This is a genomic window from Sphingobacterium sp. HSC-15S19, from assembly GCF_050433745.1.
In the GTDB taxonomy this organism is placed as follows: domain Bacteria; phylum Bacteroidota; class Bacteroidia; order Sphingobacteriales; family Sphingobacteriaceae; genus Sphingobacterium; species Sphingobacterium siyangense.
This window is the reverse complement of sequence record NZ_JBNPWQ010000035.1, coordinates 1-57,671: the sequence shown is the minus strand read 5'-3', so window position 1 is coordinate 57,671 and position 57,671 is coordinate 1. Positions and strand designations below refer to the sequence as shown.

The 57,671-nt window shown below is 39.2% G+C and carries 54 protein-coding genes and 1 pseudogene (1 of these 55 running past the window's edge); 13 read left to right on the top strand and 42 right to left on the bottom strand.

Translation table 11 applies throughout. The features are described from left to right. On the top strand, nt 1-778 hold the 3' portion of the coding sequence (locus L1283_RS22930; RefSeq protein WP_145329089.1) for a hypothetical protein. 413 nt of this gene lie to the left of the window's left edge; 778 of the gene's 1,191 nt are visible here — the last part of the coding sequence; its start codon lies beyond the left edge, outside the window; its stop codon occupies nt 776-778. Between the two features lie 77 nt (nt 779-855). Here L1283_RS22930 and L1283_RS22925 read toward each other — a convergent pair whose 3' ends face one another. Continuing rightward, entirely contained in the window at nt 856-1,209 is a 354-nt protein-coding gene (locus L1283_RS22925) for a winged helix-turn-helix transcriptional regulator (protein WP_046676278.1), read from the bottom strand. 349 nt (nt 1,210-1,558) lie between these two features. Here L1283_RS22925 and L1283_RS22920 point away from each other — a divergent pair, with 349 nt between their 5' ends. Continuing rightward, on the top strand, nt 1,559-2,743 hold the full coding sequence (locus L1283_RS22920; protein ID WP_158638912.1) for a metallophosphoesterase: 1,185 nt from the start codon (nt 1,559-1,561) through the stop codon (nt 2,741-2,743). Between the two features lie 76 nt (nt 2,744-2,819). On the opposite strand, the gene L1283_RS22915 is transcribed toward L1283_RS22920, so the two are convergent. Further along, the gene (locus L1283_RS22915) at nt 2,820-3,212 is read right to left on the bottom strand and encodes a DoxX family protein (RefSeq protein ID WP_244294529.1); all 393 of its coding nucleotides are present in this window, start codon (nt 3,210-3,212) and stop codon (nt 2,820-2,822) included. Between the two features lie 283 nt (nt 3,213-3,495). Here L1283_RS22915 and L1283_RS22910 point away from each other — a divergent pair, with 283 nt between their 5' ends. After that, nucleotides 3,496-4,029, top strand: coding sequence for an O-acetyl-ADP-ribose deacetylase (locus L1283_RS22910; protein WP_088161462.1), 534 nt, complete (start codon nt 3,496-3,498; stop codon nt 4,027-4,029). A gap of 12 nt (nt 4,030-4,041) precedes the next feature. Here the strand turns inward: L1283_RS22910 and L1283_RS22905 are convergent, their stop codons facing one another. The 5 genes from L1283_RS22905 to L1283_RS22885 form a co-directional block, all read right to left on the bottom strand. After that, nucleotides 4,042-4,515 carry a hypothetical protein gene (locus L1283_RS22905; protein ID WP_286851592.1) on the bottom strand — a complete coding sequence of 158 codons (474 nt, stop codon included), beginning with the start codon at nt 4,513-4,515 and terminating at the stop codon, nt 4,042-4,044. Between the two features lie 376 nt (nt 4,516-4,891). Next, entirely contained in the window at nt 4,892-6,022 is a 1,131-nt protein-coding gene (locus tag L1283_RS22900) for a cytochrome-c peroxidase (protein ID WP_145329095.1), read from the bottom strand. Nucleotides 6,023-6,076: 54 nt separating this feature from the next. Then, complete coding sequence (locus L1283_RS22895; protein ID WP_145329097.1) at nt 6,077-7,630, bottom strand: DUF6850 family outer membrane beta-barrel protein; 1,554 nt, start codon at nt 7,628-7,630, stop codon at nt 6,077-6,079. A gap of 65 nt (nt 7,631-7,695) precedes the next feature. Beyond that, a complete protein-coding gene (locus tag L1283_RS22890; RefSeq protein WP_145329099.1) occupies nt 7,696-9,012 on the bottom strand; it encodes a DUF4876 domain-containing protein in 1,317 nt (438 codons plus the stop codon). A 17-nt stretch (nt 9,013-9,029) separates the two neighbouring features. Then, a complete protein-coding gene (locus L1283_RS22885) occupies nt 9,030-11,795 on the bottom strand; it encodes a TonB-dependent receptor (protein WP_145329101.1) in 2,766 nt (921 codons plus the stop codon). Between the two features lie 221 nt (nt 11,796-12,016). Between L1283_RS22885 and L1283_RS22880 the strand changes: the two genes are divergently transcribed. After that, complete coding sequence (locus L1283_RS22880; protein ID WP_145329102.1) at nt 12,017-12,511, top strand: efflux RND transporter periplasmic adaptor subunit; 495 nt, start codon at nt 12,017-12,019, stop codon at nt 12,509-12,511. Between the two features lie 215 nt (nt 12,512-12,726). Here the strand turns inward: L1283_RS22880 and L1283_RS22875 are convergent, their stop codons facing one another. Both L1283_RS22875 and L1283_RS22870 read right to left on the bottom strand, forming a co-directional pair. Then, nucleotides 12,727-13,530: a DNA alkylation repair protein gene (locus L1283_RS22875; RefSeq protein WP_145329104.1), complete on the bottom strand. Its 804-nt coding sequence runs from the start codon at nt 13,528-13,530 to the stop codon at nt 12,727-12,729. Beyond that, nucleotides 13,527-14,162 (bottom strand): peroxiredoxin-like family protein, encoded by a 636-nt coding sequence (locus L1283_RS22870; RefSeq protein WP_286851597.1) that lies wholly within the window; start codon nt 14,160-14,162, stop codon nt 13,527-13,529. The genes L1283_RS22875 and L1283_RS22870 overlap by 4 nt, the downstream gene beginning before the upstream one ends. A gap of 93 nt (nt 14,163-14,255) precedes the next feature. Between L1283_RS22870 and L1283_RS22865 the strand changes: the two genes are divergently transcribed. Then, nucleotides 14,256-14,597, top strand: a complete 342-nt coding sequence (locus L1283_RS22865; protein ID WP_075992508.1) for a winged helix-turn-helix transcriptional regulator — start codon at nt 14,256-14,258, stop codon at nt 14,595-14,597. Between the two features lie 169 nt (nt 14,598-14,766). Here L1283_RS22865 and L1283_RS22860 read toward each other — a convergent pair. The 8 genes and pseudogenes from L1283_RS22860 to L1283_RS22825 all read right to left on the bottom strand — a co-directional run. Then, nucleotides 14,767-15,279, bottom strand: a pseudogene (locus L1283_RS22860) (class I SAM-dependent methyltransferase); the annotation flags it as partial. Between the two features lie 51 nt (nt 15,280-15,330). Further along, nucleotides 15,331-16,188 carry a penicillin-binding transpeptidase domain-containing protein gene (locus L1283_RS22855; RefSeq protein WP_145329108.1) on the bottom strand — a complete coding sequence of 286 codons (858 nt, stop codon included), beginning with the start codon at nt 16,186-16,188 and terminating at the stop codon, nt 15,331-15,333. A gap of 268 nt (nt 16,189-16,456) precedes the next feature. Continuing rightward, nucleotides 16,457-17,107, bottom strand: a complete 651-nt coding sequence (locus L1283_RS22850; RefSeq protein WP_145329110.1) for an HD domain-containing protein — start codon at nt 17,105-17,107, stop codon at nt 16,457-16,459. 96 nt (nt 17,108-17,203) lie between these two features. Beyond that, nucleotides 17,204-18,058, bottom strand: coding sequence for a helix-turn-helix domain-containing protein (locus L1283_RS22845; RefSeq protein WP_145329112.1), 855 nt, complete (start codon nt 18,056-18,058; stop codon nt 17,204-17,206). 39 nt (nt 18,059-18,097) lie between these two features. Next, the gene (eptA, locus tag L1283_RS22840; RefSeq protein ID WP_286851601.1) at nt 18,098-19,618 is read right to left on the bottom strand and encodes a phosphoethanolamine--lipid A transferase EptA; all 1,521 of its coding nucleotides are present in this window, start codon (nt 19,616-19,618) and stop codon (nt 18,098-18,100) included. Further along, on the bottom strand, nt 19,605-20,438 hold the full coding sequence (locus L1283_RS22835; RefSeq protein WP_088161449.1) for a phosphatase PAP2 family protein: 834 nt from the start codon (nt 20,436-20,438) through the stop codon (nt 19,605-19,607). Before L1283_RS22835 ends, eptA begins: the two co-directional genes overlap by 14 nt. Nucleotides 20,439-20,769: 331 nt before the next feature. Then, complete coding sequence (locus tag L1283_RS22830) at nt 20,770-21,696, bottom strand: NAD-dependent epimerase/dehydratase family protein (protein ID WP_145329116.1); 927 nt, start codon at nt 21,694-21,696, stop codon at nt 20,770-20,772. Between the two features lie 131 nt (nt 21,697-21,827). Then, the gene (locus tag L1283_RS22825) at nt 21,828-23,180 is read right to left on the bottom strand and encodes a Gfo/Idh/MocA family protein (protein ID WP_145329118.1); all 1,353 of its coding nucleotides are present in this window, start codon (nt 23,178-23,180) and stop codon (nt 21,828-21,830) included. 194 nt (nt 23,181-23,374) lie between these two features. On the opposite strand from L1283_RS22825, the gene L1283_RS22820 reads away from it, so the two are divergent. Beyond that, nucleotides 23,375-24,175 carry a CPBP family intramembrane glutamic endopeptidase gene (locus L1283_RS22820; RefSeq protein WP_145329120.1) on the top strand — a complete coding sequence of 267 codons (801 nt, stop codon included), beginning with the start codon at nt 23,375-23,377 and terminating at the stop codon, nt 24,173-24,175. A 621-nt stretch (nt 24,176-24,796) separates the two neighbouring features. On the opposite strand, the gene L1283_RS22815 is transcribed toward L1283_RS22820, so the two are convergent. The 4 genes from L1283_RS22815 to L1283_RS22800 all read right to left on the bottom strand — a co-directional run bounded on the left by L1283_RS22815 (nt 24,797) and on the right by L1283_RS22800 (nt 28,301). Next, nucleotides 24,797-25,243, bottom strand: coding sequence for a VOC family protein (locus L1283_RS22815; protein ID WP_088161445.1), 447 nt, complete (start codon nt 25,241-25,243; stop codon nt 24,797-24,799). A gap of 81 nt (nt 25,244-25,324) precedes the next feature. Beyond that, complete coding sequence (locus L1283_RS22810) at nt 25,325-27,394, bottom strand: TonB-dependent receptor (RefSeq protein WP_429626471.1); 2,070 nt, start codon at nt 27,392-27,394, stop codon at nt 25,325-25,327. A 57-nt stretch (nt 27,395-27,451) separates the two neighbouring features. Next, the gene (locus L1283_RS22805; protein WP_429626470.1) at nt 27,452-27,577 is read right to left on the bottom strand and encodes a hypothetical protein; all 126 of its coding nucleotides are present in this window, start codon (nt 27,575-27,577) and stop codon (nt 27,452-27,454) included. A 13-nt stretch (nt 27,578-27,590) separates the two neighbouring features. Continuing rightward, entirely contained in the window at nt 27,591-28,301 is a 711-nt protein-coding gene (locus L1283_RS22800) for a hypothetical protein (protein ID WP_429626469.1), read from the bottom strand. Between the two features lie 770 nt (nt 28,302-29,071). On the opposite strand from L1283_RS22800, the gene L1283_RS22795 reads away from it, so the two are divergent. Next, a complete protein-coding gene (locus L1283_RS22795; RefSeq protein WP_145329124.1) occupies nt 29,072-29,428 on the top strand; it encodes a winged helix-turn-helix transcriptional regulator in 357 nt (118 codons plus the stop codon). On the opposite strand, the gene L1283_RS22790 is transcribed toward L1283_RS22795, so the two are convergent. The 4 genes from L1283_RS22790 to L1283_RS22775 all read right to left on the bottom strand — a co-directional run bounded on the left by L1283_RS22790 (nt 29,417) and on the right by L1283_RS22775 (nt 33,768). After that, nucleotides 29,417-30,514 (bottom strand): DUF2891 domain-containing protein, encoded by a 1,098-nt coding sequence (locus tag L1283_RS22790; protein WP_145329126.1) that lies wholly within the window; start codon nt 30,512-30,514, stop codon nt 29,417-29,419. The two genes, L1283_RS22795 and L1283_RS22790, sit on opposite strands and share 12 nt — an antisense overlap. A gap of 32 nt (nt 30,515-30,546) precedes the next feature. Further along, nucleotides 30,547-31,236, bottom strand: a complete 690-nt coding sequence (locus tag L1283_RS22785; RefSeq protein ID WP_429626468.1) for an SIR2 family NAD-dependent protein deacylase — start codon at nt 31,234-31,236, stop codon at nt 30,547-30,549. Nucleotides 31,237-31,313: 77 nt separating this feature from the next. Continuing rightward, a complete protein-coding gene (locus L1283_RS22780; RefSeq protein ID WP_088161439.1) occupies nt 31,314-31,769 on the bottom strand; it encodes a hypothetical protein in 456 nt (151 codons plus the stop codon). Nucleotides 31,770-31,929: 160 nt separating this feature from the next. Next, nucleotides 31,930-33,768 carry an alpha-L-fucosidase gene (locus L1283_RS22775; protein WP_088161438.1) on the bottom strand — a complete coding sequence of 613 codons (1,839 nt, stop codon included), beginning with the start codon at nt 33,766-33,768 and terminating at the stop codon, nt 31,930-31,932. 428 nt (nt 33,769-34,196) lie between these two features. Here L1283_RS22775 and rnhA point away from each other — a divergent pair, with 428 nt between their 5' ends. Beyond that, a complete protein-coding gene (rnhA, locus tag L1283_RS22770) occupies nt 34,197-34,691 on the top strand; it encodes a ribonuclease HI (protein WP_075992491.1) in 495 nt (164 codons plus the stop codon). A 45-nt stretch (nt 34,692-34,736) separates the two neighbouring features. On the opposite strand, the gene trxB is transcribed toward rnhA, so the two are convergent. The 7 genes from trxB to L1283_RS22735 form a co-directional block, all read right to left on the bottom strand. After that, nucleotides 34,737-35,693, bottom strand: a complete 957-nt coding sequence (gene trxB / locus L1283_RS22765; protein WP_075992486.1) for a thioredoxin-disulfide reductase — start codon at nt 35,691-35,693, stop codon at nt 34,737-34,739. Between the two features lie 28 nt (nt 35,694-35,721). Then, nucleotides 35,722-36,675, bottom strand: a complete 954-nt coding sequence (locus L1283_RS22760; protein WP_088161437.1) for a 3'-5' exonuclease — start codon at nt 36,673-36,675, stop codon at nt 35,722-35,724. A gap of 71 nt (nt 36,676-36,746) precedes the next feature. After that, nucleotides 36,747-38,069, bottom strand: a complete 1,323-nt coding sequence (locus tag L1283_RS22755; protein ID WP_088161436.1) for a M16 family metallopeptidase — start codon at nt 38,067-38,069, stop codon at nt 36,747-36,749. Beyond that, nucleotides 38,059-39,318: a M16 family metallopeptidase gene (locus tag L1283_RS22750; RefSeq protein ID WP_088161435.1), complete on the bottom strand. Its 1,260-nt coding sequence runs from the start codon at nt 39,316-39,318 to the stop codon at nt 38,059-38,061. Before L1283_RS22750 ends, L1283_RS22755 begins: the two co-directional genes overlap by 11 nt. Nucleotides 39,319-39,339: 21 nt before the next feature. Further along, entirely contained in the window at nt 39,340-40,236 is an 897-nt protein-coding gene (gene hemF / locus L1283_RS22745) for an oxygen-dependent coproporphyrinogen oxidase (protein WP_145329128.1), read from the bottom strand. 19 nt (nt 40,237-40,255) lie between these two features. Next, a complete protein-coding gene (locus L1283_RS22740) occupies nt 40,256-41,260 on the bottom strand; it encodes an NAD(P)H-dependent glycerol-3-phosphate dehydrogenase (protein ID WP_145329130.1) in 1,005 nt (334 codons plus the stop codon). A gap of 89 nt (nt 41,261-41,349) precedes the next feature. Continuing rightward, nucleotides 41,350-41,685 (bottom strand): Rieske (2Fe-2S) protein, encoded by a 336-nt coding sequence (locus L1283_RS22735; protein WP_145329131.1) that lies wholly within the window; start codon nt 41,683-41,685, stop codon nt 41,350-41,352. 68 nt (nt 41,686-41,753) lie between these two features. Between L1283_RS22735 and ychF the strand changes: the two genes are divergently transcribed. Further along, nucleotides 41,754-42,854, top strand: a complete 1,101-nt coding sequence (ychF, locus tag L1283_RS22730; RefSeq protein WP_075992480.1) for a redox-regulated ATPase YchF — start codon at nt 41,754-41,756, stop codon at nt 42,852-42,854. A 323-nt stretch (nt 42,855-43,177) separates the two neighbouring features. On the opposite strand, the gene L1283_RS22725 is transcribed toward ychF, so the two are convergent. Continuing rightward, complete coding sequence (locus L1283_RS22725) at nt 43,178-43,474, bottom strand: YgaP family membrane protein (RefSeq protein WP_046676248.1); 297 nt, start codon at nt 43,472-43,474, stop codon at nt 43,178-43,180. A 135-nt stretch (nt 43,475-43,609) separates the two neighbouring features. Here L1283_RS22725 and L1283_RS22720 point away from each other — a divergent pair, with 135 nt between their 5' ends. Further along, complete coding sequence (locus L1283_RS22720; RefSeq protein ID WP_145329132.1) at nt 43,610-44,455, top strand: ATP cone domain-containing protein; 846 nt, start codon at nt 43,610-43,612, stop codon at nt 44,453-44,455. A gap of 76 nt (nt 44,456-44,531) precedes the next feature. On the opposite strand, the gene ispE is transcribed toward L1283_RS22720, so the two are convergent. The 5 genes from ispE to L1283_RS22695 form a co-directional block, all read right to left on the bottom strand. Further along, on the bottom strand, nt 44,532-45,347 hold the full coding sequence (gene ispE, locus L1283_RS22715; RefSeq protein WP_145329133.1) for a 4-(cytidine 5'-diphospho)-2-C-methyl-D-erythritol kinase: 816 nt from the start codon (nt 45,345-45,347) through the stop codon (nt 44,532-44,534). A 30-nt stretch (nt 45,348-45,377) separates the two neighbouring features. Next, entirely contained in the window at nt 45,378-45,905 is a 528-nt protein-coding gene (locus tag L1283_RS22710) for an adenine phosphoribosyltransferase (protein WP_046676245.1), read from the bottom strand. Next, the gene (locus L1283_RS22705; RefSeq protein ID WP_145329135.1) at nt 45,892-46,854 is read right to left on the bottom strand and encodes a helix-hairpin-helix domain-containing protein; all 963 of its coding nucleotides are present in this window, start codon (nt 46,852-46,854) and stop codon (nt 45,892-45,894) included. Before L1283_RS22705 ends, L1283_RS22710 begins: the two co-directional genes overlap by 14 nt. Nucleotides 46,855-46,961: 107 nt before the next feature. Then, on the bottom strand, nt 46,962-48,266 hold the full coding sequence (locus tag L1283_RS22700) for an efflux RND transporter periplasmic adaptor subunit (RefSeq protein ID WP_120336006.1): 1,305 nt from the start codon (nt 48,264-48,266) through the stop codon (nt 46,962-46,964). 22 nt (nt 48,267-48,288) lie between these two features. After that, nucleotides 48,289-49,668, bottom strand: coding sequence for a TolC family protein (locus L1283_RS22695; protein WP_158638913.1), 1,380 nt, complete (start codon nt 49,666-49,668; stop codon nt 48,289-48,291). Nucleotides 49,669-49,782: 114 nt separating this feature from the next. Here L1283_RS22695 and L1283_RS22690 point away from each other — a divergent pair, with 114 nt between their 5' ends. Next, the gene (locus tag L1283_RS22690; RefSeq protein WP_376747311.1) at nt 49,783-50,334 is read left to right on the top strand and encodes a polysaccharide deacetylase family protein; all 552 of its coding nucleotides are present in this window, start codon (nt 49,783-49,785) and stop codon (nt 50,332-50,334) included. On the opposite strand, the gene L1283_RS22685 is transcribed toward L1283_RS22690, so the two are convergent. The 4 genes from L1283_RS22685 to L1283_RS22670 form a co-directional block, all read right to left on the bottom strand. Next, nucleotides 50,331-51,128 carry a DUF4249 family protein gene (locus L1283_RS22685; protein ID WP_145329137.1) on the bottom strand — a complete coding sequence of 266 codons (798 nt, stop codon included), beginning with the start codon at nt 51,126-51,128 and terminating at the stop codon, nt 50,331-50,333. The genes L1283_RS22690 and L1283_RS22685 overlap by 4 nt on opposite strands. A gap of 6 nt (nt 51,129-51,134) precedes the next feature. Further along, nucleotides 51,135-53,459 (bottom strand): TonB-dependent receptor, encoded by a 2,325-nt coding sequence (locus L1283_RS22680; RefSeq protein ID WP_145329139.1) that lies wholly within the window; start codon nt 53,457-53,459, stop codon nt 51,135-51,137. Between the two features lie 137 nt (nt 53,460-53,596). Beyond that, nucleotides 53,597-54,523 carry an alpha/beta hydrolase gene (locus L1283_RS22675; RefSeq protein WP_312352700.1) on the bottom strand — a complete coding sequence of 309 codons (927 nt, stop codon included), beginning with the start codon at nt 54,521-54,523 and terminating at the stop codon, nt 53,597-53,599. 4 nt (nt 54,524-54,527) lie between these two features. Further along, nucleotides 54,528-55,409, bottom strand: a complete 882-nt coding sequence (locus L1283_RS22670) for a hypothetical protein (RefSeq protein ID WP_145329141.1) — start codon at nt 55,407-55,409, stop codon at nt 54,528-54,530. A gap of 39 nt (nt 55,410-55,448) precedes the next feature. Here L1283_RS22670 and L1283_RS22665 point away from each other — a divergent pair, with 39 nt between their 5' ends. Together L1283_RS22665 and L1283_RS22660 are read left to right on the top strand one after the other, a co-directional pair. Then, nucleotides 55,449-56,342 carry a DUF4377 domain-containing protein gene (locus tag L1283_RS22665; RefSeq protein WP_429626467.1) on the top strand — a complete coding sequence of 298 codons (894 nt, stop codon included), beginning with the start codon at nt 55,449-55,451 and terminating at the stop codon, nt 56,340-56,342. Nucleotides 56,343-56,595: 253 nt separating this feature from the next. Continuing rightward, nucleotides 56,596-57,549: a glycoside hydrolase family 43 protein gene (locus L1283_RS22660; protein WP_145329145.1), complete on the top strand. Its 954-nt coding sequence runs from the start codon at nt 56,596-56,598 to the stop codon at nt 57,547-57,549. Nucleotides 57,550-57,671: the final 122 nt, after the last annotated feature.

Below are 57,671 nucleotides of genomic sequence, written 5' to 3'. Positions count from 1 at the left end.
TGGAATTATTCAACCTGTGATTTATCAGCAATCGAATACAGGAACAAACGAAGCCACAATAGCTTATACCTTTGGAAATCAAGCATTCGCTAAACAGTTAAAAGAGGATATTTGGCAAATTTGGCTAGTAAATAGGCTTTATATGCTTAGGTTTAACCTGGATCTACAAACTATGGTTATCGATCATTCGGAATATACGCTGCCCAATAAAGCGGAATATTTACGACTTCAGTTCCCGTTCGTAATTCAGAAGCCAACCAATGAATTAGAGAAACTTTATCAAGAAATGGATGAAATACGCTGGAACAGCTATTCATCAACAGATATACAGCAAGTCAGTCCTCAAGAATGGCAAGATACTATTGATAAGCGATTATCGGCGTTTTACCTAAAAAATCAGCCCCGTTTTATAAAGGTTCAAAATGAAATACTCAAGGATATAGAAAAAGGAAACGGTTTGGATGCGAGCTGGCAGGAATTACATTTATCTTCCGATGAAAATATACAATTGACACAAACTTTAAAAAACAATATGCTACAACCCGATGAAGCTGCACAGCGGCTATTTTCATTTTCAAATAGCATTATCCCCTTTAATCAAGATATTGAAGAAATTGGAAAAAATGCAATGTCAGGGTTCTTACACTATATAGTTGGCCATGAAAAAGACCAAGTGTGGAAAATTAGATCTTTAGGCTATTCCATTGCCTTCGAATATACCTGGGATCTAAAACAAGGTCGATTTTCTGAAATAAAAATCTTTAAGAAACAATCATAGTGTGAATTTCCATTGCGCCCATAATCATCTTTTTTGATTTAGGTATTGATAAAAAATTACAGAAAACAACGTTGCCGTTATGTTATCATTTTATGCTTGGCGCCCCATTTTTCCAACTGACACCAAATAGGGATAAGTTCTGCCGCAATCTCAGTCAATTGATATTCCACTCGGGGGGGCACTTCTGCATAAGCAATCCTTTTAACCAGTCCTTGCTTTTCCAATTCTTTGAGCTGCAAGGTGAGCATGCGATCTGTAATCCCTGTAATCAATTGTTTAATTTCACCAAACCGCAACTTTCCATGCTGCAATTTAGCAAGTATCAGCAGCTTCCATCGGCCGCCGATCTTGCATACAGCATATGCTAAATCACATTCAATAATATATTGTTCATTAATCCTATTTGTCGAATTTTCTTTTCGTTTTCCCATGTTATTTAAAATTTCTTTAATAGCGTACAATCCGTTGCAAATAGGGGACAAATTTAAAACTTCTACCCTACATCTGTGACATCACATTCGTCAATAATATGCCACAAAGCAATAGGAGGTTATAGGCTCCAAAGCGTAATAGTCTTTATCTATGAAAATAATTTAACACTGAAATTATGATTACGAAAAAAAACACCTATTTTAGGTTTTGTAATCCAATTATTCATTCCAAATATGCCTGATCCAAATTAGTTAGACTTCGAATATGCTCCAACAGTTCTATGCTTATCTAAAAATTTTAATGCTATTCATTTTTTTAGATCTTTTAATCTTCTTAAGAATTCGGACATTGTCAATTTGGAAATCCAATCCAAAGCTACTAAACATAGTCTGGTGGTCTGTCAGTATACTTTCCTATCTGTGCATATTTCTTAATTTATTTTTTAAATGGACTAGTTTTGAATCTGCCTGTTTCGTATTTTTTCCGCTTTCGTTGCTATTGGGTAAGATAATCTGTCTTTTCTTTATCGGTATTGATACCATTGTATATACTTTCAAAATAATCAAAAAAGGTTTTAAAAAAACTAAATCTTCGCCGAACCAGGCTGGAAATTTACCGCCTATAAAAAGATCAGATTTTATAGTCAAAAGCGGCCTTCTGCTAGCCAGTGTTCCCATCGTTGCACTTACACGTGGATTTGCCTTCAATTTATATAAGTACCAGGTTAACCACCTCGATTTAATCTTACCTAATTTACCGAAATCATTTGAAGGAATTACTATAGCGCAAATTTCCGATATACATGCAGGTAGTCTATTTAATTCAACTGCTGTAAAAAAAGGGATCGACCTCTTGTTAGCACAGAAGCCTGACATCATCTTTTTTACAGGGGATCTAGTCAATGATTTTGCTGCCGAAATGGAGGACTATTTATCCATATTTGATAAAGTGAAGGCTCCATTAGGCACATTCTCTATACTTGGAAACCACGATTATGGAGAGTATCATTTTAACAGATATCATTTCTTTGATCAAATGAACTTGACCAAGGAACAAAATCTTTCAAATCTCAAATCCATTCATCAACAACTAGGCTGGCAACTACTTCTCAATGAATCGAAAGAACTGATACTGAATAACGAAAAGATTACCATTATAGGCGTCGAAAATTGGGGAGCAAATAATCCCAAAAATTATGGGAATATCGATCTGGCCATGTCTAAAGTAGATAAATCTTCGCCCATCAACTTTATGCTTTCACACGATCCCTCCCATTGGCGCGCGGAGATCATATCCAAATATCCCACAATCGACGTCACTTTCAGTGGACACACACATGGGGGACAATTCGGTTATAACAACCCGAATTATCAGTGGAGTCCAGTGAAATATGCTTACCGTGAATGGGCCGGCCTGTACCGTGAAAAGCATCAGGCACTGTACGTAAATGTTGGATTCGGTTATCTGGATTATCCAAGCCGAGTTGGGATACTACCAGAAATCACTATATTTCATCTGAAGAGTAAAGGTTAAAGCATTAAATACTGTTCCTGATGAGTCGGTAATCCAGTGCATATTTTCGGGTAACTCATTAAATTCACCACAGATTTCAACACGATTTCCAATCGAATTTCCTATCGGCTGGTCTGAAATACCAAGAAGTAGCAATTAGAATAATATATAATAGTGCCGGAGCCATTAAAGCGAAAGAATCTCCCAATGCAATATGTGAATACAAAGCACCAGTAGCGGTAAAGAAAATACCCGCATATGCCCATTCTTTCCAAAGAGGTCTTTTGGGCCAAAGCAAGGCAGCCACGGCTAAAAGCTTCCAAATTCCAAGTAAAGGAAGTATATAACTCGGATATCCCAAATGAGTCATATTTTGTATCCCGCCTGCTCCTTCCGTTTGAATTTTAAAAATCTGTATGATAGCAGTTGACAATAATCCTACAGCCAACCATACGGTCGCTATCCAATAAATTATCCTATTCCTTTTCATAATGCTATGATTTACTTATTATATTGTTAATTACTTCACATTAATAGTCACCTCTCTTATCTTCAACACTTGGTCTTATTCTTATTTCCTAAAATATGCGGGGTCTTTTACCGACCGCTCCTTATTATGTAGTTATTTGACTACAAATATAAGTGTAGATATTTGACTACACAATATTTTATTTCACTTTTTATCTGAGACATTAACTTCAATAGCTATCCCCCTAATACACTGGTTAGACCTGCTATTTTATTTTTCATATCTTTGAATTAAGATTAATCTTATGTCACATAATACCGATAAAATAACCGTAGTAAAGGGCGATATAACAAAAATTACAGTCGATGTTATTGTAAATGCTGCCAACACGTCGTTACTTGGAGGTGGAGGTGTAGATGGCGCTATTCATCGCGCCGGTGGGCCGGAAATTCTGGAAGGGTGCCGTAACATTGTGGCTAAACAAGGAGGCTGCAAGGTCGGCGAAGCCGTCATTACAACTGCAGGCAAGCTAGCCGCTAAATATGTAATTCATACAGTTGGCCCTGTGTGGAATGGAGGGAAAAATCACGAAATTGAAAAATTAGAAAGCTGCTATTATAATGCACTCAGATTAGCTGTAGAAAATGGTTGCCGTTCGATAGCCTTTCCCAATATCAGTACAGGGATTTACAGATTCCCGAAAGAACTAGCGGCTCAAATATCCATCCGCGTCATTACGCAGTTTCTGATGGCGGATACAACACTTACGCAAGTCAAAATAGTCTGTTTTGACGATGAAAACTTCCGGCTGGTCGATCAGCTAGTGATGCAAGACTAGGGAAAAATTATCCTACTCCGTTTCAAATTCCCATATACATTCATAGGAAGGAACAGACTTTTCGATGTGTGGAAATTGCAGTTTTTTGAGTTCCTTAATATTCTCAAAATCTTTATTTAAGAGCAAATATATACCCGCATTCTTACTGATTTCTCCCAATATTTCCGGAGTGATCTCTCTTTCTCGACTGTTGGCAGATATGATCATTTTCACAATTTGCTTTCCTGATGAAGTTATATACTGGTTCAGTTTATAGGGCTCCGGAATACCATCATTTTCATGAGATTGTCCTGCCAATACGTCATTGATATAGATAGCATAGTCTACATTTCTTATTTCATGATAGAGAAAGTATGATTTTACGACCGAGACTATTCCATTTTGAGATACTTCAGCAACCTCATCATTTCCCCTATCTTCATCCCTATTGTTACACGACATAAACAAAACAACACAGTAGACAGCAACGATGATAATTTTTTTCATTTCGTATTTTCTCCTTATTTTTAAAACTGCAGCAATATTCTTTTGACAGCGATTTGAAGCTAATACAACCAACAAACTAATAACCCTATTTAAGGCCTTAAAACATGAGGTTGCGGATGGCTATACAGTTTATTAAGATACAAATTAGTCGGAACAAAAAAGAGGTAGACAAACAGATATGGCTATCTTTTTAAAATTTCTTTATAAGTCGTTAGAATTCACGATATTTAAAAAAAATAAACACCCTACCAGTATCTGTTTAAAACATTGGTTATCCAATATTTGGGTAACCTTTTTTTTGCAAGAAGCTGTCTCCCCCCAATTACGTCATATTGAACAATACCCAAACACAGCTTGAATATTGTTCGACGGTCATTTATCTTGGTAAACTTTCGGGACGGCGCATACGATAAGAAGTCGCTGTGATGGCGTGCAAAAAGGACTCAATATCTTTTATTTCATCTTTCGTCAGATTTAGGGGTTGCATCAATGGATCGGTTACAGGATACAGTGGATCTTTCGCTTTCTGTTCGGCAGTAGCGGAATTCATCTGCATACCACTATTGTACATATTCAATAGCCCGGTCATATTCCAAAACAGTCCGTTGTGCATCCACGGATCGGTATTCATCACGTCGCGCAGGGATGGTGTCCGAAAACGTCCCACATCGGCAGGATCCTTTGTAATCTCGTATCGCCCCAGGTCCTGATATTTCCGTTTGTAATAGGTAAGCCCAATATTGTGGTACAGATCATCGGTAAAAAATTGACCATTATGACAATTCATGCAACGCGCCTTCGTACGAAATAAATGAAGACCGCGAACTTCCTGATCAGACAATACTTTATAATTACCATCTAAAAACTCGTCAAAACGACTCCTTCTACTTGTTAGTGTCCGTTGAAAAGCACTCAAGGCTTCAAGCACCTCTGGCATTGAATAATCCGCATCCCCGAATGCATCCACAAACAATTTGTTGTATGCAGAAATGGCCTTTAACTTGGGAATCAGTTTTGTCAATTCCATATCCATTTCGTGGTGTGCTTCGATAGGACCCAATGCTTGCTCCTCCAGCGAACCAGCGCGGCCGTCCCAAAACAGTTCCTTTCGTGCATAAACATTGAGCAAAGATGGAGTATTGCGGGTGCCCTCCAGATGATCATTGCCAACTGGTACCGTAAGCTTGTCAGCCCAGGAAGTTTGCGGGTTATGACAGCTGCTACAGGATATTTGATTGCTCCCCGATAGAATAGGGTCAAAAAAAAGATATTTTCCCAACTTCACATCAGGCTTTTCCATTAAAGAAAAATAGCTGGTATCGATCTTGGGTAGAGACTTGAATTCACTCCAATAAGCCCCTACATCGATTGTTGGTTTTGGCCATTCGTCCACTGGTCGTCGATAATATAGCTGTATCTCATCATCAAAGGCTTGCTGTCGATCTTTCATAGAAAGCAAGCCTACAAAACCAACAATAGTGGCCAATACACAAAACTGCTTTTTCATTTTCTCTCTTAACTATTCTTATAAAGAAGTAGGATTACTAATCAATCTATTTTTTTAAAAAATATAGGAAACCCCTAATTTACCCAAAAACCAATCTTTACCTGGCACACTTGACAACGTGTAGTCTACCGGCACCAAATTACCCCTATACTGATAATTCATCTGGAGCTGTATACTCCAATTATTCTTCGCATGGCGCGTGCCCCATACCCATGACATATTAAAATTATCACTCGAGGCGGTATCGTAAAGATAATCTTGATAGAGTATTTGCTTCCCAAAATCACCCGTATTCAACTCAGATACAGACAAATTATGGGTTGGCGACCACTGTTTAAAATATCCAATCGTTCCTATTATTTCAGACTTTTCATTAACCTGAAATGTACGATTTAATCCGAGTCCCAATCTAATTTGATCAAAATCCATTTGGTTACTGCTAACACCATCTTTTTTTTCGGTCTTATACATACCAGCATGGCCTTCAAACAAATACTGGTGTACCCCTAGTTGAGTTTTTAACGAAATTTCATGGCGGCGATAGGTGTAGTTATTCGCTAGATAAGTATAATTAAAATCCTGGCCATTTTCAATTTTCCCCTGCAGTGCTACCCTAATCAATTGCTTATGTTTCATCTGCCGGCTCCATAAAAAATCGATTGATCCGATATCCTTTTTATAATCATTTAAGGACAAATAGGTTTGTTTAGAATTATCATTTCGTCTGAATGATTGTTCTTCATTAAGGTAGCGGCCATTGAGATAAATCTTATCCCTATCATTGGGTTTCAGTAAGATATGGGCACCAACTCCTTTACGATGGATAATATCATAGTAATTAATTTCTTTTAGTCGGTCCTTCGCACTTCCAAAACCGTTCATCATCCAATTGACATACAATGGATCCTCTTTATTTGTTGTATACTTTTCATTTTTATAACCGACGTTGGCACGTTCAGAACCATACCCCCAAATACCAGCAATATGATAAGAAAGTATCGGAAGATTGTGACCAGCACTCAATTCAAACTGAAGGTTCATATCCTTGATATCGCCTCTGGGGTCATTGTTTGAATAATGTGAGCCCAATCGATAATCTATACCAAGGGAAATCGGGAGCTTAGCATCGAAGAAAGCTCTTTGGATTCCCGCATCGAGCTTATAGGTCTCCCGATTGTATTTATTTTTTCGCAACGAACCAAAATACAATGGCGCATCCGCATTCCATCGAGATTGGTGCCGCAAAGCTGTGCTGTCTTCTACGGAGTGATCATATGAAAATCTCCCCCAAAAGCTAGTCTTGCGCCAATCGGTCTTCCCTTCCGTATAAAATTGGGATTGACTGAGACCATCAGTTCCCTGAGCCGCCTTAAAGCCGCCTTGTCCCTTGCTGTGCTGAATACCTAATAGGGAAGATCTATTTTTGATCTCCTCAGGAATCCATACCCTATTTCGTATTGCCATATCATGCATTATCACAAATGATGGTTGATACCAATAGTTCAAAGCTGCTGTTGAATCTAAAGAATTGGACTTACTTTGCCCTATGACAGGGTGATAGGCTAAGAAAGCACCCCAAAACAACATGATGTATCTCACACTTTTCATTCAGGTATTTTTTATAAAATACCAGCTTTCGTTCGGAAAGCTGGTATTGGAATAACCGTTTGTCATTAATCACCAAATCCAAATGGATTAGCTTTTATCACCATAAAGTCCGCTGTAGAATTATTTGTGTCCCTTAATTTACGAACTCCATTAGTAGTTCTTTCGGTCTTGCGAATAACGGATTGTGACGAATAGCCGCCTAGTGGTGCGAAAGTATAACCGGCATCCTGTGATGCTGTCAATTTTTTAGGAATTCGAGCATCCTCGGTGTTTGGCTGCATCTCAACGGCATCCATAATCCAACGGACAGGTAACTGTCTATATTTTTTTGCGGTAGAGGTCGGAACGCTGATGGATGGCTCAGTATAGCTCTTCAGATTCTCCACATCCGAACGATTTGCGTGTTTAAAAATAACATAACCGTCGCGCCCTAGATTATCTAATATCCAGTCATTGCCTGTATAATCTAATATCTCAACATTGGGTACAGCAGCATTGTCAATATCTGTTGCAAAAGGAGTTTTCCCAGGGATATCTCCATAATAAACCTCAAAATTGGCTTTACTAAGATCTACGGTAAGATCCGGATTCTTGATGGCTACTTCCTTGCCATTATTGCCGACAAACGGCGCTTTATGGTTTAGCGCATTTTGGGCAATCACAATACTTTTACCAGGTTCCACTGGATAGGTCTTTCCGTTGCCAGGAATCATAAATAAATCTCTTAAGTAAACATAATCTGTATTCGCGGATTCAACGCTTACCATTCCTAAAGATTTACTCCAATCCAATTGGCCATTTGGCTGGTAATAATCGGATTGACTGGTCGGAGACTGTCTTCCCCATAACCGGCCAAAGTAGAGGCTATCGGCATATAAAACACGGTCTGTATTATTGTAAACTTCAAAAAACTGATCTCTGAACAAAGCCCCTTCTTTATTATCAGAACCCGCATAGTAAATCTGCTTGATGACAAAATCGCCCAATAGACCTGCAATCAATTCCAAGTCCAAAGTCGTAGAACTGGTTAAACTGATTTTTTTCAGGGAAGCATTAAATGTAACGTCCTCTTTGCTTGATTCGCCTGTTAAACTATTGTATTGCTCCTTAGGTATTGTAATAGAAGCATCAATATCATACTCACCTGGCATAATGGAGGTCAAATTGACCACACCTTGTGACACGGAATATGTACCACTGGTTTTTGTTGCTAGGTTGGTAATCTTAACAATAGCCTTGCTTAAGTCCAACTTGGTGTTAAAATTTTCAGAAGCGTATGTTAAGTTCAGCTTAATATCCAGTGGTTGTATACCAGGTGTATTATCTTTTTTACAGGAAATAAAAGGTAAAAAGAGAAAAGGAATTAAGTAATGAGTTTTCATCTTGTTTAGTTTTTATGTTAAAATTTATAAGTCAGTTGGGCGCCATAATTAGGAGAAGAATTCGGAGCTTGCACTGAGGTAGCCCCTTCCCTATAAAATCGCGGTTGGTAATCCAAAAAGTTATAGACATTAAATGACAGGTAAATATTCTTGCCTATTTCCTTAGCCATATTAAGACCGAAGTTCCAGTAGACGTAGTTGTTTTCAATATTTGCCCGGTCAGCTTCCTCTTTCCTTCCTGTATAGAGTTCGAGATGCTTCGGGTTGCTCATATCAAACTGCTCAATGGCATGATACGTATAATCGCGTGTATAATATCCTACAGGAATAATATCTCGGTAGTTAGATTTATTGTAGTTTAATAATTCACAGTCTGCACTCAGTTCAATAATCAAACGCAACGCCGGAAAATGAGTCGAACTTCGTAATTGCGCTCTACTTAAATAGTTCTTCGTGGATTTCGATGGAAAAAATCCAAGGACAACGTCATCTAAAGCTGTTTTTTCGGTATTAAAATTCAAACGGCTCAGCGCATTAGAACTAGAATTAGCCAAAGTAAATGCGGCTGTAGCGGAGAAAGTCGTCATAATCTGTTGAATTCTGGGTGTAGAATACATGACTTCTGCACCAAAATTGGACGATTTATTACTATTGGCAAAGTACAAATTAGACATTAAATACTTTCTCGTCCCAGTCTGTTCAACTGTTGGTTTGCCCCCGGGCACCGCAGTGGCCGTATATGTAGGCAAGTCCATTAATTGATCAGCCGTAACCGTGTTGATTCCGCGCGTATTTTTTTTATAAAAAAGATTGGTACGCAGCTGATGCCCATTCTTATGCCATGAAAGTGATGATTCGAGGGTTTGCCCTACACTACTCTTGAGATTGCTATTATCTTTTTCATAACGCCGCAAGTAAATCAATGCCATACTTTCGTTGACTTTACCATTATAGGAATTCAGCAATATAATTTCATCAAAGGTCGGCCCGGGATATAGTTGTGCTAATCCAGGAGATTTGAAGGATAGGCCATATGCCAGTCCAATCTGAGTTGATTTAGAAAGTGAATAATTGATGTTGGTTCTTGGAGAAATGGATGAGTGACCATTCATAAGATCCCAGCGAACTCCCGCCCGCATGCTAAGATCCCTTCCCCATACTTTGGTCCGCATTGCATCCTCGGCATACAAACCCAGGTTTTGCAAAGCGTTTGTTAATGAAAAATCATAATACCTATCCGATCTTGCTCCAAGATCCTTTTTTGGAATAGAAGGATCTGCAATTCGCCCCTTTCCACGGTTGATGTCATAACTATAGTTACTTCCGAAGTTTATCTTGTGGATAATATCGCCTGTAATGGCAACAGCATTTCCTTCCAATCGGGCATTTAAATTCAATGGCCTATTGTCCACATGATCCAGAGCAGTATACTGACCAGGGGCGTATTGTCCTTCTACAATTCCAGTTTGCACAGAATCGGTATAGAGCACGACTGCACCATTATAGTAATACTCACGATAGGTTTTCTGCAGTGTTGAACTTAGTCCTGCATTGAAACTGATACTTTTGAGGAATTTATGATCCAAATTGTAATTGGTCCGACTAGAAGCATTCCAGCCCCAGCCACCAAAAGAAATGGCATTCGAGAGTGGGTCATCCGGATCCTTTCGGACCTGATCAATAACTTTATTGTAAGACCCTGAAAAAGTCTGTTTCAGACGCTTATCGGTGCCATAATAGTTTGTCCAGATCAAAGTTCCATTCACGCGGTCGTATTGTTTCAGCTTGTCTCTATTATCTGCGTAAGATTGCACATAACCTAAATCCAGGTTAATTGTCCCAAGCTTTTTTCCCAGTGACATTCCCTTGGACAGACTATATGAAGTTGCATTACTCCGAACTTGAAGCCTAAAAAAAGCCGGGGTCTTGCCTGCCTGTCTTTCGATGATAACGGCACCGTTTGACAAATCGCCATAACGTGCTGGTGCTACGCCTGAAATAACTTCCAAATGTTCGATATTTTCTATCGGAATCTGACGCAAATCCAGACCGCTGAACACATTTTCTCCGGAATAGAATTTTCCTGTTGTGGGGCGGCCTGTTAAACCATAATCTGATGGTCTAATTGCATTCGTTGAGGAAGACATGCCAAATATTCCTGCATTCCGTCCTTGCATATTTCCATTATTGCCCAAAACCATGTCATCCATTATAATAGCGACACCAAAGGAGTTATTCAATTCATTAACCTCTCGCGAGCGCCCTGTAGTCTCACTAAAAGCACCTCTCAGCGTTAGATTTTGCATCTCCTGTACAGAAGGAGCAGTATTCTTCCGGTTTGGCAATCGGTTCAAAAGATCATTTAAACTGAGTGCAGGATACCGTTCAATCATTTCCCGGTCAAACACAAGTGAAGAGTTGCTCAGCTCTCCCCGCTTCGCCTGTACTGCAACTTCATCAAGTGCAAGACTCATATCCTGCAACAAAAAATTTTCAATCTTCTTTATCGAATCCAACAAGACTGTTCTTTCAACCTTTTTCTTACCGATATAGGAAACCGACAAGGTAACAAATTTGCCAAGCTGCTCTTTGGGGATGGTTAGACGATATTCACCAGCACCATCTGTCATACTGGAGAGTCCCAGTTGATCCAAAATCACGGTGCTTCCCAATAGTACATTCTTATTACTATCAGTGATCTTTCCCTGGATGTATATTGACTGTCCATGTGCATTTGCAGCTGTGCAAATCAAGATGAAACTAGTCCAATAGAGCTTTTTCATAAGTAAGAATAAAAACGCATAAAAAAGCGTATTTATTTAAAACAATTCTAAACAGTTGCAAATGTAAGGTATTAAAACCTATTATTTAGAATTATTTTTAATTATTCTAAATAATATAACGCACAAACGATTACAACAAAGCCACAAAAACGCACAAAGCTGTAAAACGGCACCCTATGGTTCGCATAGCTTAATCATTGGGTGGCTGAAATGGGGTTGTGATGACAGATATCCTATTTGAGATTGTTAATCCATCAGACATGTATCTTTCCCTACAGCTGTTCGAAAAAGATCTAGCTAAAGTCAAGATAGGAAATACCGTTTCTGCGTATGCCAATACGGAAGTCGCTCGAAAAATTCCGGCCACAGTCTTTCTTGTCAACCGCACTTTTGATGAAAATAGAATGGCCGAAGTGCTATGCCGTTTTCAAAAATCCGATGCTATTTTAACCCCTGGAATGTTCAAGAATGCCGATCTTCATATCAATAATACCAAGGCAATGGTTGTACCAGAAGAGGCAATCGTACGTTGGCAAAATAAATATTTTGTATTTGTGCAACATAGCGCTGGTTCATTTCAAATGAATGCGGTAAAATTAGGTATCCAAGAGAACGGAAAACAGCAGATTCAGGCCGATAACATTCAACCGAACACACAAATAGCACTAAAAAATGCTTTCGCGTTACTAATGAAAGCACAGAATAAGGAAGAGTAAAATCATACGTATCGAATAAATCATTTCAAGTGATAGCCGCCATTTATCGTTCTTTTAAGAACAATAAATGGCGGCTTTTAATTTCGGATAAGCCGATCATCCATCTAAACTGCTTTAGTTAAAGTACGCAAACTCAGATTTATTGCCGTAAACTGAGGTCAAATGTCGCTCAAGCGGGCGATCATCATTTTTTGTTCGGTAACTACCGGACATATTTATTTCAGGATAGTTCGAAGTGCTTTTCGAATGATGTATCGCGTTTCCTTGGTATCACTTTCTTGTTCCCAGCGATTACAAAGTGCCCTAACAAAACCGGGTTGGCTTTTACTTGCGTCATTCAGCCAATTTCCAACACTATCCTGAACATATTTTGAAGGGTCAGATTTTAGCGGTTCTAAAATAGACAAGGCTAGACTTGGCTCCTGCTTCAAGCGATCGATATGCTTACACCATACGCCTCTCGGTCGGGTTGCCTCCGAAGCAAAACGTCTCAAATTTTCATCCTTCTCCACCGTCCATAGACTCAGACCGGCAATACTCTTTTCCAAGTCCAAAGCTATCCTATTACGTATCGCCATCCAGCTGATTTCTCGCACCCCAAAATGCCGATCTGCAGCAAAAGGACGCATTGACAACAGTAATTTCTCAATTTCAAGATGCTTATCATCTCCGACCGTGTAGGTTGCCCAGCAACGCACGAGATCTGCAGTATGATTGGATAGTATTGTCAGGAAGGTATTATCACGATATTGTGTGATCAAATCGAGCAGCGCCCGCCCGATCGTTTCATTGATGGAATTTACCGTCGGTTTCTGTAACTGATCAAGCAGCGCTAAGATTGGTTTCAAGTAATGAATGCGTCCATTTTGCTGAAGGATATACTCGAGTAAAAACCGTTGGTCAACAGCGAGCCACTCCATAAGATTTGCAGTTTCAATTTCTCCGCGGTTCAGACTGGCCAGGCAATCTATCGAAATATCCGCTATCCGTCTTGCTCCTTTACGTTGTATTTTACTCATAGCTGTGCTATTAACTCTTCGATATTAAGTCTATTCATATAGTTGACATCCATAAATCGATAAGATATTGTATAATCAGGATCGATCACAAAAACAGCAGGGACCGGCAGTCTGTTGCTGTCATTACCATTGTAGGCGGACCAATTGATTCCCAAGCGATCATAGCTTGAAATGGCATAATCCTGAAGTTCAAATGAGATGCCAACACTGATTGCCAACGTATTATCTTCGTCAAACAACAATTCGAAATCCAAATTGTTGTCCGTCAGAAGTGCTTCGCTAAATTTAGGCACTTGTGGCGAAATTGCAAGAAGAGTGGCTTCAAAAGCATTAAAATGAGTCAAATTCTGTTGTAAAGCTCTTAACTCGAGATTACAGTAGGGACACCAGCTACCGCGGAAAAAGGCCACAATGACCTTTCCTTTCTTCAGAAGTTTTCCCAGCTCAATTTCTTCACGCTTCGAATTCACCAAACTAAAATCAGGGAACTTGTCCCCTATCTGCAGGCTCTTTTCGGTTAGATCCCCAGACTGTAGATCCTGAATCGATCTGCCAAATATTTCCTTTATTTCGAGAGGAAGAGTTGCTAAATTCGCATTTAATTTAGCAATTTCGTATTCTAAATTTTTCATGATGCTGTATGTTATTTCTGCAAAGTTTTAAAAGTAAATGCACAATCACAATACCGCATTTTATTATCCCTATGGGACAAAAAAGTCAATTTTATGCGTATAACAGAGAAAGCAATAAAACAAAAAATATGTCCATTGGAATTTGCCGTCAATGCGATTAGTGGGAAATGGAAAATTCCTATTGTATGGCGTATCAATGAAGGGGAAAAACGCCCAAGTGAAATGCTTCGTGGTATCGCAAAAGTTGATAGACGAGTGCTAAACCAACAATTGGGTGAAATGGTCAATGATGGCATTCTAATCAAACAATCTTTCCATGAGCTTCCTCCAAGAGTGGAGTATTCATTGACCCCCTTAGGGAAAAGTTTAGTGGAAGTACTCTGGAAATTGAATGCTTGGGGAGAACTTTTATTGGAAAATTCCAATAAAAGTTAGCACAAACGGGCAGATTCGATCGACATAGCGATGCTCTATTGCGAGAGAAGTATTCGACCCTGCTATAACAGCTCTTTGCGAAAACTGCAAAACACTGTTTGGTGTCGAAGGGTGTTATATGGTCAATATCTATACATTCAATTTTCCTAAAATATGTCTGGAACAAATCGCTTATCGATTGTGCTGAATATTGTTTAATTGTAATGCCACTGCATTTCGTTGGCCTCTGTTCAGAAAAGGTTCCAACAACCAAAATACCTCCCACTGCAATTGCTTGATCTGCGATTTCGATGTAGCGTTCAATCTCTTGGCGAGCAGTCAAAAAATGAAATGTGGCCCGGTCATGCCAAAAATCATATGGTGTATCGGGAACGAAGTCTAAGATATCTGAAACAATCCATTTGACTTTAGTCGCTTGATTCCCTAATCGCTTCTTCGCTCTTTCAATGGCAGTGCTGGAAATATCCAATACAGTAATATCTTCAAATCCTGCTTTTAATAAGAAATCAACCAGGAAACTGTCACCACCACCTATATCAATAATTTTAGCCTTTTTTGGGAGACTAGATTGATTTATAAAATGTAGTGATACTTCTGGGGTAGGCTGGTACCAGCTAACTGATTCCAGCGGCTTATTTTCGTATATCTCTTCCCAATGCTTTTTTCGATTAAAATTTTCCATCTGTCTATTGTCCTGATAAAATTTATTGACTGATAACGAACAGCCTTGGTGTTAGGGCAAAATCTTTAGATCCTTAAAAACTTTCCATGTAATCGCCTTCCGGCAGCTCGAGAAATCAGGGCTGTTGAACTTCCGGTCCTGAATAAGTCGCGTTGCAAAGAAATAAACATTTTCCTTTTGTTCAACATAGCCTATCCACCATCCGGTGTTGATCTGATTGGCCATTGTCCAGCCCGTTTTAGACCGAACCGTATAGTCCGCGTTTTGTTCCGAAATCATGACTCCTTTAACAATATCCATATTTCTTTTTGAAAAAGGCAAATTTCCATCATAAAGCTTTTTCAAAAATTCAACCTGATTAATTGGTGAGATGCCCATTGGACCAAAATTCCAGAAGTCGGGACCTGATTCGGAAAGGTCCATATTCCCGTAGTTACAAGCTTTGAGATACTTCCGATAGACAGAACGATCAATTTTCTTTGCTAACTCGATAAATGCCCAACCTGCAGACACTGCGAATGCTTCTTTTACACTGATATTTTTATAAATATCCGGTCGGTAGCCATATTTTAAGGTATCTGTTGACCCGGGCCATGGAACGATGCTATTTTCATCTTTGATCGTCTTAGTTTCCAAGGCAATCAACATATTTATAATCTTAAAAGTTGACGCAGGTAATGTTGCAACTTGTGTGTCCGATGTATCGGACAAAATCCAAGCACCTTTATTATTGTCATAAAGTGCAACAGTGCCATTAACATGACACTCATCAAAATATTTTTGAAAGTCAGATCTGACGATCTTCTTATCAGGATTTCGAGCTTGGGCCAACAAGTCAAACGAAATCACCGTCATTGTTATAAACAAAATCGATTTGAAGATCATCTGATAAATACTATTTAAAACCATACGTTGATACCATTAATAAGCCATTGTACAAATTGAAACTTGAAAACTATACTAGAGCCTTTATAAAGTTAAGATATAAATTTAACGAATTTCAAATATCCAATACACGATATACATACAAGATGTGCTTTAGCTCGGTTAGAAGTCAGTCGTCGATTATTGGGATAGTATTGAATAGGAGAAAATAGCGCGGGACTATCGCTAAAGCAAGATAGTCCCGAAAGCTATGTGATCCGAACCTGTTATTCAAACCTCGGGATTAGACTTACTATTCAGACCAAGGCGAATGAAGAATACAATCGCAAAAGTTCTTTCGCTCAAAATTAGGGATCATAAAAGCGCACACATCTGCCTTTATATTGCCAAATGTGGTTTCTGTCTTATGCTCAAAACCTTCAAAAAAAGTCGGGATAATTTTCTTTTTAAAATTATCCCTTGGAAAGGCTTGAACAATCTCTTCTCTATTTTTGGCACTTAAATGCGCATAGCCCTCACCCATCACATCAAGCCCAACGCCCGAGTACATCAGGGCAACTTCATTTTCTTTGTGTTCAGCAATTCCTATGCTTGTATGGAGTGCTATGGTATCCCATACAAGCTGTAATTTCGCCGACTCTACACCATGGCTTTTTAGAAAGTCTCGGGCGGCGTTAGCGCCATCCACTTCAAAACGAAGATCTGCACTACTGTAATGCGATACTAAGCCCAAATCATGAAATACGGAAGCTACATACAACAATTCACTGTCGTAGACCAAATTTTTACGTTTTGCATTTAAAGATGAAAATAGGAAGACACGCAACGAATGGTTATAGATAAATTCAGTACCATGTTCCAATAGTAATGCTGTCGCTTGCGTTGCGATTTTACTGTCCGGAATAACAATGCCGGCCACTTTTTTTAGATGATTTACTACCATAACTTTAAGATATTTAGGACAAAGTTATGACGGCAACAGCCCCATAGGAATAGCAATAAGTACGTTTGAAATGTCAAAATTTACCGTGTGCAATTTTCACTCTGCATCAACAAATTGATTACGGTAGTTCAGGGGAGAGAGTTTTGTATTCTTTTTAAAAAAATGACTAAATTGTTCTGCCGAATTAAAATGAAGTGCATAGGCGATTTCTTTCACTGTTATCGCACTAAACTGCAGCAACCGTTTCGCTTCTGCTATGAGCTGTCCATTAATGATCTCCTTCGCCTTAATCCCGCTACATCGTTTACAAAGTTCGCTTAATCTTCGTGCTGAAATATGAAGCATTTTGGCATACTCCGACACGGCATGATATTGATCAAACTGTGCACTGAGCATTTCCATAAATTTGCGATACAAGATGTAATCCTGACTATCGAAAGTTGCTTCCGCGGTCAGTTTAACGTTCGCAAGTTTAATCATAATAATTTTCAAAAACGCCGCAAGAGCATCCATCTGATTGATATACTGGGGACCACAATATTCTGACAACAGTGCATTGAATAGAAATAACAGCTCTACTACTTCGGTAGTACTAGGCTTCAGATATGGATTTGCACTGGTGTTATTGAACAATACAGCTTTACAGTTACTTGCGCTCGGAGGTGTCTTTTGCCAAAAACAATCCCCAAAGGAAATGGAAAAACCCATTACCGAAGTCTGATCTGAAAAAGCATAGATCTGTCCCTTGGATAAGAGAAAAATGCTATTGTCATGTAGCTCAAATACATTATTATCAATAGAAAGATAGCCGGCACCGGTTTCGACAAAAAAAATACGATGATAGATCAGTCTATTAAATGTTTCATGATCGTTAAGGTGGTAATCTATCCGTTTTATAGAAAAAGAATCATCTATTACAGGTTCAATTATAATCTTCTTAGCTGATTTCATACTGTAAAATCAATAAACCTTGACAATCGCTATTGCTCGCTATTTGAAAATATCCATATTCTCGTCATAGATAGGGCTCTTTATATCCAAAAATTTCAGCACACTATGAAATACATGATTTTGGGTCAAGGTTTTATTTGGTTTCAACTGTTTTGAATGATCAGACACCCAGACGATAAAAGGAATCTCGTATTGCTCTTTTGGTGCAATGCTCATCGGCAATCCGTGCATATACAGATTATTTTCACCCAGTGATTCTCCATGATCCGAGACGAACAACATGGCACTGTTATATTCCTTCAATTGCTTTAGATCCTCAATCAGATTATGCAAAATATAATCTGTATAAACAACGGTGTTATCATAAGCATTTATCAATTCTTCTTTAGAACAGTTTCCTAACTCAACACTATTGCAGACCGGCTTAAACTGCTCGAATTGAGCGGGATATTTCTTGCTATATGTTGGTCCATGGCTTGTACTTGTGTGGAGCACAACAAAAATCTTGTCTTTTTTACTGGATGATATCCGCTCCTTTAGACCTGTTAAAAGTACCTCATCGTAAGCACATCCTTCACCTTTACAGTTTGTAGCAAGTTGATCATTCGTTTCATATTCTTTAATATGTACAGGTGGCTCTCCCCAATTACTTGTTCGCCAGATCACATCGACATCATTTCTATAGAGGTAATTTGGCAGGATTTCGTACAAATCATCCGTATTTTTATGTTCCAAAATACATTTTACTCCAGCTGTCGTATAGGTAGAGCAAGAAGTTGCGTCAAAATGATAAAGATTGGGTGTTTTGGAAAGCAGAGGGTTTGTATTCTTCTGATAGCCATACAACGAAAAATTATCTCTTCGAGCAGATTCACCTATAACAAGTACAACTACTGTCTTTTTGTGGTCCGTTTTCGTCGCATCCGGCAATAAAATCTCTTTCTTATTTTTTTGGTGTTCATGAATACAAAAGCGCGAAATATTGACGGTATAAGACCAAGGCATGGCAAGTGCACCCAAAGTCTTCGAATTCTTATCGATCCACAACCAATTAGTCGCATTGGCAAATATTAAAATAACGATAAATAATAACGAAAGTGAGGAAGTGATAAAAAACTTCTTTGGTTTATCCTTTACTATTTTGGCTTTAATGATGAAGATACTGGGAATAATACCGAGAAACACGAGATAGACGATCAGTTTCAGGGAAAAGAAACCGCTGGACTCGGAATATCGGGTATTCAAGATATTACCGATCATTGTTTCATCCAAAATAACGCTATATGTGTTAACAAAATAAACGGCGACTGAATTGATCAGAAAGAACAAAACAAGTATGGATTTCCCGAAACGACGTGACGCCGAAAAAAACAGATAAAGTACAAAAGCATTCATCACCAGCATCAGAACCATTAAGCTACCGATCAGAACAATACCCCCAAAACTCCTGTAATCAACATTATTAAAAACAAAAGTATAAAATGGAAAATGGAAGAATATAAAATTCAACACACTCATGAAAAGTACAAAATGAACTAATTTTAAGCTATTTTTTAGCATAAACGGTAATGATTTTATAAAGTGTACTAATTAAGCAGATAAATGTAAAATAAAATATTAGCAAATTATCATTAATTATTCTATTGATCAATACAATACTGAAAACGAGGAACAATAATATGAAAATTGGATAATACCGTTTGTTGTTGATCCAGTTCCATATTTTAAATTCCCTGCTAAAAAAAATTCCGAACAGTCCCGAAAGATATCCTATAATACAGCCACTGAGCACGTCTAAAGGATAGTGTGCCCCCAATGCGACGCGGGATAAAGCAAGCATCAACCCAATAAATGTTAAACCTAAAAACCACATTATTTTATAACTCAATCGTTGCGGCATAAAAGCATACATGATAACGGTCAACGTTGTAAATATCGTGATGGAATGGCCAGAAGGCAAGCTATTGTTCCCCAGAAGTATCTTACCGGTAATCAAAAAACTAGTATGATTAAATACTGCTGCGGGTCGTGGCACAGCAAATAGTACCTTTAAAAGGATCGAAAAGAAAGCAGAAATTAGAGATGCTGATATTAATGCCTCCCATAATTTAGGACCATAGCGCAGAAAGACACTCAAAAGCGAGAGACTGATTAAACAGTCTCCAAACTGTGTAAAATTGGACTCAAGATTTGGATATTGCCCCAAATAAGCATTTATCGCGAAAAAGCTACTCTTCTGAATGACGGTATAGCCATATACATTCAATGCATGATTAAAATATAGAAATAGAATGAGCAGAGCTAACAGGATTATAGGTAGAAAGAACAACGATTTTCTAAGCCTAGCATAATTATGGATTATCGTCGAATTAGTATTCATCTTGCACGCGTCTTTTTAAACGCGTAAAGAACGGAACGAATTCTGTAGAAATTTAGAATTTACAAATGCAGCGTAGGCTTTCTTATTCCGTGCCCATTACTGATTCACTTCCCCCTCAAAAAAAGCTTTATCATAAAAGGAAACCGATATTCAACGTATTTTGCTTCATCTCAGAGCACAAGGCTGAAGATCGGTTTCCTTGTCTTACAGTTTTCCCAGCAGCTGTGAAAAAGCGCTGATGACCAAAGTTGGCTCCTCAAGCATAATATTATGACCAGATGCGGTTGTTGCCAGGTGAACAAAGTCGCTTGCGCTCTCATTTATGCATAAGTTAAAACTTGTCCTGTTTAATCTGATCGATTCCCTGCTCGTAAGAAGTAACCTCAAATTCAGGAAATCTATTTCTAAACTTTGAATCATCAAATAGATTATTGTGTTCGTATCGTGGAAGAAGTTCCAAAAGCTCCTTTAACCGCTTATTGAACAGAGCCCCTATTTTAAAGATAAATTTGGGAACTACAGTATATTTGAATTCCCTACCGTAAATATCTGCTGCCATTCTGATAAACTCCCGGTAAGTGGGATGCGCTTTATCCACGGGCAAATGCCAGGTCTGTCCATAGGCATCAGGTGTATTTCCGATAAGTGCAGTTGCTCGACTTGCGTCGGGAGTCCAAATCAGACTTCGTTTTTTATCAACACATAAAGGCACTTTCAGTTTTTTATCCGCTTTGATGTTATCAAAAATTAGGGTATTGGTAATGCTTTGTGTTTTGCCAGGACCATAAAATTCAGGTGCTCGACAAATAACGGCTTCAAGCTGGCCCGATGCTATCTCAGCAAGTACCATTTCTGCCATGTTCCGCCTCACTTTCCCCTTTCTTCCGACAGGAGCAAAGGTACTTTCCTCCGTCAAAACACGATCCTCTTGAGGATACATATATGTATTATCAAAAAAGACAAGCTTAGTACCATTGATCTTACAGGCATCAATCACATGACGAAGAATAGCTGGAAATTGTTCCTCCCATAGATCCGAACTTATAGGAAGCCCTAAAGTGAAATAGGCAATATCACTCCCCTTCACCGCCTCGATTGCCTGTTCACGGATCGATAGATCCGCAGAAAAAACTTCGTCAGTATCATTTACTTTTTTTGCTTTTCGACTGACAATGCGGATAGCAGAAGTAAAATTTCGCTTTAGCTCGCGCGCCAGTTCTTCTCCAATTTGTCCATTGGCACCCAATATCGTCTGCATAATATTCCTTTTTCTATGTTGTGACCATCTGATACCAATATATTGATATTTGTTCAATTAACCGCACCGTTGCGGTTCAATACCGAATAACTCCCGACCTCAACTTTGCTCAGTGCCCATGACCTATCTTATTAAGGATGTTGCCATGGACTGCGATACGGTCTTTGCAGTAATTGAGTTGCTTCAGGATCATCGACACATATTTTTTGTATTGGATCATAAATCAAGGGGCGATTCAACTGCATCGACAAGTTTGCCAGAATGCAGCTTGCGGTAGATATATAGCCCTCTTCAATATCAGCTACAGGCAGATGATTATTTTCAATTGCCGATAAAAGGTCAAGCATATGTTGTCTGGTTGCAGGCGCTGTATGCAACTCGATTCGGTGCTCCGTCAAATCTTTGGGGAACTTCTCCTTTTCTAAGATAACATCCTGTCGAATGGGCGTGCCTTCTCCGATTGGAATAAATTCATATTTCATCACACTTCCCTTTAAGGTACCCTTGTCACCATATATCACAAATGCCCAAGGGTATTCAGGGTCTGCTGCTGCCCCCCATGTCCTATGCTGCCAGACACAATTAAGATCTTCGTATTCAAATAAGGCTGTCTGCGTATCCGCGATCGTCGATTTCCCTCCTTTTTGCACATAAATGCCACCTTTCGCATGCACGCTTTTGGGCCATTTAAGCTGCAGAAGCCAACGCACAGTATCAAACATATGCATTCCCATATCCCCGGTTATTCCATTCCCATAGGCCATAAAAGTTCGCCACCAGCCACCATGAGGCAAACCATCATAAGCCCGCAAAGGTGCTGGACCCGTCCAAAGTTCGTAATCCAGGAAATCTGGAACCGGCTCGATCGGTGGATTGCCGTTCTTTCGCATATGATAATAGCAGCACATTTCCACATGCGAAATCTTTCCAAGTAAGCCACTATCGATCACTCGCTTCTTGGCATCAATGAGATGGGCTGTACTTCTCCGTTGTGTTCCCACTTGAACTTTCCGGTTATATTTTCTTGCCGCACGCCATATAGCATCCCCCTCAAGCACATCAACACTGATCGGTTTCTGCAAATAGAGATGAGCACCCGAACGCATCGCATCAATAGCCTGTCTGGCGTGCCAGTGATCTGGTGTTCCAATGAGAATTAGATCGAATTTATGACTGGCGAGCATTTGCCTATAATCTTTATACAGTTTTGGAACTTTTTTTGAAATTTGACGCTCACTAATCAGCCGCCCAGCTTCCTGCAGCTGATTGTCGTCGACATCGCATATAGCAATGACATCGACATCCCGAACCTGAATTAAACGGAATAAATCACTTTTCCCATACCAACCTGCACCAATCAATCCGACCCGAAAATTTTTAATCGCATCACGAAATGAAAGCCCCTTAACTTCTAAGGCTGATAAAGTTAAAACTGCCCCCGCTCCTTGAATAAATTTTCTCCTATTTAGATTGACCATAGCCATAATTCATTGGTTTATTGCCTAATATAAGAAAAAACAAACGATAAATCAACCTGTTTTAAGCCGCAAAATACGTTACAGGCAAAAGAACCTACCTACAGGAACAAGACCTGCACTTTAAGATCAACAAGTAGCACAGCATTTTTTTCATTTAAGCCAAAATAGCGTAAATTCATATCGAGCTAAACAATTAAGACATGAAAAGAGAAATGGTATTTTTGAAAGTAATATTATTTTACTTTGCCTCCCTCGTGGTGTTTGCTTTCGCTGCAGGCATAACCAAACAAACAATGTTCTCCGATTTACTTTCACTCAGCCTCGCGACATTCCTCAGCTTGGGTTTAATTTACCTGTTTAAAGCTTGGGATAAAATTAGTTTTTCTCAAATTGGGTTAGGATTTAACAAAAAGAGTGTGCTCAATTTTAGCGCTGGCTTATGCTTAGGTATTGTTATGGTCGGCCTTATGGTTATAATACTAACAAATTTTGCCGAAGTATCTTTTAAGAAACAGGCATTTATTGACACTAAATTATTGGCAATACATATTCTTCTTTACTTTTTCGTCGCCTGTCGGGAAGAGTTGGTTTTTAGAACCTATTTCTTATGGCGCCTGAAAGATAAACTCGGCACTGTTGTAGCCTTTTCGATTATGGTACTTGTTTTTATTTTAGAACATTTATTTACCGGTTTTACACTAAAGGCGGCAGTACTGGGTTCAGGACTTGGAGCTGTACTTTTTGGTCTTGCTGTACTAAGAACCCGCAATATTGCACTATCTATTGGACTGCACTTCGGCTGGAACCTAACCCATTGGGCTTTGGGGTTTAAAAATAGCACAGGGTTATGGGTAGAAAGTGTTGCAAAGGGCAGTGAACATCAGTCTGAAAACATCGCGTTTATTGCCTATACGATCGTAATGCTTTTAGGTATTCTGATCGTCTATAAGCTGTCAAAAAAAACATCGTTTCAGGGGAACAATAGTAGCCCGATCGATTAATCCCAAAATCGATGCACAAGCCATCGGTAAAAGCTTTTGCCAACATATAATTCCCTTTATTATATCAGCTACCCTGTAGACACGAAGCTACAACAATCAGACTCACTGCAAGTTCTAAAAATAAAGGCACGGCTTTTGTAAACTACTAAGTAAAAAAAAGTATTATGAGAAGAACGCCTTACACCACATCTGTTATTATATTGCTCGTCCTATGTCTGATTGTACTAATGACCACATGTTCAAAAATTGCCTAAATTACATCCAGTTTGGGCAAAATTGTAAAACCAGTCATGAACGTAATGACGAGTTCATCATTGAAAATAGAGTCTAAAAAAATAGATTCTTAGGCCTTCCCCATGGCTTTCATCAAGCAGATAAATTTCACTTTATTGATCAGGCAAGAACACAATCCGAACAGATTGTGCTAAACGTCGTTATTCCCACAGGTATAATTACAAAAAAGCCCTAGAGCGGGGAACTCTAGGGTCTTAGCCATATATTAACCTATTTTATGAAAAGTATTTGTATCAATAACGTCTTAGTTTTCTATTTATTTTGTACAACATAGAAATTTCTTAAATTTTCTTTTTTTCGCACAAAGGTTCGATTCAATCATTTACCTTATAGAGGTTGGGCTAAACCAATCAATAATCCCTCTACTCCTCTTAGATAACAAAGGCGATAAGCATTTTCGTATTGTACCACCTCCCCTACGAGGACAGCGCCGTGATTGCCAATTAGCCTCCGCAGTACATCATCTAGATCTTCAACGGTAAACATTGCCCGCAAATAGCCCAAGGCATTGACCGGAGCATTTCTGTGATCTGCAATTATCGCAGGATCAATAAATCTTGAAAGTTCCAATCGGCTATGTCCATCTGGTGTCACCATCATGGCGATCTCGACATGCTGCGCACCAAGACCAGTCACTCTACCTGCCCATTCACCTTCAATCTGTGCTCTCCCTTCCAGATATAAACCAAGTTCTGAAAAAAACGAAATCGCGTTGTCCAACGACTCCACCACGATACCCATATTATCCATTCGAAGTAACTTACTCTTTTCCATAATACATCATTATTTACAAGGAGTTATAATCCCTATTAAAGATACAAAGGAAAATTTTAAAGCTACCATCGCGCCCAGTCTTTAGAATTTATAACTCAGACCCGCTTTTACCATAAAAGGTGTTCCAGGAGTGAAATGCAATTCAGAAACGGACTGCTGTTCATTTCTTAATCGAGTTTCGGTCTCAAACTGCGCTTCATTCCACTTGGTGTCAAATAAGTTTTGGATCTGCACCAAAAAATTCCATTTTCCCAGGCCATAGTTTAGCAGGAGGTCATTGACAAAATAACCTTTAGCACGTACCGAATTATCTTCTATCGCTGGTTTTGTATTCATATAACGATAGCGCAAATTAGCCGAAATGCCAAGCGGTAACTTCACAGATACCCCTCCTGTACTTGTTAAGGAAGGCACCAGCGGGATATAGTTTTCAACTTTAGGTTCGTCAATCGCCCGCGCGTAAGCATAATTTATGTCGCCGTCAAAATATAACCAAGGGGTAGCTTGATAGCGTAAACTCAAATCTGCCCCCAGACGTTTCGTTTTCCCTGAAGGCTCTACGACAGCTTCATCCCCAACATACACAAATTCTTGCTGAAGGTACAACCCCCATAAAGCAGGCTGAATAAAGAGGTTATCAGTTGGCTTCCAGATCAAGCCAAGATCTGCACCATAGGAAATGGGCATAATATCTTTTCCATGTTGTTCCATCACCACGCGGATATCATTGGAATGAAATCCCATACCCGTTTTCAAATATAATTGTGCGCGATGACTGAACGTATATCCAAAATTAAGCTTTGGACTAATCCTTGTCGCGGAAGCCTCTTGTCCGGCGGGGTCACTTTTCAGCTTATCATGCAAGTTGAAAATCAAATGATCGACACGTATTGCAGGATTAATAGTCCATTTACCAATACGCCAATCCAGATTGCTATAGGCATGCAGATTCATTTCTACGCCCGAAATATGCGAAAGCCGATCCAATAATTCGTCGCGCTGATAAACATGGTTCAGTTGAAGATCTTTGATATCGTCCACTCGGAGTCCAAAACCCGATGTCCAAGAAAGCTGACTATGATCAAACTGAAATTGGCGATTGTATTTGTTTTCAATCCCGTACAGGTATCGATCATCAACCTGTTCTATCTCATCGCCATGAATGGGATCTTTCAGAAAAAAAGTGAAATCGGAAAACAACTGAAATTTATAGCGCGACAAGTAAACATTGCTTTCCCAGCTTTCCTGATCACTGATCAGCGCACGGTATTGCATCGCCAAATTCATGCGGGATGTATTTCCGCCTTCAGTAGAATCGATCGACCCCCAACGGCTAATCAGTCCCTGCCGAACGGCCCGCTCCGGAATCTGACCCGATGCATTCCAACCCGAGCTGAATATGGACCCCTGGAGATTGATATAATGTTTCTCATCGATCCACTGATTATACTTCGCAAATAGATTGACACGACTAAAATTTTGCTTGATGTCAAAAGGACCGTTCGAATAATTGAACTCACCTGCAGCATAGGCATACTTATTCTGCTCATGGTTATTCACCAGATTAAGCATGGCTACCGTACGCCAGGAGTCAAAAGAACCCCCTTCAACCTTAAAAAGATTATGATCCAAATGATCCAAGGTTGTAAAATTAACATAACCCGATGTATTCAGATCACCTTTGTCTGCATAATAGGCCCCCTTGCCAAAATCAATATCTTTAACCGTTTCTGGAATAATAAAATGAAGATCTGCGTATCCTTGACCGTGCGCATGAGAGACCATATTAACTGGGATACCATCTGCAGTAATGGCAATATCTGTACCATGGTCATTATCAAATCCACGCAAAAATATCTGCTCAGCCTTTCCACCGCCGGCATGCTGTGCTATAAAGAGCCCAGGAACTTTCCGTAATAGATCTTGCGCCGAATTAACAGGAATCTTACTTAAATCAACTTTGCTCAATGTTTTACTGCTATTGAATGCATCCACCTGAATTTGACTCAACTGCACTTCGTTTTTTTGCATCTCGATTTCAATGGGAGACTTTGCTTCTTTTAGGATGTACATCTGATCGAGATAGCCTATCCGGCTCAACAGTAAGGTGTCCGGAAATGTTCCCGGCTGTACGGAAAAAGCACCATTCAATGCGGTATGACTATGCTTTATTCCACGTTGGTAGCGTATATTGACTTCTTCTAATTGCTATTTACTATCCTTATCTTTCACAGTTCCCTGAATCACATGTTGCTGTGCATAACTGTCGGTCGCAGCCAGTAAGCCTATAAAAAAGGTAATTTGACGTTTGTTCATATTTTGACGTTTGTTCATAATTTTAAAAAAATTACCATCCCAGAAATAACATCCCCGCACCGCAAATTGACAGGACTGCACCACTAATGGCGTGTACATATCGATCCAGTTTTTCGGTATCGAGCAAATTATAGCCATAAATTCCCAACAAGACCATTCCGACCATGGTTACCACTGTCGTAATGGTAAAAGTGCTAATCAGCGTAATCACCTCCGTCATTGAGCGGTGTGCACCTGAAAAAAATAAAAGAGGTATCAATGGTTCCGATGGTCCCATGACGAAAATTGCAAATAATACCAAAGGCGTTACCTTTGTCTTTTGATGATGGTGATGATGCCCTGATGCACTTTTCCCATGGGTATGTTCATGCACATAAACTTCATCACCCATCACATCAAAATGCTTATGGTAATGCTTCTTTGACATTTTCCAGATCCCGTAAATCAAATATCCAAGTCCAAAAATAAATAGTGCCCAACTTGAAACATTGCCACGCACGTCCTGTAACCAGCTGATTTTATTGAGTTGCCATCCAAGATAAACGCCAATAATCCCCAGTATGACCGAACTGAAAACATGTCCGAGTCCACATATAATTGTCCATAATATAGTTTTTCCCAACGACCATTTTTTCGATTTGGACAATACAATAAAGGGCAGATAATGGTCTGGCCCCGATGCAGTATGAAAAAAACTGATCGTAATAGCTGTAATAGCTAATGCATAAAGTGTTGTGTTCATATAAATGATTTAATAGCAAAGCAGATGATAAACTGCTTCCTTCAAGCAATGATTTGTTACATAGGTTATATAGTCGTGTATTGACTCAACCCATGATATTCACCAAAAGAAAAAGGGGATTAACCGAAAATTTTAAAGGAATGGTATAGGATACACTTGTCTGGCAGACTGTTAGACAAATATTTATTTTGGAGTTCATAAAAACTATGCCACGACTTCTTATCCGTAAATAGCAAGAAAATAGGCAGAATCAGTCCCAAGGCACAGAGCCGAACGGCATATGCTAAATGTTGATCATAACTCAATTCGAATGAGCATTCTTCGATCGATCCGAGATAAAAATCGAAATGGGATTGTGATGAAGCTATTGACGGTTTTGACGCGTTTTTATAGGCAGCATGTGAAAAGACATCCTTGTTTATTTTACCTGTAATAAACATACAGAAAAAAACAATGGGCAATAACATTAAAAGATGTCTTATATACCTATACATAGCATGTCACATCCTTATGGGATTGATGGATCAAATTTATTATAAGTTTGACCTTGTAGAGTAGCACAAATCTTGAATTTTATAGCCTTTTTATAACCTAGCAAAAAAAACAGGCAGCTAAATAAACAAGACAAAAACTTTATTTAAATCAATAAATAGGCGATATAAGATAAAAAACAAGATTTATATGTATAAATCAACAGACTTAAATTAGCACAAATCACGTTTTTTATATTCTAACCTATTATTCATTCATTTTGTGGCTATCGGCCATAAATAAACAAGAATTCAACCAATCATATCAATGAGCTATACTGGAAAGATCGTTGTGGTATTGCATTTACCTTAGCCACCATAGGCGGCAGATGGAAAATCAACTTTCTTTCCTATCTGCTAAATGAAGGTAAACTCCGCTATAGTGAGTTGCGGAAAAAGCTCGTAGGCATATCAGAGCGTATGCTGATTGCTAAATTAAAGGAACTTGAGCAGGACAATCTGATCACTCGAATAGTATATCAGCAAGTCCCGCCAAAGGTAGAATATGAATTAACTGCGCTCGGCCGTTCGCTCGAGGAAATATTAACACTAATGGATAAATGGGGAGAAGATAATCTCCCCGAATCAATGCTTTGATAATGCATAGAGTGCAAATGTGCCTAACCAATGTGACCCCATATAATCATCCTTGGTGGTAATATTGGGCAAAGAGTATTTTAAATGTTTATTCGCCAAATTATGCAAGTAACTTAACTCAGGCAGCGCTTTTGCGATACCGTTTAAACAGTTTGCGCGACTAAAATTAAGTCCATCCAGATGGACCAAATGTCCGTCCGTTCGATCTTTCACGATACCTGGTTCTAAATTGAAATCGGGATTAAACAGATCTGGCATAAAATCCTTTAACCATTTACGGTAATCCTCCTGTTGCAGCACCAAACTCATACAGAGGGCTTCTTCAAGACAAGGAGAAAGAAAGTCGCTTCCACTTGGCTCAAAAGAAATGTTGCAGTTCTTATCCTGACTATATAAACGAGAAGCATTCGTCATTAATGATTTTTCAAACGTCACATTTCCCGTACTTCTTGCATAGTCCAGAGACAGAGAAAGGCCAAATGCCGAATTATCGTGATATCCTGTCCTAATCGGATAGACTAATTTGGGCAGATATTCTTGATAAGATTTTACAACGTGTTTTACCAAGGGCTCAAGATTCGAAGCCCAGCGTTTTGCATCTGTGTCGTCCCAAGTTAATAATTCCTTCTGCAGCTGCAACAACCAAGCCCAACCATACGTGCGCTCAAAGTTCTTATTGTTCTTATCTTGAAAGAAATCTAATTCAACGGCCACATTTTCCGCCGTAATATTTCGGTTCAATTGGCGCCGAATTTCACCCGAACTGTCCAAATTTGGAAATTCCTTCAAAATATGTACAATTGACCAATACCCGTGTACAGATGAATGCCAGTCAAAACAACCGTAAAAAATTGGATGCAATGTGCGCGGTGCTTTTAGATCACTATCACTACCGAGTACCTGCCCCAACTTATTGGGATATTCCACTTCGATGCAATGCAATGGCAAACTGAGCAAATGCTTGGCTTGGATGCTATCCAAGGTCAAAGGCTGGTCATTTGAACTCGTATTTACTTTGATTTCCGAATTATTTTGACATGCAGCAAAAGCAACGGATAGGCAAATAATCCCTAATATTTTTTTCATAAACCTCTATTTTATATATTACTATACAATACTTAATAAAGTAATTGTTCTACCAATTTAGGAACAGCTATTGTCGCCGACTCCTCAAAACACTGTATATTACGTAAAGCCCTGTCACTAGGTATTTTTTTGTCAATTAAAAACGTTTGACAGTGACTAGGCGCAAATCCTTTAAGTCCTGCAGCAGGATAGACCTGTAGGGAGGTTCCAATAATAATCAAAATATCGGCATTCGAAACCAAGCTTATGGCCTCCTCAATGGCTGGCACAGCTTCTCCAAACCAGACTATATTTGGCCTCAGCTGACTACCTTTCTCGCAAAGATCGCCCATCTTAATCTCATCACCGACAATGGGATACACCAAGCGATCATCGATAGACGACTTAGCCTGATCCAAGCGGCCATGCAAATGAACAATATGAGATGATCCCGCCTGTTCATGCAGCAGATCTACATTCTGCGTTACAATACTCACGCGGTACGCTGATTCTAATCTTGCCAGCGCATAATGAGCTGCATTTGCCTGTGCCACCAAAGCTGCTTTCCGTCTCAGATTATAAAACTCCTGGACTAAGGCTGGGTTTTTGTGCCAACCTTCAATTGAAGCAACTTCCATGACGTCATGTCCTTCCCACAATCCATTGGCATCCCTAAATGTAGGTATACCACTTTCAGCCGAAATACCGGCCCCCGTCAATACAACAATATTTTTCTTTTTCATCTTAAGTCTGTTTGTTACTCCATACTATAGTTAAGATTGACTTTTTATATGACTTTCATCATGTCTGTAGATCTGGATCATTCATTTATCAACAAGGATGCATAGTTATCCGGCAGCTCAAGTCGGATAGAATCTTTACTCAAGGCAGCCTTTCGGTTCATATCATCAAAAGAACGTTGGTAATACACAAAAGCGCTATTTGGAATATGCAGTTCACTGGCTTTCTGCACATTGAACTCATAACGATTATTTTTCAGTCTGACATGCTGATAAATTCGGTAAGTAACAACTTGAATCTGCACTTTATCAAATTTTGGAATGACTTTTAAATCTGCCGGTTCATGAAAGTATTTATCGTTGAAATACATAAATTCATTCGACTCAGCGAGTGTTGTTATCTTTAACTTTCCGTCAACAACTTCATTCACTAACGAATCTGCCCGCAACCGCTCGGATTTACTTCCGTCACCGGAAGAACAGCAAATACAAAGAAAAACAATAATTGGGATCAAAACAGTTTTGATTAGATTCATAGGCCTAAGTTATAATAAAAAATGCTTCCTTGCCACAATTCAGGAGAAAATGCATCGAATACCCCCGAAATTGATCAGAATGGTTTACATCACCCATAAAAAAGCCCAGGATATTTTGTTATCCTAGGCTTCTTTTCAATGCTAAGCGCAATCCAACCTCTTAAAGGTTATTTTCGATAGCACCCACTTTCTCGCGATATAGTTGTATTGGCCCATCCAACAACACAGCGATAACGGTCATATTTTTATCCAAGCGCTCCACTGGTGCCTGAATGTAAATAATACCCGGGATGCTACTCCAATAGAGCTTATTGAAAACCTCATGGTTTATCATGGAACCGTCACCGACCACCCGGATCCTAGCGACTCCATTTTTAACACCTTTTAATGCAATTGGGCCAGTAGGTTTTCCCTCAACAAATAGATACAAGGTCTGGCGATCTTTGGAAAGTGCACTTAATCCTTCATAATGTCCTTCCGGCAAGCCTTTTCCGGTCTCATAAAGTGCTTCGGCATGATCCTTAATCCACTTTAATACCGTCGGATTAGTCGCATTACTACTCGGCAATTTCGTATCTAAGCCATCCACAGTTAACCCGGAATTATCAAAAATATTTTTTCCTGCATGCAGTGTTGACGCGATCTGACCTAAAGCACGATCTGTCAACTTATTATCCAGCACAGATTTCAACGTAACTTCAGTCTCCTGAGGCGCAGTCCAACGAAGCGCTTCCGCAAAGTTCAGTGCAATAACGGTAACATCCTGATCAAAGTTTACTTTCGTCAAGTCTACTCGAACGGTTTCATTTTCAGATTTAACACTTACTTTCGCGGATGCATCACCGACAACTGAAATGCTTTTAATGGCCGAATGATTGACTAAACCTTTGAGTTGCAATTCGGGTTTCTTTTCATACACATACAGATAAAGTGTTTTTCCGTCTTTTGATAAAGCAGATTTCCCACCGTAGTTCGCAAAAGGAATACCGGCTCTTGTACCATAGATCGCAGCCGCATGCTTATTCGTCCATCGCCCCAGCTGTTTTAAAATATTTAATTGCTCCTCAGGGATCGTACCGTCTGCTTTTGGACCAATATCCAATAATAAGTTTCCACCCATAGAAATACAATCGACCAACGTTCGGATGATCATATTGGGTGATTTGTACTTTTTATCAAAGGGTTGATAGCCCCAAGAATCATTCATCGTGTAACAGAGTTCCCAAAATTTAGCATCAGGGCGCGTGACCGGAATCCCTTGCTCAGGTGTATCATAATCTCCATGATGATTCAATCGCGAGTTTATAATAATATTCGGATTATATTTCCGCAAAAGATTTAAGGTCTCTTTGGCTTTCCACTCCTCGGCACTATGCTCCCAATCCCCATCAAACCAAAGTAATTCCGGCTTATATTGTTCGGATAGCTCGGTCAATTGCTTTTGGTAATATTTCACATAATTATCCCAGCGCGCAGGCTCGCCTTTCAATTCATAACGCTTTCTATTGCGCGTAAAAACATCATAATATGGGTGGCTCCAATCGGGTAACGAATAATACAGTCCAGTGTGCAAGCCCTCTTCTTGTATTGCTTTCACAAACGGTGTAATTACATCCTGTTTTGCAGCCGCGTCTTGTAATGTAGTGATCGCTTTATCAGCCTTCGTATTCCACATCGAGATTCCGTCATGGTGTTTGGTCGTAATCACCGTGTATTTCGCACCAGCTTCTTTAATCAATTTGGCCCATTCCTTGGGTTTATAATCCTTGGCTGTAAACCCATTAAGCTGTTTGATATAATTGTCGTGGTTAATATAATTATTGAAGAATGACCAAGATTCTGAGATTCCATCTACAGAGTAAATACCCCAGTGAATAAAAATACCCAATTTGGCATCTTCAAACCAATCCATTTTTTGCGTTGATACATTGTTCTGAGCTGAAACGTTTAAGCACGCAGACGCCAAAAGAACAAAAAGAGAAATCTTTCGAAACTTCATAAGCTATTTTATCGATTACATAACGAGTTTAAGCCGGCAAAATACACATAAATCAGCAAATTCCAATTGTGTAAGGGATAAATTACGTTGGAGAGCGGTTGAAATCTAACATTATATTTTTCTCGAGCTCAAACTTAACACATGCAGGGAATATTCTTATAACTTAGACGGATCCAATAGGGACTTTATAGGGACCTCATTCGGACTTCATTCGAATAAAACCGTGTAAAGTCCCTTTTTAATACCTATTAAATCGGTTGTGAGTACCTATTAAATTTGATGCTTATAGCGCTATGCCCTATCGTTGAATTTATCGAGGGTGTAACGGTACAAAAATCTTCCATTTCGAGCATCAAAATATGAACTAGTCTCGATCATTTTTATCCATTTGTGTGTGCTTACAAAAACTTCATGTATATTTGGCAGGTATGATCGAATTATATACAGATGGGGCTTCAAGTGGAAATCCGGGCCCTGGGGGCTATGGAACAATCTTAAGAACCATTTATACAGGCGATAATGAGGCCTTTAAAGGCAAACTTATCGAAAAAGAGTTTTCGGGCGGTTACCGCAAAACAACTAACAACAGGATGGAATTGATGGCTGTGATCGTTGGTCTCGAGGCGCTGAAAAACCTGCAACAACAAGTTACCGTATATTCTGATTCCAAATATGTCATTGATGCCATCGATAAGAAATGGGTATATGGTTGGATACAAAAAGGTTTTGCGGGAAAGAAGAATAAAGATCTTTGGTTGCGTTTAATGAGTGCCTATAAGCTTCATAACGTACGCCTTGTGTGGGTAAAAGGTCACGCTGGGCATCCGTTAAATGAGCGTTGTGATCGCTTAGCTGTAGCGGCCTCCAAAGATAAGGCAAATTGGAAAATCGATAGTGTTTTTGAGATTGAAGAAGGCAAATAAAAACGGGGCATTGTACAATGCCCCGTTTTTATTATTCCAATGCGATTATTCGCCGCTTTCTTTAGCTGCCAAGTATCTTTCAGCTTCCAAGGCTGCCATACAACCTGTACCTGCAGCAGTGATTGCCTGACGGAAGATATTATCCTGAACATCACCACAAGCAAAAACACCCGGTATGTTTGTAGCAGTACTATCTGGTTTTGTGATTAAATAGCCTGTTTCATCCATATCCAGTACACCTGTGAAAAGCTCGGTATTAGGCTTATGCCCAATAGCAACGAAGAAACCTGTTACTTCTAGATCTTTTTCAGACTGGTCTTTATTGTTAATAACACGTATTCCGGTCACCACTTGACCATCTCCTAAAACCTCTTTTGCCTCAGAATTGTAATGAACTTCAATATTTGGCGTATTCATCACACGGTGCACCATTGCTTTTGAAGCACGGAACTCATCCCGACGAACCAACATATGTACCTTTGAGCATAATTTTGCGAGGTATGTAGCTTCCTCTGCCGCTGTATCCCCAGCGCCAACAATAGCAACTTCTTGGTTTTTAAAGAAAAACCCATCACATACAGCACATGCTGAAACACCAAAACCGTTGTATTTTTGTTCAGATTCCAAGCCTAACCATTTTGCTGTAGCTCCTGTTGCAATAATCACAGTATCTGCGGTTACTTGTACTGTTCCATCGATCTCAACACGGTGTACCTCACCAGTAAAATCTACTTTAGTCACATATCCAAAACGCACTGAAGTTCCGAAGCGTTCAGCTTGCTCACGCAAATCTTCCATCATCACCGGTCCGGTAATACCTTTTGGATAACCAGGAAAATTGTCCACCTCAGTAGTTTGTGTCAATTGTCCTCCTGGAACAATACCGGTATAAACCACTGGTTTCATATCCGCACGTGCAGCATAAATTGCTGCAGTATAACCTGCTGGCCCCGAACCAATAATCAAACACTGTACATGCTCCACTTCTTGTTTGAATTCCATAATCCTTTTTCTAAGCTATTAATTAACGTTATTTTTTAAATTTATCTTGCAATCCTTTCAACATATCTAAAGAAATGTTCTGCGGCGCTTCTTCTTTTTGCTGATTGAATTCCTTTTTCGCAAGTTTTTTATCTTCTACAGAATGTGTGGCTGCTGCTTTTGCTTTTTGCTCACTCTTTTCCTTTTTATACCGATTCCAGATATTTTCTAAGACCTTCTTGGTATACAATGGAAAATCACCATTCTGCATCCAAGCATAGTAACTAGGCTCCTGCTCAAATACTTCGATAATAGGTTTTCCTTTATGTTTACCAAAATTGATCGTTTCCAATCCTTCCGCATTATATACAAGACGTCCGGCAAAATCCACTGGCTTGCTTAGATTGGTAAATGCATGAAGAGCTTCGACATCGTTCACTACTGGATAAGAGACTACACCATGTTTATCTTCAAATGCTGCCCCCTCATATTTCGTCAACTGTGCTTTCAATACTTCATATGTTGCGCGAACATCAGCTTCAGCCGTATGTGCATTTTCAAGATTTTCATTGCAGTAAAACTTGTATGCCGCTTTCAAGGTTCGTTGTTCCATTTGATGGAAAATGTTTTGAACATCTACAAATGCCCTTCCCTCCAATGAAAAATCAACGCCCGCCCGCAAAAACTCTTCCATAAGCATAGGGACATCGAATTTATTGGAATTATATCCCGCCAGATCTCCATTCTCAATAAAAGCCGCAAGCTCCACTGCTATTGCTTTAAAATTAGGAGCATCCTTCACATCTTCATCATAAATACCATGAAAAAAAGAGGATTCTGCGGGAATAGGTATTTCTGGATTGATCTTCTTTGTATAGACTGTTTCTTCACCATTGGGCATCACTTTCAAAAATGATACTTCGACAATACGATCGGTCGCCACATTAACACCTGTAGTTTCCAAATCGAAAAATACCAATGGTCTTTTTAATTTTAATTCCATGCTGGATAATACGCTTTTTTATCAAAAACCAAAAATACAAAGTAGTATTCGATTTTTGTAGTCTAAGAAATTTAATTTACAACCGCTTGATGAACTGATTCAGCTTGACTGATTTTACCAACAACAACTTTCACCATTGCATCAAAGTCCAGGTATTTATTGGCAAGGTCCCGCACCTTCTCTGGCGACATGTTTCGGATCTGTTCCATATAATAGGAATAATACGCTAATGTCATCCCATTTAACAAAACACTTTTAAACTTGTCCGCATGCGAAAAGATACTTTCCAATGAACCCAACATAGAACCTTCCATATAGGTTTTAACGAGATTCACCTCTTCCTCGGAGGCCAATGTTGTTTTCAACAAATTGATCTCCTTTTCTATTTCTGTCAAGGTTGCATGCGTTACGTCTACCCCGACTTCAGTTACAATGGTCATAAAACCAGTATGCTTCAAGGTTGCGACAGCCGAACCAATACTATAGGTATACCCTTTTTCTTCACGAATATTTCGCATCAGACGGGAACCAAAAAAACCACCCAACAAAGTATTGACAAACTGTAGTGCAGGATAATCAGGATGTGTCCTTCCAATCGTCTGGCAACCTAAACGAATGGCTGACTGCAATGCATTTTCTTTTTCCTCGTAAACCAGATCATTAGATCCTTGCGCCAAAACAGGCCCATTCAAAGAAGAGTCAATAGCAGCTCCCTTCCAATCTACGCCAAAAATTTGTTCCAGTTCTTGCAATAGCTCATCCGAAACATTACCTGAAACAATTAAGGTGCAGTTACTAGGAACAATTTCCTGTTGGTACAATTCGATCAACTGCGCACGTGTAATCGCATCATAATCTTCCAGTTTTGGTGTACGTCCGTAACGATTATTCTTACCAAAGATCAAGTTATAGAATTTACGTCGCGCCAGATAATCATTTTTCTGAATAGAAACTTGAAACTTTTGCTTGTTATTACGTAAATAAGTATCCAATTCCTGTTGTGGAATCGATGCTTCCGTCAGAATATCTTTTACAAGCGGCAAGAGCACTTGACTATGTCTATTCAATGTATAAAGCGACAAAGAAGTTACGTCAAAAGAGTATTCAGGAACGAGAAATGCACCATAGAAATCTACTTTATCTGCGATCTCTGCACTGGACATGGTATTTGTTCCCTCTTTAAGTAAGGCGCTTAAAGCACTATTTAACAACGGGTTTTCAATCTGCCCGTCAAGATAGGTATTCTCAAAGATCCATTCTATTCGCACAAGCTCTTGCTCGGGCGACTGGAAAACATAGACAGGCAATCCGTTTGCAAACTGCTTCTTGATTGGCTCTTTCAAACTTATATTTCCAATTTCACGGAACTCAGGTGCTTTGGTTCTATCCAACATGTACAGCCTCCTCTTCTTTTGATTTATACATTAATATAGAAGCATTCTCCGGTCTAAAAATAGCCTGAGCTTGCTGTTGAACTTCCTCAGCACTCACCGACAAATATTTTGAGACCTCCGTGTTAATGCCATCTGCATCACCCAATAACTCATGGAAAGCCAAGTTCATGGCTTTATCCAAAATAGATAGTTCCGCGAACACATTTGTCGATTCGATCTTATTCTTTACTTTTTCCAATTCAGCTGCAGGTACCAACTCGGATTTTATGACCTCCAATTCGGCCCAGACTGCACGTTCAGCTTCTTCTAACGAGATACCTTCCGATGGTTTTCCTTCAATGACAAAGAGGTTATTGTCGATACTTCCCATTACATAGGCGTTTATTTCACTAAATAACTGCCCCTCTTTTACCAATCGACGATACAAACGTGAGGAAGATCCTCTTGATAAAATATCCGATAAAAGATCCATTGCGAAATACCCTTCTTCCAATCTTGCGGGGCCATGAAATGCCATGTAAAGTGCATCTAAAGGCACTTCTGCCCAAGTAGTCTCACGCCTTATCTCCTCTTGCGCCGGCTCTTTAGGCAATTGACGATTGTATTTTTCGCCAGCCTCAATATCGCCAAACCACTTTTGGGTCAAAGCCTTTACTTCTTCAAAATGTACATCTCCCGAAACAACCATAATTGCACTCTGTGGATTATAATGTAATTTGAAGAAAGCTTTTACATCTTCCATGGTAGCCTCTTCAATATGGCTTAACTCTTTTCCGATAGTCGCCCAGCGATAAGGATGTACCTGATAAGCTAATGGCCGCAATTTTAACCATGCATCGCCATAAGGTTGATTCAAATAACGCTGTTTGAACTCTTCACTCACAACATTTCGTTGCACCTCAAGGCTCTGTGCTGAAAAAGCCAGACTTAACATCCGGTCGGACTCAAGCCATAATGCTGTTTCGAGATTTGAAGAAGGCAAGGTAATGTAGTAATTTGTGATGTCGTTGCTTGTGAATGCATTATTTTCACCACCTACTTTTTGCAATTCGGTATCGAAGTTCGGAATATTGATACTACCACCAAACATCAGGTGTTCAAATAAGTGTGCAAATCCGGTCTGTTCCGGAGACTCATCCCTTGCGCCCACATCATACAAGATATTGACACAAGCCATGGCCGTATTATGATCCTCGTGTACCAATACACGCAGGCCGTTTTCTAACGTAAATTTTTGATAAGAAACCATCTGATTTTTCTTCGATGTTTTTTAAATCCAGTTTATACCTTTTCGTAGTAAAGCTAAGGTTTTGGCTTCTTCTGAGCCTTCTTCAGGACGATAATCGTACACCCAATTGGCCTGGGCAGGTAGACTCATCAGGATCGACTCAATTCGACCATTCGTTTCAAGTCCAAATTTAGTCCCGGAGTCCCATACCAAGTTAAATTCGACGTAGCGTCCGCGGCGGATTAATTGCCAATTTTTTTGTTGATCAGTAAAGGCTTTATGTCGATTTTTCTCGACCAAAGCGGTGTAGGTTGGTGCAAACGTACGGCCAAGATCACACGAAAAAGCAAAAATATCTTCCATGCTCATCCCCGTTTTTTCAGTATTCAACTTATCGTAAAATACACCTCCTATTCCCCGTGTTTCCTGACGGTGTCTGATATAAAAATAATCATCCGCCCAATTTTTAAATTTTTCATAGAATGTTGCATCATGTCGATCACATACATCTTTCAGCTGCTGATGAAAATAGCTGGCATCCTCTTCGTCGACATAATGCGGCGTTAAATCGATTCCACCACCAAACCAACGAATCTGATCGTTTAGCTCAAAATAGCGGATATTCATGTGTATAATAGGGACTAAGGGATTATTTGGATGAATGACGATGGATACTCCTGTCGCAAAGAAATCATCTTCCTCTACAGCAAATGATTTTTTAATCGCTTCGGGTAATTTGCCATAGACAGACGAAAAGTTAACACCTCCCTTTTCCAAAATTTGACCATTCTGAATGATCCTGGTACGACCTCCGCCACCACCTTCACGTTCCCACAATTCTTCTTCAAAGCGCGCCGATCCATCTAATTTCTCCAACGCCTGACATATTTCGTCCTGAATTTCTTTATAAGCTAAAGCAATCGCTTCTTTTGTTATCATCTACTCTATTGCTACTTTATTATGTTAATTTTTCGCTTAATGCTTGAATAATTTTAGATGCAGGAAGGTGTTCATACAAAATTTGGTGCACGGCATCGCATATAGGTAATTCCACTGCATATTTTTTTGCATATTCCTGAATACATGCCGAAGCGTAATACCCTTCAGCCACCATATTCATTTCCAATTGAGCAGATTGTACACTGTACCCCTTTCCAATCATATTTCCAAAGGTTCTATTTCGGCTGAATTGGGAATAGGCTGTCACCAAAAGATCCCCTAAGTAAGCCGAAGTATTCACATCCCTGGAAGTATCACCGTCCACTTTACCTACAAAACGACGCATTTCGCGAATTGCATTGGATACCAACACCGCTTGAAAATTATCACCATAACCTAAGCCATGGCAGATACCTCCCGCCAAAGCATATATATTTTTCAATACTGCACCAAATTCTATCCCTAGGACATCTTCCGAAAGAATCGTCTTAATGACCCTTGACGATAAAAAGGAAGCAACCAATGCTGCACTATCTAGGTTTTTACAGCCGAAAGTTAAATAAGACAATTTGCCTAAAGCAACTTCCTCCGCATGACATGGGCCACCAACCACACAGATCTGTTCAATATCTACCTCATATCGTTGCTCCAAAAACTCACCGATAATCAAATTATCTTTGGGAATAATCCCCTTAATGGCCGAAACGACAATTTTATTTCTAAAATCTTCCTTCGTAACATTTGCCAGAGCATCCTTCAAATAAGCCGCAGGCGTATTTAAAATGACAATGTCCGAATTCGTAATTACATTTTTTGCATCGGTATCAATCGTCGTAATACTAAGATCAACCGAAACACTGCTCAGGTAAGTCGGATTGTGTTTGAATTTTTCAATATATTCTGCATCTTCTTCCTTTCTTACCCACCAAAAAATATGCTTTTCTTGGTCATTTTCACATAGCATCTTGATCATAGCGGTAGCCCAACTTCCGCTACCAATTATACCAATCTTTTTCCCCTGCATGTCTTTAATTTGTTTTCGATAGCAAATATACTTATTTACTCATTAGATATACGATTCATGCGGTGAGATATGATACTTTCGTTACTTTCTTAAGCAAATAAACGTTGCCAAAAGCCTATTTCCAAACCAACATAATAGTCTTTATCTTCGAATTTTATGGGGTAAATAGTAATAAAATCATGCTGCTCTGGATTACCTCTTCCTGAAATTAAATCAAATTCATGGCGGTGAAAAGGACAGATTACTTTTCCACGTTCACACCAGCCATTTTTCAGTGGTGCTCCAGCATGTGGGCATTTTCGGGAGAACGCATAGAGTTGATCTTCAAACCAGGTTATGCAAATAATTTTCCCACCGAATTTATGTTCGCTGATGCCCTGATTTTTCAGAAATTCGGCATGTTCAATTTTGTACCAATGAACCATTCGACAAGATAGCTAAAAATTACAGTGAATTTTCTATCTTTGTGCAATTTCAAAAATTTGCACTATATATGGCTTTACAATGCGGTATCGTAGGTTTACCAAACGTCGGTAAATCAACATTATTTAACTGTTTGTCGAACGCGAAAGCGCAAGCGGCTAACTTTCCATTTTGTACAATTGAACCAAATGTTGGGGTAATTACCGTACCGGATGCCCGTCTCAATAAATTAGCTGAATTAGTCAACCCACAACGCGTTGTTCCAAATACAATCGAGATCGTCGACATCGCAGGTCTTGTAAAAGGAGCTTCAAAAGGTGAAGGCTTAGGCAACCAATTCTTAGGAAATATTCGTACAACCAATGCTATTATTCACGTTTTAAGATGTTTTGACGACGGAAACGTGATCCACGTTGATGGTTCGGTAGACCCGATCAGAGATAAAGAAATCATTGACACCGAATTACAGCTTAAGGATTTGGATACCGTTGTAAAACGTATCCAAAAGGTTGAAAAAATGGCTAAAACAGGCGGTGACAAAGACGCAAAAAGAACATTTGACATCCTGTCAATCGTTAAAGATCATCTTGAGGCTGGCAAATCTGCACGGACTGCAGCGATTGAAGCTGAAGATTTTGAGTTTATTCAGGATTTAGCATTATTGACCGCTAAACCTGTACTTTATGTGTGTAATGTAGATGAAGGCTCCGTCAACACAGGAAACGCTTATGTAGAACGTGTTAAGGAAGCCGTAAAGGACGAAAAAGCCGAAGTATTGATTATTTCTGCTCAGATCGAATCCGAAATTGCACAACTGGAAAGCTACGAAGAACGCAAAATGTTCTTAGATGACCTTGGGCTTGAAGAATCTGGCGTTCATAAACTGATCCGCGCGGCATATTCACTTTTAAATCTAGCAACTTATTTTACCGCTGGTGTACAAGAAGTCCGCGCTTGGACGATTGAGAATGGATTTACAGCACCTCAGGCTGCAGGTGTAATTCACACAGATTTCGAAAAAGGATTTATCCGCGCTGAAGTAATTAAGTATGACGATTTCGTCACGCTTGGCTCCGAAAATGCAGTAAAAGAAGCCGGAAAATTATCAGTGGAAGGGAAAACATATATTGTCCAAGATGGCGATATCATGCACTTCCGTTTTAACGTATAAGCACCCCGCCTGTTCAAACAGGTAAGCATAAAAAGAGGCGGACACTTTTGAAGTGTTCGCCTCTTTTTATGCTTTATCATCTCCTTTTTTATTGTCAAAACTATGCCCCACCTAGCGGACGGGCTATTACTAAATTCGCCTTGTAAGCACAGTGAGTCCACCATGAGTCCACGTTGAGTCCACCTTTTTACAGTACAGTCACTGTGCTCTCACCGTAGTCGAACTCAGCTCACAGGGCGAAGTAAATAGCGCATTGTTGTCAAGCAGACCTATAGAAGCCTCCACTAAAACACTTTTACATTAAGCTAGGGATACAAGGCTTGCTATTTAACAAAATAGCGATGCTCAATCACCTCTACTTTTTTGATATCCTTATCTTCTAATACTTTCTTAACATCACAATGGCCGGTCACGCCACGATAGATCAAAGCTCCACCAAGGGTTAGTCCAGACAATCCAGTAAGTGGAGATTTAAACAGTTTTTTAACACCCAAACCCAATATGAATCCGCCGGCAATCACCGACAGAACACGCTCAGAGGTGCCAATATTTTCTTCGATACAATCGTCTTCGATCTTTGTTTTTATCTTATCAAATGCAAAGTTTAGTAGGTTACTCATAATTATCTCTATTTTATTTATCGTACATGTTATAAACAAATGGTGCCCTAAAAAAGTTTAGGAATAGAATAATAGTTTTTTATGTTGTTTCTCCGACGACATCTCTTATATTCGTATTTAACAAATTAAAAATACATGCAAATTAAAAAATATTCTGGTGAATTGGTACCCTTTAATGGTGACTCGCTACGCCATTCGCTTTCTCGTTCCGGTGCCAATGCTGACCAGGTCAATCAGGTCTACGATAAGGTACTCAACGAAATATATGATGGCATTTCAACAAGAGAACTCTATCAGCTGGCCTTTGATACTTTAAAAACAGTACGAAATTCCTTTGCCGCACGCTATAGCCTTAAAAAAGCTCTGCGTGAACTTGGTCCGGAAGGCTTCTACTTCGAAAAATACATTGCTCACCTATTGCGATCCATCGGCTATGAAAGCACCACGGGACAGACCGTGCAGGGGCATGCTGTTTCGCATGAATTGGACGTTGTCGCCTATAAGGACGGCAAACTCATTACCGCGGAATGTAAATTTCGAAACGATATTGACGCTAAAATATCGGTCACAACGCCGATGTATTATCTTTCCAGATTCAACGATATTAGCAATATCAAGTATCAGTTTTTTGGGAAGCAGCTGCAGTTTCAAGAAGGCTGGCTGATTACCAATGCTTACTTCACCTCCGATTCGATTGATTTTGCTAAATATTATAATATCAACCTGCTCTCTTGGGATTACCCCAAAGAAAATAGCATTAAAAAAAGAGTAGATAAAGCAGTTTTTTATCCGGTCACTTGTCTAACAACTCTTTCAGACCTTGAAGAACAACAACTGCTCAAAAATCAGCTTATTTTAGTGAAAGATATCGTTAATAATCCCGAAAAATTGGATCTCCTAAACTTAACAAAAGAACGGAAAGAAAAGGTTTTAAATGAGGCTCGAGAACTCATAAACTATCAAGTGGAAGAAGAGTATTAATAACATACTAAAAAAGCGTTATGTATACCTGTTTGAACAGATAGACATAACGCTTTTTTAGTAATCGATAATATTCTTACAGCTTGGTTGGATGATAGATCTTGCCATATTTTGCAAGCCCGCTTAAATCTGTTTTTTCCCAAAATATGCCATAAATAGCCGCTCCGGAACCTGACATAGAAGCATAAATCGCTCCTTTTTGATATAAAGTTTCTTTGATTTCTTTCAACAATGGGTAACTCTCGAAAATACCGTCCTCAAAATCATTTCGAATATGAAACTTCCATTCTTGGATAGGCAAACGAATTGCTTCTTCCAAATTAACTTCGGGTACCTTAGGTTGTACACCAGCATAAGCTTCAGCTGTAGAAATATGAATATTGGGCATAATGACTGCAATATGGTAGCCATCCAAACTTAGATTTAAGTCTTTAAAATCAGTCCCAATACCTGTTGCAAAAACAGGATTATTTGCAATAAAAAAAGGGCAATCGGCTCCTAACTTTGCGGCATACCCCGCTAGTTGCTCTTCTGTAAGATTCAATTGAAAGAGTGTATTAAGCCCCTTCAAAACAAAAGACGCGTCCGCAGAACCGCCACCTAAGCCTGCTCCAATGGGAATTTGTTTGATCAAATCAATTGAAACGGGCGGAATGCCATAATCTTTTTCCAACAATTCAAAAGCTCTTATACAAAGGTTATCACGGATATTTCCTGGGATATGTTCTCCCTGAATATTTAGTGTTGTCTCCGTGCCAGTCGTATCCAATAATTCGATAATATCGTAAATTGGAAGTGGATAAAAAACACTGTTCAGCTCATGATAACCATCCGTACGCTTGGCAATTACTTGCAGTCCAATGTTTAGTTTAGCGTTTGCAAAAAGTATCATGTGAAATGCTCTAAATCGTATATTTTTAAATTAATAACTTACCAATGAAAAGATATTATCACTGAACCTGGATAATCTTCCTTTCGCCTTTAGGAAGTCCAAAGAGATGATAAAACTATAAGCGACGATCTCACCACCAAGTCTTTCAATAAGTTTACTGGCAGCAACGACAGTACCCCCTGTTGCTAAAAGGTCGTCGTGTACCAATATGCGGCTTCCTTTTTCAAAAGCATCTTCATGGATTTCAATCGTTGCCTGGCCGTATTCCAGAGCATAAGATTCAGAGACGGTCTTAAAAGGTAATTTACCTTGTTTTCGAATTGGAATAAAAGGCAAGCCCAGCCTATTGGCAAGTAAAAATCCAAATAGAAAACCCCGGCTCTCAATTCCAGCAATAGCATCTATCTCTATTCCCTGCAACTGATCAATAATCGCATCAACCATTTCGCTACACAATGCCGCATCTTTCAACAAAGGGGTAATATCTTTAAAGACAATACCAGGTTTAGGAAAATCCACGATATCCCGGATTTCCAGTTTCAATTTATCTTGAATCATTCTCAAATATTAAATAAGGCGCAATCTTCGCAATCGCAAGATCTGAAAGTGTTCCTATTTTTGTCAAATCTTCTATATTGACATAACTTCCATGTTGATCCCGATAATTGACGATTAGTTTCGCATCTTTAGGGCTAAGATACGGATGTTTAGCCAATGAAGCTGCATCAACTTTATTAATATTGATTTTTTTGATTCCATCTAAATTAGCTACAACAATATAGTCTTTAATTAGATCATACGTTTCAGCCGTAACTCCATAAACCTCCTTTAACTGTTCTATACGATAGAAACCACCCAGAACATCTTTATATTTCAAAATGCGTTTGGATAGAATCGAGCCTATCCCTTTAAGACTGATTAATGCGGTGGTATCGCAGGTATTAATATCGATCAGCTCTGCTTTATTTCTTTCAAATTTATCATACAACAAAGACGCTCTGTCCTGTTGTTTTGTTCGTTCCGAATCGGGAATTGTTTTTATTTGGATGTAAGGTTCTAATCTCTTGTAAAGTCGATCATTAATGGAGTAGATTTTCTTCAGGTCGGTTTTTACCTTAAATCGCCCCCCCTTTTTTTCATAGTTTTTCAGCACCGCGATCTGTTTATCAGAAAGTCCCAACTTATGCCAGTCAGCGTGAGGTAAATTATTTGGATCAAAATAAAATAGCTTTTCATCATTTAAATCTGGAGTCGGCGATATGGATTCCCTACCTTCGTTTTTATTCACATAGGGGCTGTTAAACTCCTGTTTGTCGGTTGGACTGGAAATCTCGATGGAATCATGAAAGGACTGTTCAAAAAGTTTGGCCTGATTAGGAATAGGATCCCTCGTATTACGTTTAATCAGCGTATAAATCGTCACAAACAAAACGATAATCACCAAAATAATGAAAAATCCATTTTGTTCTGTTTTACTAAATTTAAAATAAGCCAATAGCCTTTTCATAAGCTGCTAACAATTGGGTTGTTTAAATTTAATAAATTATAAGGAAAATAAAAAGGGAATTATCAAAAAACAATTCCCTTTTTATTAATTATTATCTACAAAGAGATTTATAACTTTGACTTATCAACTTTTTCAACTTGACTACCGTCTTTTAAGGTTTTGGAAATCGCATCAAATGGTCTAGAAACGACCTCGTCTCCTTTTTTCAATCCTGAGGTAACAATGATATTTTTATCATCCTGAATACCTGTCTTCACCAAAACCTGCTTAACTATTTTATCTTTTAGGACAAATACATATTCATCAACTTTCTTATTTGTATTTGTAGAGTCTTTATCATCAGAACGCACGGTCACCGATTGAATCGGTACAACCAGTCCTTTATCGTGTTTTGTAAATATCTGAACTGTTGCAGACAGTCCCGGTTTAAATGGCGATGCCACATTCTCTTTCATCAAGTCTTGATACGATTCTGCACTAATGCGAACTTTTACATTAAAATTTGTCACCTGATCTGTCGATGATGTCGCCGTAGTAGTCGTTGCAATGTTTTTAGACGAGCTAGCGATTTCGGTCACAACACCTTTAAACTTTCTGTCTTTAAAAGCATCGACTTCAATCTCAGCTTGATTCCCTACTCTTACATTGTTAATATCATTTTCATTTACATCGACATTAACCTCCATCGAACTCATATTGGCGATACGCATAATTTCTGTACCTGCCATCTGCGCCGTTCCAACCACACGCTCTCCCTTTTCGATAGACAAGAGAGAAATGATGCCATCTGATGGCGCGTAAATTGTCGTCCGATTTAAATTATCTTGCGCTTCTTTTACTGAGGCTTGTGATTGGTCAATACCATATTTTGTAGAACGCACTGTCTCTCTTTGCGCCTGGATAGAAGCCTGTGCTGCATAATATTCGGCCGAGCTCTTATCCATTTCTGAAGCAGAAATAACACGTTTTTCAAAAAGTTCCTGATTCCGTTTATAGGTAGCAGCTACATTTTTGAAATTTTCTTCCTGTTGTTTTAATTGCTGTTGTGCAGCGGCTAAATTGGCCCGCTGTGAATTCATTGCTGCAACAGAGCGATCATAACCAGATTGCAAAATATCTGGTTTGATCCGACAGAGTACTTGTCCTTTTTTTACAAAATCACCTTCTTTAATGTTGAGCTCAACAACCTCTCCAGATACCTCTGAACTCAGTTTAACCTCCACCTCAGGCTGAATCTTCCCACTTGCAGAAACTAATTCATCAACATCAGTCTCTTTTACTACATCCACCGCGACTTTAGTAATCTCTCCTTTGCCAAACCAGCCTGCTTTAAAACCTATAAAACCAAGGACTACCAAGAGCACTACTATAATCAATATAATTTTTCCAATGCTACGTTTTTTCTTTGCCATTTCTTTTGTTAGTTCAAATAGGTTAATTGTTATCGAATTGAATTGGATTTCCGAGGTAATAATCGATGATCTTTGATCTGAATATTACATTATATTTTGCTTGAATAAGGTCAAATTCGGCCTTATTTCGTTCCGTTTGAGCAGTAAACAACTCCAATGAATTCGCCATACCAATATCGTAACGTTCTTTTGTCGCCTTAAATGCTGTTTCAGCACTTTCAAATGCTACGGTAGCCGAGCGATAGCGTTGTTTGGCCGCATTCACATCCAGTACAGCCTGATTAACGGCCTTGCTTAAGTTATTTTTTGCTAATTGCTCGGAGGCTTCAGCCTGTTTAAAACCGATCTTTGCCTTTGCCACATTTACTTTATTCTGATTTCTTGAAAAAATTGGAATAGCAAGAGATAAACCGGTAAAAAAAGACTTATTATCCGATATCTGTTGGCCAAAAGGCACTCTAAAAAGGGTAGCAGGATCCAATGGATCTGTTTGCCTTGTCGTCGCAGACGAGTAATTCGTTCCATAACTCACGTTCAAATTGAGTGTCGGATAATAGCCCCCCTTCGCAATATCGATTTGTTTCAATGCGACCTCTTTATCCAATGCAGATTTGTGAATATCCGGCTGCAATGTGAGCGCTTTCTGGTAAACATCCACCGCATTTTTATCCACTGCATGAACCAATATAGATTCCAAGCTTGGACGTTCCAAGGAAATAGGCGTTTCAGGAGGCATTTCCATCAGCTGCTTCAAGGTCAACAAAGACATCTCGTATGAATTTTTCAAATTAACTTTGTTCAATTCATTTGTAGCAACCTGATTTTTTGATTTGGCAAGATCGGCAATTGTTTTATTGCCAACCGCAAACTGAATAGAGTCCAATGAAAATTGCTGTTTCGACAAAGCGATCTGGTCTTCACTCGCAACCATCATCTCATGGTTGGTAATCGCTTCCAAATAATTGACCAACACATTGAGCACAAGGTCATTCTTGATCTTATCCACCTGAGTCGCCGTAGACTCCAGTTGCAATTTATTCGCTTTGATCTGATTGATCTGTTGAAAGCCCTGAAATAAATTGACACTTGATCCCACCGAGCCACTGGTTCCTTTTGTCCAGGTGTTATTAACGATTCGTCCGGAAGTTAAATCGAAACCAAAGCCATAACGAAAACTTTGATCCACGCTAGCACTCAGGTTTGGCAATAAATTACTTTTTGCCTGAAACAAGTCCTGCTCAGCAAGATCTTTGTTCAGCGCCGCTTGTTTTATCTGTACGTTCCGTTCCAATGTCGTACGAATGGCTTCTGCCACTCCTACAACCTGTTGGGCTTGAACCAAATCATTAGTTCCTAGAAATAATCCAGTAAATACTACTGTAGAATAATAAAATCTTTTCATGTCCATATGTAGAACCATACATTTTTTTTTAGATTTGAACTTCATTTATCGGTTATGTATTTTGTCAAATCTCCATTTTTCCTTAGATGGCTATATCCCAAATCAATATGGAATATGCCACGTCATGAAAAAAAAGTCTATCTTACTTTTGACGATGGTCCAATTCCTGAAATTACACCTTTTATACTCGATATCCTAAAAAAATATCAGGCAAAGGCAACATTTTTTTGTGTTGGTGAAAATATTAAAAAAAATCCACATTTGTTTCAACGAATTTTAGATGAAGGGCATCAGGTAGGCAACCATACCTACAACCACCTCAAAGGCTGGGAAACAAATGATGAGCAGTATTTGGCAAATGTTGCGAAATGCCAGGAACTGACCCAGACTGATCTTTTTCGTCCGCCTTATGCCCGAGCAACAAAATCCCAACTCCGTCAACTCTATAAAAAATACCGAGTGATCATGTGGGATATTATGTCGGGTGATTTTGATCCGAATTTAAGTCCCCAGAAATGCCTGGAAAACGTTCTGCCCAACATTAAAAATGGCTCTGTTATTATTTTTCATGATAATATCAAAGCCATTCCTCGTGTCGAATATGTTCTACCTAAAACAATAGAGTTTCTATTAAAAAATCACTATCAGCTTTCGAGAATAGATTAAGGTTTACTTCTAGTAAACGTCACCTCAGATTCGTAATATTTACCTACACTGACACTGAAATACCCCAGTGCATTGTTGCTTAAATTTGAAATCGGATTAGCTGGCGAAGCCGAACCAGGATTAATCATTTGAAAACTATTCCAGTAATTGTAGGCGCCTACATCGATACATTGACGTAGGATACGCACACGATCACCAACTTTCAAATCTCTATCGCGGTCGACAATATCATGCTGCACTTCTAAGCCATTGTTATACTTATCGTCAAAGACATCAATAAAACGTAATTTACCTCCATTGACCGACATTTTATACTTATAATAGTTGCCTTTTTCTGGTGGATCGATAAATACGAGGGTCGGATAGTAAATCGTGTCAGTAAAAATAATTCGCTCTGAAAGCCCTATGGAATCCACGTCCACATAGCTGGGAACCTTTGATACCCCTTGGATCTCCCTTCCATCAGCGGTCTTTACCTGCAACTGGTAAGTGACCTTCTCCTGTAACCGTAATGTCTTATTGGTATATAGCCCATCAGCCCCCGCTTGAAACGTATAAGTGCGATTATTTTGCATATTCTTAACGGTCACTTCCGCATCAGTTATCGGAGAAAATAGAGAGTCTTTAATGCTTACAACCTTCTGTATACTAACCTCATGTTGTTGATCCGAAACCATCAAATCTGCGGTAATAACCAATTGACCTGTATTTTCGGGCAGTTCCAAATCTATTTTATCCTCACAGCTCGCTAAAGTAAATAATGCAACAGCTATAACTCCTAATATCTTCTTCATTCTTTGCTAAAATTTAAAATTCCAAGTAATCGATGGGATCGTCCCAAATAATGCTATCCGATAAATCTCGGTGACATTGGATTGTCCTTCTTTTTCTCTAAAGTCGATCAAATAAGCATTTTTTCGATTATAGGCATTATATAGACCAAACGACAAGCTCGAGTAGCTATTCTTTGTTCGCTTAATATCATAAGTTGCTGCCAAATCCAGGCGGTGATAAGCAGGCATCCGCTGCCCATTTCTTTTATCGTAATAAAAGATTGTACGATCGTCAACAAAATATTTCCCCGCGGGCATCGTTACAGCGTCTCCTGTATAGTAGACGAAATTTGCGCTTAAATTCCACTTCGGATTTAACTGATACTGCGCTACGATAGCTATATTATGCGTTTTGTCCTGACGTGCGTTAAACCATTGACCATCATTAATTTGTTCGAATTGCCGCTCACTTTTGGACAACGTATAACTCAGCCAGCCGCTAAATCGCCCCAGTCTCTTTTTCAGAAACCATTCAATGCCGTAGGCTCTACCTTTTCCAAACAGCAATTCTCCTTCCAGCAATTCATTTGCCTGTAGATCGGCACCATTCCTATAGTCAATCTGGTTCTTTAAATCTCGGTAATAACCTTCAACAGAGAATTCATATCTGTTGGATGCAAAATTCCGAAAGTAACCCAGCGAATACTGATTAGATAGCTGGGGCTTAATCGTATTATTGCTCAGCACATATTGATCTGTAGGAAGACTACTGGTTGTATTGCTCAATTGATGCAGGTACTGAACATTTGTATTGAAAGAAGCCTTTACCGTCGTTAAATCATTGATAGCGTAGTTTAAGGAAATGCGAGGCTCCAGATAGAAGTACTTTTTACCCAACTTGCCATTTCCCACATAGGTAGAATCTACGGCCTCACCTGCAGGAGCGAAGGTATAAAATGTACCCGGCCCCAATGTTGCGTAAGCAGATGCCCTCAGTCCGTAATTTAATTTTAAACGATCGGTAATAGACCAGTCATCGGTTAGATAAGCAGCAACATCAGCACCCTTGCGATGTTGAATTTGCAATGAATTCACCTTCGAATCTTCTCCCGCTTCGATACTTGCCGGTCGGATTTCCTGCAAGGCTGCCTGCAATCCAAATTTTAGATTGTGACGGTCCGAAAGATTGTATTGAAAATCTTGTTTAAAATTATAATTAAAGATGTCTGAACGAATTTTAAAGTTGTTATCATCCTCAATCTTAACCTGATAATTGAATTTGCTAAAAATAAGCGTAGTATTGCTAAACAACCTATTGCTCCACACATGGTTCCAACGCATGGTTCCAGTCGCATTTCCCCAATTGAAATCAAACAGATCATGATAAGCCATCGCGTCCTTGCCGAAATATCCAGACAAGTAAAGTGTATTCTTATCATTGATGCGATAATTTAATTTTGCATTGAGGTCATAAAAAAAGAGCGCACTCTTCTTAATATTCTCATCACTTGAAAGCTTTAAGAAAAGATCGGCATAGGTACGTCTACCAGAGATCATAAATGAGCTCTTGCCTTTTTGAATTGGTCCTTCCAATTTAAGACGCGAAGCAATAAGACCCAAGCCACCTTCTACATTGAAATGCTGGTTGTTTCCATCCAAGGTGGTAATTTCCATGACCGATGATATTTTGCCTCCATATTGGGCTGGAACACCTCCCTTGTAGAAATTCACGTCTTTGATCGCATCGGAATTAAAGGTCGAGAAAAAACCGAACAAATGGGAACTGTTATAGACAGGAGCCTCATCCAGCAAAATCAGATTTTGGTCACCACCGCCGCCACGCACATAAAAATTGCTGCTTCCTTCCCCCCCACTGGTTACTCCAGGAAATAGCTGAATGGTCTTGAGAATATCCTTTTCTCCAAATAGTACAGGAACTTTTTCGATTTCCTTAGGGCTAAATTGTGTCAACCCAGGGGTTAGATCCTTTATTGATTTGCGCCTATTTCCAGTTACGGTAACCTCAGCGAGCTGATTTTCCTCAGGTACCAACTGAATAATATAAGTGGAGTCCTTGCCAAGATGGACAGAAAATGCTTTCGTTTGATAGCCTACAGATGATACTTCCATTCCTTTGCCGGCATCACGGACAGACAAACTAAAAAAGCCATATTTATTTGAAGCGGTGGATTTTTTCTCTGTATCGTTTCGTATGACGGCGCCAATGATATTCTCACCGCTGATACTGTCCCTAACAAACCCAGAAATAGATTTAGACTGTTGACTATACGCTTGCTGCGCGCAGAACAAAATGGAAGAAAAACAAAATACAACCTTTATAGGTTTAAACATAATCAAGTGAAGTCAAAAATTTTGCTGAAAATAATAAAAAAGCCTTACAATTTGTAAGGCTTAATAATAAGTTTATAATTTGTTAGTTAAGGTCTCTGTTTAACAAAAATAGCTTTTTATTCATTTATGCCAAATATTTATCCATTTTTCTTTTCATTTTTCTTCGCTTGATCAAAATATCCCTTAAAAAAAGCCATTTGATAAACAATTGACCGAGACCAGTACTCCCAATTGTGTCCACCTTCACTTGTAACAAAGGTATGATTTATATTATGGTACATCAATTTATCGTGCAGTGCAACATTCACAGTATAGAAAAAATCTTCCTTACCGCAATCGATGATTAGGCGAAGTTTATTATTGATTAATTTGGGCACCATATTAATAACAACCCGATTATCCCATTCTTGCGGTACATCAGCGTAATTCCCAATGCGATCTTTAATTTCCCAGTTTAAGGGAAAAGGTCTAAAATCTACCCCACCAGCTGTACTTCCTGCAGCGCCATAGCTATCCTGATGTTTTATGGCTAGCGACAGCGCACCATGCCCACCCATACTTAATCCTGTAATTGCCCTTCCGCTCCGATCTTTGATCGTCGAATAATGCTGATCCATATAATCAATCAGCTCTTTGGACACAAAGGTTTCATATTGGTAGTTTTTATCATTCGCGACATCCCAATACCAGCTTCCAAAACCACCATCGGGACAAACGACCATATAACCATACTGATCCGCCAATGCGCTCACACTTGAATTTTTAACCCAATTGCTATAATTACCGGAATAACCATGCAACAGGTAAAGGACCGGATAACTGATTTTGTTCGAGTAATTTTGAGGAAGAATTACGACAGTCTTAATTGCTTTACCCATGGATGGGCTCTGAATGGACAGGGTGTCCACTTTAGCAGCAAAGGTGTTCGTGGGGGTACATAAAAATAAAACGAAGGCAATTAACATCAGTCTAATACCTCTCGGACAAAATAGGCAGTTTTTGATAGGTTCGGTTTGAGGAAAATTATGTTCCGAATAACTGAAAATAGGTCTAGTGTTTATCATAAATTTATTGATTTCTTTCAAAAAAATAAAGATAGGATTTTAAACCAAATGGACGCTCGCTAATTGTATAAAATCCATTTCCCTTGCTATCGAAAGCTATCGCTTCCCCTTGTGGCTCCACCTGATAAGGCAGAATAGCCGGCATTTGTTGGAGTACCTGTCTCCAGGATTCACTCAAGTTCCTCTGCCAATAGAAAATATGGGTAATATTCTTTACAAGCAACTGTGTACCCGTCGGATCTATAGCAGCAGCAGTAGCAAAAGTAAATGGCAGCTCCGCTACGCCATTTAAGGTAAAATACTGCTGTTTTGAATTTGTAAATACCGCCGCGGAATAAACAGTCGATCGAAATTCACGTTTAGATATTACATACAACATTTTGTCTATTGGATCAATCATAATCGATTCGGCATCTAAACGTTTCTGGCCCGGAAATTTAAGAAAGATCGCCCGAATTGACTTTTTCGGAATAAGCCCAGGATCATCAGCCTGAGGCTCAGGAAATACATACAGGCATGTCCAGGTTCTTTTCCCGGTATTGTTTCCGATATCCGCAAGGACGAGAAAATAGGTATCCCCAATTTTCACCCGATCGATATCCTCACAGTCGACGACAGATACCCCTTCGAGTGAAAATTTCTTCAGTAGTTTGGCCTGACGATCGATTAAATAGATAGTTGCACCATCACCACTATCATTATGCACCCAAAAATTGCCCTCCCGATAAGCCGGTGTGATACCCGACACCTCTTTCAGTTGTGGATCCGTCAATTCCCCAAGGGCAATTTGCGTTTTAAAATAATCCTTCCTATTTTGGCTGTAAACCTGCAGACTTAACAGAAAAAATACAAGTAGCAGGCACAGATTCACCCGTGCAATATTCATGTTTAAAGATACGTTTTTATTGATATTTACATTCTAATTATGAAGAAGCCTTCCACATACAGTTCATTACTCCTTTTTTTAACACTCTTACTCCCCTGTCAAAGCTTACTTGCCCAGAGCTCTTCATTTCGCGTAAAAGTAAAATCTGGTCTTCAGCAAACACCGCCGTATCTTGTCAAATACTACAACAGCAAAGATTGGGAGAAATTCTATGCCGAAATCTTGCAATTTGATTATGACCCAAAATTTGAATATGACATCAGGATCCTCAAACGTCAAAACGGTTCACATTCGACATATACCTTAGCCAAAACGATTACAAAATCACTATCGGAAAATACAGCGGTGGCCACATGGGAAGTTGGAGAAAACTACGTGAATGCCCAGAGCCTTGGCAAACTGAAATGTCTGCAGGTAAAATCTGACAAAAGGAATAAATGGGAGTACCTCACGTCAACAATTCAAGGATTCGATTACCAGGAGGGCTACCGTTACCGCATTCGCGTAAAACAAACGAAACAAAAAGATACAGACTCCGTCAGTTATAGTTTAATTGAAGTCCTATCGAGAGAACGTGCAAACGAACTGCCCAGTGTGGCTGCATTTCTTGCCCGTTTTAAGTGGAATCTGCTTCAGTTAAATGGAAAGGATGTTAGCTCTAGCAAAGCAAGTATCGGGTTCGATGCCAAAAATGGTACGATTGCCGGCACAACGGGATGCAACAATTTTTGGGGAAATTTTGCCATTAAAGACGATAAAATCAGCTTTCTGCACCTAGCAAGCACCATGCGCGCCTGCAATGGCGTAAATATCGAAAATGACTTTTTTCAAATTTTTGAACAAAAACAAATTCAGTTTGACATAGCCGAACAAACCTTAAATTTATATAACGACAGAAAACTAGTGATGATTTTTGGGTTAGAGCGAGAATAAAAAAACACCCAAAGTCTGGGAGACTTTGGGTATCTTAGCCATATTATTAACCTATTTTATGAAAAGTATTTATGTCATTTGGAAATGACATAAACAAATATGTGAAATAAATCGGAAACAATCGAAAGCATAATAAGATTTTAACAAAATTTTAACATTTCAAAAAACAATGAGACAAATGGGCATATAAATGATCCATTTAGGCATATCCCAATCAAATCTATCCCGTACCTTACAAGTTTAAACCGACATAATGATTAAAACATTTTTAACATCAACAACCTTACTTTTAACCGCGACACTTTTTGCCCAGAAGAATCCTGTTATCACGGGAAACTACGCTGATCCTGAAGGCATTATCTACGGCAATAAATACTGGATATTCCCGACCTATTCGGCGCCTTATGAAGAGCAGATATTCTTTGACGCGTTTTCATCTTCCGATTTGGCCACCTGGACAAAACATAGCCGTATCTTGGAGAACAGCAACGTTAAATGGGCAAAAAAAGCCATGTGGGCACCTGCGGTATTGGAAAATAAGGGCAAATATTATCTGTTTTTCGGAGCCAATGATGTGCATCAGGGCGAGATCGGAGGCATTGGGGTCGCTGTGGCCGACAAGCCAGAAGGCCCTTATACCGACCTATTGGGCAAACCCTTAATCAACGATATTATCAATGGCGCTCAGCCGATAGATCAGTTTGTTTTCAAAGATAAAGACGGCACTTTCTACATGTATTACGGCGGTTGGAAGCACTGCAATATGGTCAAACTAAAACCAGATTTCACAGGCTTGCTCCCTTTTGATGACGGGACCTTTTACAAGGAAATCACCCCTAAGGATTACGTCGAAGGACCATTTATGTTTATAAAAAATGGAAAATATTATTTCATGTGGTCGGAAGGTGGCTGGACAGGCCCCGACTACAAAGTCGCTTATGCCATCGCCGACTCGCCCTTTGGCCCTTTCGAGCGCATCGGGACAATATTGGAACGGGATCCTGAAGTCGCTGTTGGCGCCGGGCATCATTCAGTCATCAAAATACCCAACAAGGACAAATATTTTATTGTCTATCACCGTAGACCGCTTGGCAAAGATGGAGCCAATGAGCGGGTAACCTGCATCGAAGAAATGAAATTTGACAAAAATGGACATATCATACCTGTTAAGATGACCTTTACAGGTGTTAAACATCCATTAAAATAGCAGAATTACTTCTTTTTTGCAAACAACAAAAAAGGTACTGTTTTAAATTCCAAATATTTAGACAAAAAAGTATTTTTGTAATCTAAAGAAGTTCAGGTTCTGAACTATCTAGTGTAGTCTCG

What these genes read in the sequence shown, in the direction of transcription:
- L1283_RS22905 (WP_286851592.1), bottom strand. Translation starts at nt 4,515, where the DNA reads ATGAAAAAAATTATCATCGTTGCTGTCTACTGTGTTGTTTTGTTTATG.
- L1283_RS22720 (WP_145329132.1), top strand. Translation starts at nt 43,610, where the DNA reads ATGCAAATTAAAAAATATTCTGGTGAATTGGTACCCTTTAATGGTGAC.
- L1283_RS22690 (WP_376747311.1), top strand. Translation starts at nt 49,783, where the DNA reads ATGCCACGTCATGAAAAAAAAGTCTATCTTACTTTTGACGATGGTCCA.
- L1283_RS22895 (WP_145329097.1), bottom strand. Translation starts at nt 7,630, where the DNA reads ATGAAAAGTGTGAGATACATCATGTTGTTTTGGGGTGCTTTCTTAGCC.
- L1283_RS22910 (WP_088161462.1), top strand. Translation starts at nt 3,496, where the DNA reads ATGTCACATAATACCGATAAAATAACCGTAGTAAAGGGCGATATAACA.
- L1283_RS22665 (WP_429626467.1), top strand. Translation starts at nt 55,449, where the DNA reads ATGAAGAAGCCTTCCACATACAGTTCATTACTCCTTTTTTTAACACTC.
- L1283_RS22925 (WP_046676278.1), bottom strand. Translation starts at nt 1,209, where the DNA reads ATGGGAAAACGAAAAGAAAATTCGACAAATAGGATTAATGAACAATAT.
- L1283_RS22670 (WP_145329141.1), bottom strand. Translation starts at nt 55,409, where the DNA reads ATGAATATTGCACGGGTGAATCTGTGCCTGCTACTTGTATTTTTTCTG.
- rnhA (WP_075992491.1), top strand. Translation starts at nt 34,197, where the DNA reads ATGATCGAATTATATACAGATGGGGCTTCAAGTGGAAATCCGGGCCCT.
- L1283_RS22835 (WP_088161449.1), bottom strand. Translation starts at nt 20,438, where the DNA reads ATGAATACTAATTCGACGATAATCCATAATTATGCTAGGCTTAGAAAA.
- L1283_RS22845 (WP_145329112.1), bottom strand. Translation starts at nt 18,058, where the DNA reads ATGAAATCAGCTAAGAAGATTATAATTGAACCTGTAATAGATGATTCT.
- hemF (WP_145329128.1), bottom strand. Translation starts at nt 40,236, where the DNA reads ATGATAACAAAAGAAGCGATTGCTTTAGCTTATAAAGAAATTCAGGAC.
- L1283_RS22800 (WP_429626469.1), bottom strand. Translation starts at nt 28,301, where the DNA reads ATGAACACAACACTTTATGCATTAGCTATTACAGCTATTACGATCAGT.
- L1283_RS22915 (WP_244294529.1), bottom strand. Translation starts at nt 3,212, where the DNA reads ATGAAAAGGAATAGGATAATTTATTGGATAGCGACCGTATGGTTGGCT.
- L1283_RS22775 (WP_088161438.1), bottom strand. Translation starts at nt 33,768, where the DNA reads ATGAAGTTTCGAAAGATTTCTCTTTTTGTTCTTTTGGCGTCTGCGTGC.
- L1283_RS22880 (WP_145329102.1), top strand. Translation starts at nt 12,017, where the DNA reads ATGACAGATATCCTATTTGAGATTGTTAATCCATCAGACATGTATCTT.
- L1283_RS22885 (WP_145329101.1), bottom strand. Translation starts at nt 11,795, where the DNA reads ATGAAAAAGCTCTATTGGACTAGTTTCATCTTGATTTGCACAGCTGCA.
- L1283_RS22725 (WP_046676248.1), bottom strand. Translation starts at nt 43,474, where the DNA reads ATGAGTAACCTACTAAACTTTGCATTTGATAAGATAAAAACAAAGATC.
- L1283_RS22870 (WP_286851597.1), bottom strand. Translation starts at nt 14,162, where the DNA reads ATGAAAAATTTAGAATACGAAATTGCTAAATTAAATGCGAATTTAGCA.
- L1283_RS22825 (WP_145329118.1), bottom strand. Translation starts at nt 23,180, where the DNA reads ATGGCTATGGTCAATCTAAATAGGAGAAAATTTATTCAAGGAGCGGGG.
- L1283_RS22820 (WP_145329120.1), top strand. Translation starts at nt 23,375, where the DNA reads ATGAAAAGAGAAATGGTATTTTTGAAAGTAATATTATTTTACTTTGCC.
- L1283_RS22875 (WP_145329104.1), bottom strand. Translation starts at nt 13,530, where the DNA reads ATGAGTAAAATACAACGTAAAGGAGCAAGACGGATAGCGGATATTTCG.
- L1283_RS22750 (WP_088161435.1), bottom strand. Translation starts at nt 39,318, where the DNA reads ATGGTTTCTTATCAAAAATTTACGTTAGAAAACGGCCTGCGTGTATTG.
- L1283_RS22780 (WP_088161439.1), bottom strand. Translation starts at nt 31,769, where the DNA reads ATGAATCTAATCAAAACTGTTTTGATCCCAATTATTGTTTTTCTTTGT.
- L1283_RS22685 (WP_145329137.1), bottom strand. Translation starts at nt 51,128, where the DNA reads ATGAAGAAGATATTAGGAGTTATAGCTGTTGCATTATTTACTTTAGCG.
- L1283_RS22815 (WP_088161445.1), bottom strand. Translation starts at nt 25,243, where the DNA reads ATGGAAAAGAGTAAGTTACTTCGAATGGATAATATGGGTATCGTGGTG.
- L1283_RS22660 (WP_145329145.1), top strand. Translation starts at nt 56,596, where the DNA reads ATGATTAAAACATTTTTAACATCAACAACCTTACTTTTAACCGCGACA.
- trxB (WP_075992486.1), bottom strand. Translation starts at nt 35,693, where the DNA reads ATGGAATTCAAACAAGAAGTGGAGCATGTACAGTGTTTGATTATTGGT.
- L1283_RS22865 (WP_075992508.1), top strand. Translation starts at nt 14,256, where the DNA reads ATGCGTATAACAGAGAAAGCAATAAAACAAAAAATATGTCCATTGGAA.
- L1283_RS22675 (WP_312352700.1), bottom strand. Translation starts at nt 54,523, where the DNA reads ATGATAAACACTAGACCTATTTTCAGTTATTCGGAACATAATTTTCCT.
- L1283_RS22760 (WP_088161437.1), bottom strand. Translation starts at nt 36,675, where the DNA reads ATGGAATTAAAATTAAAAAGACCATTGGTATTTTTCGATTTGGAAACT.
- L1283_RS22830 (WP_145329116.1), bottom strand. Translation starts at nt 21,696, where the DNA reads ATGCAGACGATATTGGGTGCCAATGGACAAATTGGAGAAGAACTGGCG.
- L1283_RS22790 (WP_145329126.1), bottom strand. Translation starts at nt 30,514, where the DNA reads ATGAAAAAAATATTAGGGATTATTTGCCTATCCGTTGCTTTTGCTGCA.
- L1283_RS22705 (WP_145329135.1), bottom strand. Translation starts at nt 46,854, where the DNA reads ATGAAAAGGCTATTGGCTTATTTTAAATTTAGTAAAACAGAACAAAAT.
- L1283_RS22900 (WP_145329095.1), bottom strand. Translation starts at nt 6,022, where the DNA reads ATGAAAAAGCAGTTTTGTGTATTGGCCACTATTGTTGGTTTTGTAGGC.
- L1283_RS22740 (WP_145329130.1), bottom strand. Translation starts at nt 41,260, where the DNA reads ATGCAGGGGAAAAAGATTGGTATAATTGGTAGCGGAAGTTGGGCTACC.
- L1283_RS22735 (WP_145329131.1), bottom strand. Translation starts at nt 41,685, where the DNA reads ATGGTTCATTGGTACAAAATTGAACATGCCGAATTTCTGAAAAATCAG.
- L1283_RS22850 (WP_145329110.1), bottom strand. Translation starts at nt 17,107, where the DNA reads ATGGTAGTAAATCATCTAAAAAAAGTGGCCGGCATTGTTATTCCGGAC.
- L1283_RS22890 (WP_145329099.1), bottom strand. Translation starts at nt 9,012, where the DNA reads ATGAAAACTCATTACTTAATTCCTTTTCTCTTTTTACCTTTTATTTCC.
- L1283_RS22805 (WP_429626470.1), bottom strand. Translation starts at nt 27,577, where the DNA reads ATGAACAAACGTCAAAATATGAACAAACGTCAAATTACCTTTTTTATA.
- L1283_RS22785 (WP_429626468.1), bottom strand. Translation starts at nt 31,236, where the DNA reads ATGAAAAAGAAAAATATTGTTGTATTGACGGGGGCCGGTATTTCGGCT.
- eptA (WP_286851601.1), bottom strand. Translation starts at nt 19,618, where the DNA reads ATGCTAAAAAATAGCTTAAAATTAGTTCATTTTGTACTTTTCATGAGT.
- L1283_RS22710 (WP_046676245.1), bottom strand. Translation starts at nt 45,905, where the DNA reads ATGATTCAAGATAAATTGAAACTGGAAATCCGGGATATCGTGGATTTT.
- L1283_RS22695 (WP_158638913.1), bottom strand. Translation starts at nt 49,668, where the DNA reads ATGAAAAGATTTTATTATTCTACAGTAGTATTTACTGGATTATTTCTA.
- L1283_RS22755 (WP_088161436.1), bottom strand. Translation starts at nt 38,069, where the DNA reads ATGTTGGATAGAACCAAAGCACCTGAGTTCCGTGAAATTGGAAATATA.
- L1283_RS22680 (WP_145329139.1), bottom strand. Translation starts at nt 53,459, where the DNA reads ATGTTTAAACCTATAAAGGTTGTATTTTGTTTTTCTTCCATTTTGTTC.
- ispE (WP_145329133.1), bottom strand. Translation starts at nt 45,347, where the DNA reads ATGATACTTTTTGCAAACGCTAAACTAAACATTGGACTGCAAGTAATT.
- ychF (WP_075992480.1), top strand. Translation starts at nt 41,754, where the DNA reads ATGGCTTTACAATGCGGTATCGTAGGTTTACCAAACGTCGGTAAATCA.
- L1283_RS22700 (WP_120336006.1), bottom strand. Translation starts at nt 48,266, where the DNA reads ATGGCAAAGAAAAAACGTAGCATTGGAAAAATTATATTGATTATAGTA.
- L1283_RS22855 (WP_145329108.1), bottom strand. Translation starts at nt 16,188, where the DNA reads ATGGTTTTAAATAGTATTTATCAGATGATCTTCAAATCGATTTTGTTT.